The organism is Subtercola sp. RTI3 (assembly GCF_035018625.1).
Taxonomy (GTDB): domain Bacteria; phylum Actinomycetota; class Actinomycetes; order Actinomycetales; family Microbacteriaceae; genus Subtercola; species Subtercola vilae.
Map to the genome: position 1 here is coordinate 1 of NZ_JASJXO010000016.1, position 56,235 is coordinate 56,235.

At 66.5% G+C, this 56,235-nt stretch carries 56 protein-coding genes, 1 tRNA gene and 1 other RNA gene; 26 read left to right on the top strand and 32 right to left on the bottom strand.

The features are described from left to right. The 4 genes from QN358_RS08135 to QN358_RS08150 form a co-directional block, all read right to left on the bottom strand. The coding region (locus tag QN358_RS08135) for a hypothetical protein (RefSeq protein WP_323512062.1) at positions 1 to 852 on the bottom strand (852 nt) is incomplete at its 3' end. A 164-nt stretch (positions 853 to 1,016) separates the two neighbouring features. Continuing rightward, positions 1,017 to 2,054 (bottom strand): hemolysin family protein, encoded by a 1,038-nt coding sequence (locus QN358_RS08140; protein WP_136642299.1) that lies wholly within the window; start codon positions 2,052 to 2,054, stop codon positions 1,017 to 1,019. Beyond that, positions 2,047 to 3,450 (bottom strand): hemolysin family protein, encoded by a 1,404-nt coding sequence (locus QN358_RS08145; protein WP_136642298.1) that lies wholly within the window; start codon positions 3,448 to 3,450, stop codon positions 2,047 to 2,049. Before QN358_RS08145 ends, QN358_RS08140 begins: the two co-directional genes overlap by 8 nt. Before the next feature lie 91 nt (positions 3,451 to 3,541). After that, a complete protein-coding gene (locus QN358_RS08150; RefSeq protein WP_323512063.1) occupies positions 3,542 to 4,981 on the bottom strand; it encodes a GuaB1 family IMP dehydrogenase-related protein in 1,440 nt (479 codons plus the stop codon). Between the two features lie 163 nt (positions 4,982 to 5,144). Between QN358_RS08150 and QN358_RS08155 the strand changes: the two genes are divergently transcribed. Continuing rightward, positions 5,145 to 8,927, top strand: coding sequence for a multifunctional oxoglutarate decarboxylase/oxoglutarate dehydrogenase thiamine pyrophosphate-binding subunit/dihydrolipoyllysine-residue succinyltransferase subunit (locus QN358_RS08155; RefSeq protein WP_323512064.1), 3,783 nt, complete (start codon positions 5,145 to 5,147; stop codon positions 8,925 to 8,927). A 100-nt stretch (positions 8,928 to 9,027) separates the two neighbouring features. Here QN358_RS08155 and QN358_RS08160 read toward each other — a convergent pair whose 3' ends face one another. Together QN358_RS08160 and QN358_RS08165 are read right to left on the bottom strand one after the other, a co-directional pair. Then, positions 9,028 to 9,270: a zf-HC2 domain-containing protein gene (locus tag QN358_RS08160; protein ID WP_136642295.1), complete on the bottom strand. Its 243-nt coding sequence runs from the start codon at positions 9,268 to 9,270 to the stop codon at positions 9,028 to 9,030. Continuing rightward, a complete protein-coding gene (locus QN358_RS08165; protein WP_136642310.1) occupies positions 9,267 to 9,884 on the bottom strand; it encodes a sigma-70 family RNA polymerase sigma factor in 618 nt (205 codons plus the stop codon). The genes QN358_RS08160 and QN358_RS08165 overlap by 4 nt, the downstream gene beginning before the upstream one ends. A 104-nt stretch (positions 9,885 to 9,988) precedes the next feature. Between QN358_RS08165 and QN358_RS08170 the strand changes: the two genes are divergently transcribed. Genes QN358_RS08170 through epsC form a run of 5 tightly spaced genes read left to right on the top strand, consistent with a single transcriptional unit; the run spans position 9,989 to position 14,914 of the window. Then, positions 9,989 to 11,500, top strand: a complete 1,512-nt coding sequence (locus QN358_RS08170) for a 3-phosphoshikimate 1-carboxyvinyltransferase (protein ID WP_323512065.1) — start codon at positions 9,989 to 9,991, stop codon at positions 11,498 to 11,500. Further along, complete coding sequence (rsgA, locus tag QN358_RS08175) at positions 11,497 to 12,555, top strand: ribosome small subunit-dependent GTPase A (protein ID WP_136642293.1); 1,059 nt, start codon at positions 11,497 to 11,499, stop codon at positions 12,553 to 12,555. Before QN358_RS08170 ends, rsgA begins: the two co-directional genes overlap by 4 nt. 9 nt (positions 12,556 to 12,564) lie before the next feature. Next, positions 12,565 to 13,380, top strand: coding sequence for an inositol monophosphatase family protein (locus QN358_RS08180; RefSeq protein ID WP_323512066.1), 816 nt, complete (start codon positions 12,565 to 12,567; stop codon positions 13,378 to 13,380). 56 nt (positions 13,381 to 13,436) lie between these two features. Continuing rightward, positions 13,437 to 14,372, top strand: a complete 936-nt coding sequence (gene cysK, locus QN358_RS08185; protein ID WP_323512067.1) for a cysteine synthase A — start codon at positions 13,437 to 13,439, stop codon at positions 14,370 to 14,372. A gap of 8 nt (positions 14,373 to 14,380) precedes the next feature. Continuing rightward, a complete protein-coding gene (gene epsC, locus QN358_RS08190; RefSeq protein ID WP_136642290.1) occupies positions 14,381 to 14,914 on the top strand; it encodes a serine O-acetyltransferase EpsC in 534 nt (177 codons plus the stop codon). An 80-nt stretch (positions 14,915 to 14,994) separates the two neighbouring features. On the opposite strand, the gene QN358_RS08195 is transcribed toward epsC, so the two are convergent. From QN358_RS08195 to QN358_RS08220, 6 genes are all read right to left on the bottom strand, one after another. Next, a complete protein-coding gene (locus QN358_RS08195) occupies positions 14,995 to 15,156 on the bottom strand; it encodes a hypothetical protein (RefSeq protein ID WP_162849202.1) in 162 nt (53 codons plus the stop codon). 120 nt (positions 15,157 to 15,276) lie between these two features. After that, entirely contained in the window at positions 15,277 to 16,419 is a 1,143-nt protein-coding gene (locus tag QN358_RS08200; RefSeq protein ID WP_323512068.1) for a cysteine desulfurase family protein, read from the bottom strand. Beyond that, the gene (gene nadC / locus QN358_RS08205; protein ID WP_323512093.1) at positions 16,416 to 17,255 is read right to left on the bottom strand and encodes a carboxylating nicotinate-nucleotide diphosphorylase; all 840 of its coding nucleotides are present in this window, start codon (positions 17,253 to 17,255) and stop codon (positions 16,416 to 16,418) included. The genes QN358_RS08200 and nadC overlap by 4 nt, the downstream gene beginning before the upstream one ends. 131 nt (positions 17,256 to 17,386) lie before the next feature. Next, positions 17,387 to 19,057 (bottom strand): L-aspartate oxidase, encoded by a 1,671-nt coding sequence (nadB, locus tag QN358_RS08210; RefSeq protein WP_323512069.1) that lies wholly within the window; start codon positions 19,055 to 19,057, stop codon positions 17,387 to 17,389. Beyond that, on the bottom strand, positions 19,054 to 20,325 hold the full coding sequence (gene nadA / locus QN358_RS08215; protein ID WP_323512070.1) for a quinolinate synthase NadA: 1,272 nt from the start codon (positions 20,323 to 20,325) through the stop codon (positions 19,054 to 19,056). The genes nadB and nadA overlap by 4 nt, the downstream gene beginning before the upstream one ends. Beyond that, positions 20,312 to 21,013, bottom strand: a complete 702-nt coding sequence (locus tag QN358_RS08220; RefSeq protein WP_237280380.1) for an NUDIX hydrolase — start codon at positions 21,011 to 21,013, stop codon at positions 20,312 to 20,314. Before QN358_RS08220 ends, nadA begins: the two co-directional genes overlap by 14 nt. A 322-nt stretch (positions 21,014 to 21,335) precedes the next feature. Here QN358_RS08220 and QN358_RS08225 point away from each other — a divergent pair, with 322 nt between their 5' ends. Then, entirely contained in the window at positions 21,336 to 21,668 is a 333-nt protein-coding gene (locus QN358_RS08225) for an ATP-dependent DNA ligase (RefSeq protein ID WP_323512071.1), read from the top strand. A 13-nt stretch (positions 21,669 to 21,681) separates the two neighbouring features. Here the strand turns inward: QN358_RS08225 and QN358_RS08230 are convergent, their stop codons facing one another. Continuing rightward, positions 21,682 to 22,614 carry a helix-turn-helix domain-containing protein gene (locus QN358_RS08230; protein WP_323512072.1) on the bottom strand — a complete coding sequence of 311 codons (933 nt, stop codon included), beginning with the start codon at positions 22,612 to 22,614 and terminating at the stop codon, positions 21,682 to 21,684. Positions 22,615 to 22,821: 207 nt separating this feature from the next. Here QN358_RS08230 and QN358_RS08235 point away from each other — a divergent pair, with 207 nt between their 5' ends. Continuing rightward, entirely contained in the window at positions 22,822 to 23,484 is a 663-nt protein-coding gene (locus QN358_RS08235; protein WP_323512073.1) for a helix-turn-helix transcriptional regulator, read from the top strand. An 82-nt stretch (positions 23,485 to 23,566) separates the two neighbouring features. Here the strand turns inward: QN358_RS08235 and mftF are convergent, their stop codons facing one another. The 8 genes from mftF to mftA form a co-directional block, all read right to left on the bottom strand. Next, a complete protein-coding gene (mftF, locus tag QN358_RS08240) occupies positions 23,567 to 25,054 on the bottom strand; it encodes a mycofactocin biosynthesis glycosyltransferase MftF (RefSeq protein WP_323512074.1) in 1,488 nt (495 codons plus the stop codon). Positions 25,055 to 25,058: 4 nt separating this feature from the next. After that, entirely contained in the window at positions 25,059 to 25,877 is an 819-nt protein-coding gene (gene mftE, locus QN358_RS08245; protein WP_323512075.1) for a mycofactocin biosynthesis peptidyl-dipeptidase MftE, read from the bottom strand. Then, positions 25,874 to 26,752, bottom strand: coding sequence for a vWA domain-containing protein (locus QN358_RS08250; protein ID WP_201799287.1), 879 nt, complete (start codon positions 26,750 to 26,752; stop codon positions 25,874 to 25,876). The genes mftE and QN358_RS08250 overlap by 4 nt, the downstream gene beginning before the upstream one ends. A 108-nt stretch (positions 26,753 to 26,860) precedes the next feature. Beyond that, positions 26,861 to 27,814 (bottom strand): MoxR family ATPase, encoded by a 954-nt coding sequence (locus QN358_RS08255; protein ID WP_323512076.1) that lies wholly within the window; start codon positions 27,812 to 27,814, stop codon positions 26,861 to 26,863. Beyond that, positions 27,811 to 28,647 (bottom strand): mycofactocin-coupled SDR family oxidoreductase, encoded by an 837-nt coding sequence (locus QN358_RS08260; protein ID WP_323512077.1) that lies wholly within the window; start codon positions 28,645 to 28,647, stop codon positions 27,811 to 27,813. Before QN358_RS08260 ends, QN358_RS08255 begins: the two co-directional genes overlap by 4 nt. 77 nt (positions 28,648 to 28,724) lie before the next feature. Further along, a complete protein-coding gene (gene mftC, locus QN358_RS08265; RefSeq protein WP_323512078.1) occupies positions 28,725 to 30,014 on the bottom strand; it encodes a mycofactocin radical SAM maturase in 1,290 nt (429 codons plus the stop codon). Further along, entirely contained in the window at positions 30,011 to 30,286 is a 276-nt protein-coding gene (mftB, locus tag QN358_RS08270) for a mycofactocin biosynthesis chaperone MftB (protein WP_136642280.1), read from the bottom strand. Before mftB ends, mftC begins: the two co-directional genes overlap by 4 nt. Before the next feature lie 54 nt (positions 30,287 to 30,340). Next, positions 30,341 to 30,505: a mycofactocin precursor MftA gene (gene mftA, locus QN358_RS08275; protein ID WP_201799286.1), complete on the bottom strand. Its 165-nt coding sequence runs from the start codon at positions 30,503 to 30,505 to the stop codon at positions 30,341 to 30,343. Between the two features lie 110 nt (positions 30,506 to 30,615). Between mftA and mftR the strand changes: the two genes are divergently transcribed. From mftR to QN358_RS08290, 3 genes are all read left to right on the top strand, one after another. Beyond that, positions 30,616 to 31,320 (top strand): mycofactocin system transcriptional regulator, encoded by a 705-nt coding sequence (mftR, locus tag QN358_RS08280; RefSeq protein ID WP_136642279.1) that lies wholly within the window; start codon positions 30,616 to 30,618, stop codon positions 31,318 to 31,320. Then, positions 31,301 to 32,920: a GMC family oxidoreductase N-terminal domain-containing protein gene (locus QN358_RS08285; protein ID WP_323512094.1), complete on the top strand. Its 1,620-nt coding sequence runs from the start codon at positions 31,301 to 31,303 to the stop codon at positions 32,918 to 32,920. Before mftR ends, QN358_RS08285 begins: the two co-directional genes overlap by 20 nt. Positions 32,921 to 33,000: 80 nt before the next feature. Beyond that, on the top strand, positions 33,001 to 34,008 hold the full coding sequence (locus QN358_RS08290; RefSeq protein ID WP_323512079.1) for an NADP-dependent oxidoreductase: 1,008 nt from the start codon (positions 33,001 to 33,003) through the stop codon (positions 34,006 to 34,008). A gap of 65 nt (positions 34,009 to 34,073) precedes the next feature. Here QN358_RS08290 and QN358_RS08295 read toward each other — a convergent pair whose 3' ends face one another. After that, positions 34,074 to 36,743 carry a phosphoenolpyruvate carboxylase gene (locus QN358_RS08295; RefSeq protein ID WP_416351972.1) on the bottom strand — a complete coding sequence of 890 codons (2,670 nt, stop codon included), beginning with the start codon at positions 36,741 to 36,743 and terminating at the stop codon, positions 34,074 to 34,076. A 157-nt stretch (positions 36,744 to 36,900) separates the two neighbouring features. Here QN358_RS08295 and QN358_RS08300 point away from each other — a divergent pair, with 157 nt between their 5' ends. Continuing rightward, the gene (locus QN358_RS08300; RefSeq protein WP_323512080.1) at positions 36,901 to 38,103 is read left to right on the top strand and encodes a MarP family serine protease; all 1,203 of its coding nucleotides are present in this window, start codon (positions 36,901 to 36,903) and stop codon (positions 38,101 to 38,103) included. Between the two features lie 111 nt (positions 38,104 to 38,214). After that, complete coding sequence (locus tag QN358_RS08305) at positions 38,215 to 39,681, top strand: hypothetical protein (RefSeq protein WP_323512081.1); 1,467 nt, start codon at positions 38,215 to 38,217, stop codon at positions 39,679 to 39,681. Here QN358_RS08305 and QN358_RS08310 read toward each other — a convergent pair. Then, positions 39,651 to 40,271 carry a MarR family winged helix-turn-helix transcriptional regulator gene (locus tag QN358_RS08310; RefSeq protein WP_323512082.1) on the bottom strand — a complete coding sequence of 207 codons (621 nt, stop codon included), beginning with the start codon at positions 40,269 to 40,271 and terminating at the stop codon, positions 39,651 to 39,653. The genes QN358_RS08305 and QN358_RS08310 overlap by 31 nt on opposite strands. 43 nt (positions 40,272 to 40,314) lie before the next feature. Between QN358_RS08310 and QN358_RS08315 the strand changes: the two genes are divergently transcribed. After that, positions 40,315 to 41,445, top strand: a complete 1,131-nt coding sequence (locus QN358_RS08315) for an FUSC family protein (RefSeq protein WP_323512083.1) — start codon at positions 40,315 to 40,317, stop codon at positions 41,443 to 41,445. On the opposite strand, the gene add is transcribed toward QN358_RS08315, so the two are convergent. Next, positions 41,400 to 42,425, bottom strand: a complete 1,026-nt coding sequence (gene add / locus QN358_RS08320) for an adenosine deaminase (RefSeq protein WP_323512084.1) — start codon at positions 42,423 to 42,425, stop codon at positions 41,400 to 41,402. The genes QN358_RS08315 and add overlap by 46 nt on opposite strands. Before the next feature lie 190 nt (positions 42,426 to 42,615). On the opposite strand from add, the gene QN358_RS08325 reads away from it, so the two are divergent. Then, a complete protein-coding gene (locus QN358_RS08325; RefSeq protein WP_323512085.1) occupies positions 42,616 to 43,014 on the top strand; it encodes a hypothetical protein in 399 nt (132 codons plus the stop codon). A 431-nt stretch (positions 43,015 to 43,445) separates the two neighbouring features. After that, positions 43,446 to 43,775, top strand: coding sequence for a DUF4190 domain-containing protein (locus tag QN358_RS08330; RefSeq protein ID WP_323512086.1), 330 nt, complete (start codon positions 43,446 to 43,448; stop codon positions 43,773 to 43,775). Between the two features lie 36 nt (positions 43,776 to 43,811). On the opposite strand, the gene QN358_RS08335 is transcribed toward QN358_RS08330, so the two are convergent. Further along, positions 43,812 to 44,315, bottom strand: a complete 504-nt coding sequence (locus tag QN358_RS08335; RefSeq protein WP_136642269.1) for a MarR family winged helix-turn-helix transcriptional regulator — start codon at positions 44,313 to 44,315, stop codon at positions 43,812 to 43,814. Between the two features lie 64 nt (positions 44,316 to 44,379). Here QN358_RS08335 and QN358_RS08340 point away from each other — a divergent pair, with 64 nt between their 5' ends. The 3 genes from QN358_RS08340 to QN358_RS08350 are packed head-to-tail and all read left to right on the top strand — an operon-like array spanning position 44,380 to position 45,595. Continuing rightward, positions 44,380 to 44,745 (top strand): VOC family protein, encoded by a 366-nt coding sequence (locus QN358_RS08340; protein ID WP_136642268.1) that lies wholly within the window; start codon positions 44,380 to 44,382, stop codon positions 44,743 to 44,745. Then, complete coding sequence (locus tag QN358_RS08345; protein WP_136642267.1) at positions 44,732 to 45,172, top strand: EVE domain-containing protein; 441 nt, start codon at positions 44,732 to 44,734, stop codon at positions 45,170 to 45,172. Before QN358_RS08340 ends, QN358_RS08345 begins: the two co-directional genes overlap by 14 nt. A gap of 54 nt (positions 45,173 to 45,226) precedes the next feature. Further along, the gene (locus QN358_RS08350; RefSeq protein WP_161580414.1) at positions 45,227 to 45,595 is read left to right on the top strand and encodes a cupin domain-containing protein; all 369 of its coding nucleotides are present in this window, start codon (positions 45,227 to 45,229) and stop codon (positions 45,593 to 45,595) included. Between the two features lie 153 nt (positions 45,596 to 45,748). Here QN358_RS08350 and ssrA read toward each other — a convergent pair. Then, positions 45,749 to 46,144, bottom strand: a transfer-messenger RNA (tmRNA) gene (gene ssrA / locus QN358_RS08355). Positions 46,145 to 46,339: 195 nt separating this feature from the next. Here ssrA and QN358_RS08360 point away from each other — a divergent pair. Beyond that, entirely contained in the window at positions 46,340 to 47,269 is a 930-nt protein-coding gene (locus tag QN358_RS08360) for an SDR family NAD(P)-dependent oxidoreductase (RefSeq protein ID WP_136642265.1), read from the top strand. Here the strand turns inward: QN358_RS08360 and QN358_RS08365 are convergent. The 5 genes from QN358_RS08365 to prfB all read right to left on the bottom strand — a co-directional run bounded on the left by QN358_RS08365 (position 47,255) and on the right by prfB (position 52,193). Then, on the bottom strand, positions 47,255 to 48,124 hold the full coding sequence (locus QN358_RS08365) for an NAD(P)/FAD-dependent oxidoreductase (protein ID WP_136642264.1): 870 nt from the start codon (positions 48,122 to 48,124) through the stop codon (positions 47,255 to 47,257). The genes QN358_RS08360 and QN358_RS08365 overlap by 15 nt on opposite strands. A gap of 103 nt (positions 48,125 to 48,227) precedes the next feature. Further along, complete coding sequence (smpB, locus tag QN358_RS08370) at positions 48,228 to 48,704, bottom strand: SsrA-binding protein SmpB (protein ID WP_323512087.1); 477 nt, start codon at positions 48,702 to 48,704, stop codon at positions 48,228 to 48,230. A 75-nt stretch (positions 48,705 to 48,779) separates the two neighbouring features. Next, positions 48,780 to 49,697 carry a permease-like cell division protein FtsX gene (ftsX, locus tag QN358_RS08375; protein ID WP_136642262.1) on the bottom strand — a complete coding sequence of 306 codons (918 nt, stop codon included), beginning with the start codon at positions 49,695 to 49,697 and terminating at the stop codon, positions 48,780 to 48,782. After that, positions 49,694 to 51,031: a cell division ATP-binding protein FtsE gene (gene ftsE, locus QN358_RS08380; protein WP_136642261.1), complete on the bottom strand. Its 1,338-nt coding sequence runs from the start codon at positions 51,029 to 51,031 to the stop codon at positions 49,694 to 49,696. The genes ftsX and ftsE overlap by 4 nt, the downstream gene beginning before the upstream one ends. A gap of 55 nt (positions 51,032 to 51,086) precedes the next feature. Next, positions 51,087 to 52,193, bottom strand: coding sequence for a peptide chain release factor 2 (gene prfB, locus QN358_RS08385; protein WP_136642260.1), 1,107 nt, complete (start codon positions 52,191 to 52,193; stop codon positions 51,087 to 51,089). A gap of 35 nt (positions 52,194 to 52,228) precedes the next feature. Between prfB and QN358_RS08390 the strand changes: the two genes are divergently transcribed. The 6 genes from QN358_RS08390 to QN358_RS08415 all read left to right on the top strand — a co-directional run bounded on the left by QN358_RS08390 (position 52,229) and on the right by QN358_RS08415 (position 55,325). Further along, on the top strand, positions 52,229 to 53,479 hold the full coding sequence (locus tag QN358_RS08390) for an MFS transporter (RefSeq protein WP_136642259.1): 1,251 nt from the start codon (positions 52,229 to 52,231) through the stop codon (positions 53,477 to 53,479). A gap of 50 nt (positions 53,480 to 53,529) precedes the next feature. Next, positions 53,530 to 53,611 (top strand) — tRNA-Leu (locus QN358_RS08395). A gap of 55 nt (positions 53,612 to 53,666) precedes the next feature. Further along, the gene (locus QN358_RS08400; RefSeq protein ID WP_136642258.1) at positions 53,667 to 54,398 is read left to right on the top strand and encodes a DedA family protein; all 732 of its coding nucleotides are present in this window, start codon (positions 53,667 to 53,669) and stop codon (positions 54,396 to 54,398) included. Positions 54,399 to 54,404: 6 nt separating this feature from the next. Continuing rightward, entirely contained in the window at positions 54,405 to 54,557 is a 153-nt protein-coding gene (locus QN358_RS08405) for a hypothetical protein (RefSeq protein ID WP_161580413.1), read from the top strand. A gap of 61 nt (positions 54,558 to 54,618) precedes the next feature. Next, entirely contained in the window at positions 54,619 to 54,870 is a 252-nt protein-coding gene (locus tag QN358_RS08410; protein ID WP_323512088.1) for a hypothetical protein, read from the top strand. Beyond that, a complete protein-coding gene (locus QN358_RS08415) occupies positions 54,861 to 55,325 on the top strand; it encodes a cation:proton antiporter (protein ID WP_237280377.1) in 465 nt (154 codons plus the stop codon). Before QN358_RS08410 ends, QN358_RS08415 begins: the two co-directional genes overlap by 10 nt. Here QN358_RS08415 and QN358_RS08420 read toward each other — a convergent pair. Further along, complete coding sequence (locus QN358_RS08420) at positions 55,267 to 56,214, bottom strand: cation diffusion facilitator family transporter (RefSeq protein WP_136642256.1); 948 nt, start codon at positions 56,212 to 56,214, stop codon at positions 55,267 to 55,269. The two genes, QN358_RS08415 and QN358_RS08420, sit on opposite strands and share 59 nt — an antisense overlap. Between the last annotated feature and the right edge of the window lie 21 nt (positions 56,215 to 56,235).

Consider the following 56,235-nt stretch of genomic DNA (forward strand, 5'->3'; position numbering starts at 1 on the left):
GGGCTGGGCAGCCGGGCCGGGGGCGGGGCCGGAGGCGGTGCGGTGCTGGTCTCCGTCGTAATCGACCACGACCATCCACTGCCGGTAGAAGAGATCGGCCCGACCGATGAACGTACCGTCGTCGTCGAACCGGTCGACGTTCAGTTCAGGCTCGGGCAGTCCGGCCCGAACGAGCAGTAGCCGCAGGCTGGTCTCGCGCGGTGACTCGGCACCCACGCGCACTAGATCGAGGGCCTCCTGCAGGCGACATTTGCCGCGCCCGCGGTAGTCGTAGAGCCGGTCGCGCAGCAGCTCGATGCTCGCATGTGGTCGGCGGTCGCCCCTCCTCGGATGCACGGGAACCAGTACAGCCGCATCGCCCGCGACCACCAGCTCGTCGAGGGAGACGAGGCTGGCGAGGTGGCACCAGGTCGAGGCGATGTCGGTCACAGGGAATCCGTGACGCAGTTCGACCGAAACGCGGTTGTCGTCGAGCCGGTGACCCGTGACGCCGACCGTGCGCGGCGGCCACCCCGGCGAGAACACCGACACATGGATGCCAGCGGGCGAGGCTCTGGCGGACTCAATCGGCAGGTTCCACAGCAGCGCTGCCGTCGTGTGGCTGAACATCTGCCCCGGCGGGAGCCTCGGCGCGTACGCCGCGCAGAACTGCTGCACCGTGTGCGGCGCCTCAATCGCCCGCACCGCGTGGAACGGCCGGTGCAGGTCTGCGGCGCGAAGCCGGCCGTCGCCCACGCCGGCGGCCCGGGCATCCACTCGGCTGAAAGGCATGCCGAGTTCGGGGGGCAGTGGGGTGCGTCGACTCATGCCCCCATCGTGCGCCCACCGGATGCCCGAAACCGAGTTATCCACAGGTCTCTCCCTGACTACTCCGCCCACTCGGCAAAGTTTGCGGGTGCCGCAGCTCACAACCCGCAAACTTCGCCGACTCGATTAAGTGGGTCGGCAGAAGTGGGGTGAGTCAGAAGCGGGCGCGCCGCGAAGCGGCCCACCGCCGGTCAACGGCGCCGCACCGGTCAGATGCGACGAGTTGCGTCTTGAACCTCGCCCACGAGCTCCTCGATCACGTCTTCGAGAAACAGCACCCCGCTCGTTGCCCCCTCCGAAGTGAACGACCGGGCCACATGAGCGCCTGTGCGGCGCATGGTCGCGAGTGCGTCTTCGAGCTCGGTGCCATCGTAGATCGACGCCAGCTGGCGGATGCGCTTGGCCGGCACCGGCTGATCGAACTCGTCATCGTCGAGGTCGATCACGTCTTTCAGGTGCAGGTACCCCGTCGGGTCGCCCTCCGGGTTGACGATGACGTACCGCGAGAAACCGTACTTCGCCACGGCCCGCTCCACATCGGCCGGGGTTGCCCCTCGGCCCAGCGTGACGAGCCGGTCGACCGGCAGCGCCACCGACACAACCGTCTTCTCAGTGAACTCGAACGCCGCGTGCAGGGCACCCGAATTGTCGTCGAGCACCCCCTCGCGGGTCGACTGCGCCACGATGTTCGACACCTCGTCGAGCGTGTACGTGCTCGCGGCCTCGTTCTTCGGCTCGACCCCGAACAGCCGCACGACCCCGTTCGCCGTGGCGTTCAGCGCCACGATGACGAACCTGAAGATGCGAGCCACGAACACCAGCGGCGGCGCCAGCAGCAGCACGGCACGGTCGGGCACAGAGAACGAGAGGTTCTTCGGCACCATCTCACCGATCACCACGTGCAGAAACGACACCAGCACAAGCGTGATGACGAATGCCACGCCGGTGATGACGTCTTCGCTCCAGCCGGTGAGGTGCAGCGGCCCTTCGAGCAGGTGATGGATGGCCGGTTCTGACACATTCAGAATGAGCAGTGATGCCACGGTGATGCCCAGCTGGCTGGTCGCGAGCATCAGCGTCGCGTGTTCCATGGCCCACAGCGCGGTCTTTGCGCGTTGCATGCCGGATTCGGCGAGGGGCTCGATCTGCGAACGCCGCGCCGAGATGACAGCGAATTCGGCCGCAACGAAGAACCCGTTCACGAGCAGCAGTACGAACAACCAGAGAATGCCGGCCCAGTCAGACATTGCGAGCCTCCTCGGTGGTCGTGGCATCGGAAACCGGGTGGGCAGAAGAAACCACGGCAGAAGAAACCCCGGCAGCCGGAACCAGCGGCTCGATGGGTGTGGGGGTGAATCTCAGGCGATCGATGCGGCGGCCATCCATTCGTTCCACCCGCAGTTCACCGTCGGGCAACTGCACGGTGTCGTCGATCTTCGGCAGGCGCCCGAGCTCGCTCATCACGAACCCGGCCACGGTCTCGTACGGCCCCTCTTCTGGCACCGTGATGGCAGCCCGTTCGAGCAGCTCGTCGGGGCGCAGCTGGCCGGGAAACGAGATGGTGTTGCGGCTCTTGATGACGCCCGCCCGGGTGCGGTCGTGTTCGTCGTTCAACTCACCCACCAGCTCTTCGACCAGGTCTTCGAGGGTGACGACACCCGCGGTGCCGCCGTACTCGTCGAGCACGACGGCCATCTGGTAGCCGCGACCCCGCAACTCGCCGAGCAGCAGGTCGAGCTTCATGGTCTCTGGCACCCGCAGCGGTTCGCTGAGCAGCGCCACCACCGGCACCTCGGCGCGCTTCGAGCGGGGCACGGAGACAGCCTGCTTCACGTGCGCCACGCCCACGACGTCGTCGAGGCTGTCGTCGATGATGGGAAACCGGCTGTACCCGGTGGAGTTGGCGAGATCGATGACGTCTTTTGCCGACGCCGTGCGCTTCAGCGCGGCGATACGCGGCCGGGGCGTCATGACGTCTGAAGCATCGTGCCCCGAGAACAGCAGGGTGCGGTTCAGCAGCGTGGCGGTGTCGACGTCGAGGCTGCCCTCGAGAGCCGACCGTCGAACGAGCGACGACAGCTCGTCGGCCGTTCGCGCACCAGACAGCTCTTCTTTCGGCTCGATGCCGAATGCCCGGATGATGGCGTTGGCCGAGTTGTTCAGCACCAGCACCGCAGGCCGAAAGACGGCCGTGAACGCCCGCTGAAAGGGAATGACCAGTTTCGCCGTCTGAATGGGCAGCGCCAGCGCGAAATTCTTCGGTACCAGCTCGCCCACGATCATCGACAGCAGCGTGGCGATGACGATCGACACGATCGACGCCACCACCACCGTCAGCTCGTCAGCAAGCCCGACAGTGTCGAGCGGCCCGCGCAGCAGACTGCTGATGGCCGGCTCCATGAGGTACCCCGTGAGCAGGGTGGTCAGGGTGATGCCCAGTTGCGCACTCGAGAGGTGCGTCGAGGTGATGCGAAGGGCCGCGATGGTGGGCGCGAGGCCCTTCTCGCCGCGACTCTGGCGACCTTCGAGATCGCTGCGATCGAGGTTGACCAGCGAGAACTCGCTGGCCACGAAGAACCCGGTGCCGACGGTCAGAACGAGCCCGCCCAGAAGCAGAAGCCAGTCAGAGAGCACGGCGATCACCGCACAGCAGGCTGGGTTTCAGAACGGGCGGCCAGAGTGAGGGAGGGTCATCCATGAGTGCTTACAATCATACGGGCGAGAGTCTGAGCATTCACCAAGAAACGGGCAGCGCCTTTCCTTCTTCGTACCCTGCTGCCGATTGGATGCCCACCCTGGCCCGATCGTGAAACTCCTCCACACTCGCAGCCCCCGCGTAGGTGAATGAGCTGCGAAGCCCGGCCGTGATCATGTCGAGCAGGTCTTCGACCGAGGGGCGAAGCGGGTCGAGGTAGATCATGCTCGACGAGATACCCTCGGCGAACAGCTGCTTTCGTGCGAGCTCATACGCCCCCAGCCGCCCGAACCGATCGGTGACGGCCTTCGCGGATGCCATGCCGTAGTTCTCCTTGTAGAGTCGCCCGGCCGCATCGTGGCGCAGCACCCCGGGCGCCTCGATGGTTCCGGCGAACCACGACCCGATCATGACGGATGCCGCACCGGCCGCCAACGCCAGCGCGACGTCGCGCGGGTAAAGTACTCCCCCGTCGGCCCACACATGCACCCCGTAGAGAGTCGCCGCAGAAGCCGTCTCGAGTACCGCAGAGAACTGCGGCCGCCCCACCGCCGTCATCATGCGCGTGGTGCACATGGCTCCGGGGCCGACCCCGACCTTGATGATGTCAGCACCGGCCTGTGCCAGGTCGCGCACGCCGTCGGCGGTCACCACGTTGCCCGCGACGATCGGCAGGCCGAGCCCCGCCGCCCGTACCGTTCGGATGGCCGCGACCATGGCGTCTTGGTGACCGTGGGCGGTGTCGAGCACGAGCACGTCGACCCCGGCCGACGCCAGCGCACGGGCTTTGGCCGCGACATCACCGTTGATGCCGAGGGCTGCGGCTACGCGCAGGCGCCCGTGGGCATCCAGAGCCGGCTCATAGATCGTCGAACGAAGGGCCCCTGTGCGGCTGAGCGTGCCGATGACCCTGCCGTGCCGCGTGACGGGTGCGAAGTCGAGGTCAGCGGCGACCATCGCGTCGAACGCCTCACGGGGTGTGGCGAAGTCGTCGGCGGCGAGCGACGTGAGCGGCCCGTGCAGCAAGTCGCCGAGTTTCGCATCGGGCAACGCCGACGCGAGCCGCAGTGCGGGAATACACCCCAGAAACACGCCGGCCGCGTCGTGAACGACGATGCCCTGGCCCGCGACCGCCGGCAGCACGGTGAGGGCTTTTTCGACCGTCGCATCGGGCCGGAAGTCGAACGGGGTGTCGTACTCGACCGACTGCGCCTTCACCCACCGGATGGCCGCGTCGAGGTCTTGCAGATGCATGTCTTGCGGCAGCACCCCGAGCCCGCCCCGCCGCGCCAGCGTCGCCGCCAGGCGCGGCCCGGTGACCGAGTTCATGTTGGCGGCCACAATCGGAATCGTCGCCCCCGTTCCGTCTCCCGGCGCGAGCGACACGTCGAGCCTGCTTCGGATGTCTGAACGCGACGGCACAAGAAAGACGTCGGAATAGGTCAGATCGGTGTGCTCGGGTGTCGACAAGAATTTCATGACACCAACGGTAGACCTCCCACACGGTAAGCCGACGTGCAGTTCATGGGTTTAAGCTGGTTGAGCACGTGTCGGCGCGTGAAGATTCTTCAGCGCAGCTGTCTGGCACGTGAACACGGTGTCCCTATACAGAGTGCGATTTGACGAGAGTGGGCGATCGGCTGTGTCAAGCCAGTTGACCGGAACAGGAACTGACGACGGTTCGTCGGGCGAATTTGGTGCGAACGAGTGGCTCGTCGATGAGCTGTACGAGCAGTACATCGTCGACAAGAACTCGGTAGACGAATCGTGGTGGTCGATTCTCGAGCACTACAAGCCGTCGAGCGGCGAGCTGGCCGAGGGCGGCGCGCCCGCTGAGGCCCCCGCTGCCCCTGCGGCAGCAGCCCCGGCAGCCCCTGCAGCAGCACCGGCAGCCCCCGCGGCACCAGCTGCGACTCCCGCAGCTGCCGCACCCACCCCGGCCACCGCCCCCGTCGCGCGCACCACCTCCATGCAGGCCAGCCCCCAGCCCATTCCGGCCGAGGCCACGCTCCGCCCGCAGATCAGCGACGACGAAGCAGAGCAAGACAAGGTCTCGCCCCTTCGCGGCCCGGCAAAGTCGCTGGCCACGAACATGGATGCCTCGCTCTCGGTGCCGACGGCAACGAGCGTTCGCAGCATCCCGGCCAAGCTGCTCATCGACAACCGCATCGTCATCAACTCGAACCTCAAGCGCGCCCGGGGCGGCAAGGTGTCGTTCACGCACCTCATCGGCTGGGCCCTGGTGAAGGCGCTCAAAGAGTTCCCCAGCCAGAACGTCTACTACGACGTCGTCGATGGCAAGCCAATGGTGGTCTCCCCCGCGCACGTGGGGCTCGGCATCGCCATAGACATGCCGAAGGCCGACGGCACCCGTGCCCTGGTAGTGCCCGCCATCAAGCGCGCCGACACCATGGACTTCGCCGAGTTCCTCTCGGCCTACGACGAACTCGTTGCCAAGGCCCGCTCGAACAAGCTGACCGCCGGCGACTTCCAGGGCGCCACCATCTCGCTCACGAACCCGGGCGGCATCGGCACGGTGCACTCCATCCCGCGGCTCATGAAGGGCTCTGGCGCCATCATCGGCGCCGGCGCCCTCGAGTACCCGGCCGAGTTCCAGGGCTCGTCGAGCCGCACGCTCACCGAGCTGGGAATCGGCAAGATCATCACCCTCACCAGCACCTACGACCACCGGGTCATCCAGGGTGCCGGCTCGGGCGAGTTCTTGAAGAAGGTGCACGAGCTGCTGCTCGGCCAACGCGGCTTCTACGAAGACATCTTCGCCGAACTCCGTATTCCCTACGTGCCCATCCACTGGGCGCCCGACATCAGCGTCGACCTCTCCGACGCGGTCGACAAGACCTCGCGCGTGCAGGAGCTCATCAACTCGTTCCGCGTGCGCGGCCACCTGATGGCCGACATCGACCCGCTCGAGTACAAGCAGCGCACCCACCCCGACCTCGACATCGCCACTCACGGGCTCACCCTGTGGGATCTTGACCGCGAGTTCGTCACAGGCGGTCTCGGCGGCAAGCCGCAACTGCTGCTCCGCGACATTCTCGGCATTCTGCGTGACGCCTACTGCCGCAAGACCGGCATCGAGTACATGCACATTCAAGACCCGGTTCAGCGCAAGTGGATGCAAGACAAGATCGAGCGCCCCTACGCCAAGCCGAATCACGATGAGCAGATGCGCATCCTGTCGAAGCTGAACGAGTCCGAGGCCTTCGAGACGTTCTTGCAGACGAAGTATGTCGGTCAGAAGCGATTCAGCCTCGAGGGCGGCGAGTCGACGATTGCGCTACTGGATGCTGTACTCCAGTCGGCCGCCGATGAAGGCCTCGACGAGGTCGCCATCGGCATGGCCCACCGTGGTCGCCTCAACGTTCTGACGAACATCGCCGGCAAGACGTACGGGCAGATCTTCCGTGAGTTCGAGGGCACCCAAGACCCACGTACCGTTCAGGGCTCTGGCGACGTGAAGTACCACCTCGGCACCGAGGGCACCTTCGTGAGCGGCGACGGCAAGGAGATTCCCGTCTACATTGCGGCGAACCCCTCGCACCTCGAAGCCGTCAACGGCGTGCTCGAAGGTGTCGTGCGCGCCAAGCAAGACCGAAAGCCCCGCGGAACGTATTCCACGCTGCCGATTCTCATCCACGGTGACGCGGCCATGGCCGGCCAGGGCATCGTGTATGAGACCATGCAGATGGAGAAGCTCCGCGGCTACAAAATCGGCGGAACGATTCACGTCAACATCAACAACCAGGTGGGCTTCACCACACGGCCGAGCGATTCACGCTCCTCCGTTTACTCCACCGACGTGGCCAAGTCGATCCAGGCGCCGATCTTCCACGTGAACGGCGACGACCCCGAGTCAGTGGTGCGTGTGGCGCAGCTGGCCTTCGAGTACCGCCAGGAGTTCAAGAGCGACGTGGTCATCGACCTCATCTGCTACCGCCGCCGCGGCCACAACGAGGGCGATGACCCCTCGATGACGCAGCCGTTGATGTACAACCTGATCGAAGCGAAGCGGTCTGTGCGAAAGCTCTACACCGAGTCGCTGATCGGTCGGGGCGACATCAGCCAAGAGGAGTACGAGGCCGCGCACCGCGACTTCCAAGACCGCCTCGAGCGCGCCTTCGCAGAGACCCACGCGGCGCAGACCTCGTCGATCCCCATCATCACGAGCGACATGAACGCCGTGAGCGACCTCGAGCGCCCCGAGGCGCAGCAGGCCGACGACGGTGCGGGCGAGCCAGAGTCCACCGGCGTGCCGGCCTCAACCGTCGCCCTCATCGGCGACGCGTTCAACAACCCGCCCGCCGGGTTCACCGTTCACCCGAAGCTTCAGCAACTGCTGCAGAAGCGCCTCGAGATGAGCCGCAACGGAACCATCGACTGGGCTTTCGGCGAGTTGCTCGCACTAGGCTCACTGCTGCTCGAAGGTACTCCTGTTCGGTTCTCGGGCCAAGACACCCGCCGGGGCACGTTCGTTCAGCGCCACGCGGTGCTCCACGACCGTGACAACGGCCAGGAGTGGCTGCCGCTCGTCAACCTCAGCGACAACCAGGCCAAATTCTGGATCTACGACTCGCTGCTCAGCGAATACGCGGCGATGGGATTCGAATACGGCTACTCGGTCGAACGGCCCGATGCGCTCGTGCTCTGGGAGGCCCAGTTCGGCGACTTCGCCAATGGCGCTCAGATCATCATCGACGAATTCATCTCGTCGGCCGAGCAGAAGTGGGGCCAGCGTTCGTCGCTCGTACTGCTGCTGCCGCACGGCTACGAGGGCCAGGGCCCCGACCACTCGTCAGCCCGCATCGAGCGCTACCTGCAGATGTGCGCGGAGAACAACATGACCGTGGCGCGCCCGTCGACGCCAGCGTCGTACTTCCACCTGCTGCGCCGCCAGGCTTACGCCCGGCCCCGCCGACCGCTCATCGTCTTCACGCCGAAGGCGATGCTCCGCCTTCGCGGTGCGACCAGCTCGGTCGACGACCTCACGCAGGGCAAGTTCGAGCCCGTGCTCGACGACCAGCGCACATCGGGCGGTGACACCGCACAGGTCAAGCGGGTTCTGCTGATGGCGGGAAAGATCTACTACGACCTGCTGAACGAGCTGCAGAAGACGCCCAACGACGAGATCGCTCTGGTGCGCGTGGAACAGTACTACCCGCTTCCCGCCGCCGAGCTGGCATCGGTCATCGGCAGTTACCCGAACGCCGAGTTGGTCTGGGTTCAAGACGAGCCGCAGAACCAGGGCGCGTGGCCGTTCATCCACGCCGAGCTGGCCCCGCGCCTGCCAGAGGGCCGCACTATCACGGTGCAGTCCCGTGCTGCCGCAGCCTCCCCCGCGGCCGGCTCCGCCAAACGGCACGCCAAAGAGCAGGCCGACCTGCTCAGCCGGGCACTCACCCTCTGAAACGGTGTGGGCCGAGCTTCGGCAGAGCCCACACCACCGCACTGACACAGCACTGAAACCAACATCGACACCGGGCATCCGGCGCCGCAGGATGAGCGGACTAGTGCGTGCTCTGGATCTGCCGGATGCTCAGCAGAACCTGATCGCGCAGATTCTCTGGCGCCACCTCTCGGCACGCGCGCTGAACGGCCTCGGTCAGAACGACGCCGACGTGCAGCTCAGAGGAGCAGTCGGTGCAGCCGGCCATGTGTTCGCGAATGTCGGCAGCGTCGTTGCTGGCGAGTTCGTTGTGAAGATACTCTTCGAGTTCAGCCTTGGCTTTGTCGCAGCCGCAGTCGGTCATTTCTTACTCCCCTTCGCCTCGGTCGCGTGGATTCCGCGACCCTCGGCGTATTCGGTCAGCAGGCCCCTGAGAAGGCGTCGGCCGCGGTGCAGGCGGCTCATGACGGTACCAACGGGGGTTTTCATGATGTCGGCTATCTCTTGGTAAGAGAAGCCCTCAACGTCGGCCAGGTACACGGCCAGACGAAAGTCTTCGGGAATCGACTGCAGGGCGTCTTTCACTGCGCTGTCAGGCAGGTGGTCGATGGCCTCTGCCTCGGCCGAACGGCTCGAAGTGCCGGTGGCGGTGGCCGACTCGGCATTGCCGAGCTGCCAGTCTTCGAGGTCGCTGGTGGTGCCCTGGTAGGGGTCGCGCTGCTTCTTGCGGTACACGTTGATGAACGTGTTGGTCAGAATGCGGTACAGCCAGGCCTTGAGGTTCGTGCCCTGCTCGAACTGCGCGAATGCCGCGAACGCCTTCACGAAGGTCTCTTGAACGAGATCTTGGGCGTCAGCCGGGTTGCGGGTCATGCGCAGCGCCGCGCCGTACAGTTGGTCGAGAAACGGCACTGCCTGCTCCTCGAAGAGCGCACGAGGGTCGGGCACCGCTGCCGGTTCAGAATTCGTCGATGTCATCACCGGCCAGTCTACGATGCGGGCCACCCGGGGGCGGTCGAGCGTTGCCTGCACGTGCCACCTTCTTTCGAATCCTCATCAAACGTCGATACCCTAGACAACTGATGCTTATCTCTAGATATTCCGCACCCGACTTCAACCCGTACGGCGACACGTCGCCCACCGAGCCGAACCCCGACTGGGCTGCTCCGCGTGCGCACGGGCCTCTGGCCGCCACTGTCTCTCTGCCCGGGTCGAAGAGCTTGACGAACCGTGAGCTGGTGCTGTCGGCACTGGCGGATGCCCCTTCACGCCTCCGCTCGCCTCTGCACAGCCGAGACACGACCCTCATGGTCGAGGCGCTGCGCTCATTCGGTGTGAGTATCGAACCCGCACCGGCTTCTGGCCGCTTCGGTGTCGACTGGCTCATCACGCCGCCCGACGAGCTGCTCGGCAGTACCACGGTCGACTGCGGGCTGGCCGGCACGGTCATGCGCTTTCTGCCGCCTGTTGCCGCTCTGGCCCTCGGCCCCATCGTGTTCGACGGCGACGAGGGTGCGCGCAAACGGCCGATGGCCACGACTATCTCTTCTCTCGTCTCGCTCGGGGTCGACATCACTGCCGACGGTCGCACCAACCTGCCCTTCACCGTCTACGGCACCGGCTCGGTCGAGGGCGGCGAGATCACCATCGACGCCTCCTCCTCTTCGCAGTTCGTCTCGGGGCTGCTGCTCGCGGCCGCCCGGTTCGAGAAGGGCCTGCGACTCGTGCACGAGGGCTCGCGGCTGCCGAGCATGCCGCACATCGAGATGACCATCGTGGCGTTGGCCGCACGCGGAGTCACCGTCACGTCTGGCACCGTCACGTCTGGCACCGTGCCATCTGGCACCGTCGCATCTGGCACCGTCGAGACCGGCACCGACGAGTCTGCCGCGCCCGCGTGGAGCGTCGAACCCGGCCCCATCGCAGGAGCCGAGGTGAGCATCGAACCCGACCTGTCGAACGCGGCACCGTTCCTGGCCGCCGCGCTGGTGGCGGGTGGCTCGGTGACGTTCACCGGCTGGCCCGAGAGCACCACGCAGGTGGGCGCCCGGTTGATCGACTTTCTTCCGCTGTACGGTGCGACAGTGACGCGCGAGGGCGACCGGGTGACGGTGACCGGGGGCGCGAGCATCCGGGGCATCGACCTCGACCTGAGCGAGGGCGGCGAACTGGCACCCGCACTGGTCGCGCTGGCGGCCCTGGCCGACTCGCCGAGCACCATCACGGGCATCGGGCACATCCGCCACCACGAGACCGACCGACTGGCGGCGCTGGCGACCGAGATCAACAGGTTGGGCGGCAAGGTGACCGAGCTCGACGACGGGCTGTACATCGAACCGCAGCCGCTGCACGGCGGTGTATGGCAGACGTACCTCGACCACCGCATGGCGCACGCGGGCGCCATCATCGGGCTGGCGGTCGACGATGTGATCGTGGAGAACATCGCCACAACCGCCAAGACGTTGCCCGAGTTCGCGGCGCTGTGGCTGCAGCTCGTGTCGGGTTCGTCGGCTGAGGCCTCGAGCGCGCTCGGTGGCGGCAGCGGCCGTGCTGGCCACAGCGTCGCGATCGATGCGGGCGGGCCGACTGCATGAGCTGGTGGTCTGACGGTGTCGACGACGAGCCCGACGAATTCGATGAATTCGACGAATCGAGCATCCGGATGCGGCCGAATCCGAAAGGCAACCGGCCGCGCACCAAGACCCGCCCCGAGCACAACGACGCCATCAAAGGCAGAGTGCTCTCCGTCGACCGCGGGCGATTCGGCGTGCTCGTGCGCGAGAACGCCGCCGACGAAGCGGTCATCACCGCCTCGCGCGCCCGCGAACTCGGCCGTCTCGGTATCGTCACCGGCGACACCGTCGAGCTGGTCGGCGACACGACCGGCGCCGACGGCAGCCTCGCCCGCGTGGTGCGGGTCGACGAGCGAAAGACCCTGCTGCGCCGCAGCGCCGATGACAGCGATGCGGTCGAACGCGTCATCGTGGCGAACGCAGACCAGATGCTCATCGTGGTGGCGGCCGCGAACCCCGAGCCGCGGGCGAACCTCATCGACCGCTACCTCGTGGCGGCGTTCGACGCCGGGCTCGCTCCGATTCTCTGCATCACCAAGACAGATGTGGCCGACCCCAGCGACTTTCTCACCCAGTTCGACTGCTTCGACCTCGAAATCATCTCGGGTGCCAAAGACGATTTCCCGCTGGATGCCCTGAAAGCCCTGCTCGTTGGCCACACCACTGTCACCGTCGGTCACTCGGGTGTTGGCAAGTCGACCCTGGTGAATGCCCTCGTTCCCGGCACTGACCGCGCCGTCGGGCGCGTGAACGACGTCACCGGTCGCGGGCGTCACACCTCCTCGTCGACGGTGTGCATCCGGGTGCGCGATGCCGATGGCGACCCGGGATGGATCATCGACACCCCCGGAGTGCGTTCGTTCGGGCTCGGGCACGTGAAGCCGGAGAATATCCTCCGTTCGTTCGCCAACTACGCCATTCCCGCGGCCACGCTGCCACGATCGGCCAAGGGCATCGAACTCAGCCAGGCCCACGACTGGGAGATCGTCGACCGCGTCTCGGGCGGTGAGCTCGGCGAGAGCGGCAAGGCCCGGCTCGAGTCGCTGCAGAAGATCATCACCACCCTCGAGAAGTAGGGTGGAACCGTGACCGACTACAGCCTCGCCGATGACCTCGCTCTCGCCCTCGACCTCGCCGACCGGGCCGACGCCATCTCGTTCGACCGGTTTCGCTCCCTCGACCTGGTGGTCCAGACGAAACCCGACCGTACCCCGGTGACCGACGCCGACAAAGCCGTCGAGCGGGCCATCCGCGACGGGCTCGACGCGGCCCGCCCGAACGATTCGGTGCTGGGTGAAGAGTTCGGCTCGAACGGTGAATCGGCCCGGCAGTGGATCATCGACCCGATCGACGGCACGGCCAACTTTCTCCGCGGCGTTCCGGTGTGGGGCACGCTGATCGCGCTGGTCATCGACGGGGTGCCAACAGTGGGTGTGGTGAGCTCTCCGGCCCTGCAGAAGCGTTGGTGGGCATCCCTCGGCGCAGGCGCCTGGATGACCGAGGCCGGCCCGAACGCCTCGACACCGCGCCGCCTGCAGACGTCGAAAGTGGCGTCATTGGCCGACGCCTCAATCAGCTACAACAGCCTCAAGGGCTGGAGCGAGGCGGGTCATCTGCCCGACCTGCTGCGACTCAGCGAGTCCGTGTGGCGCACCCGCGCGTACGGTGAGATGTGGGCGTACATGATGGTGGCCGAGGGCCTCGTCGATGTCGCGTGCGAGTACGACCTGCAGGCGTACGACGTGGCGGCGCTCATCCCGATCGTGCAGGAGGCCGGTGGCCGGTTCACGAGTGCGGCGGGCGGGGATGCCCTCTGGGCCGGTTCGGCGCTGGCCACGAACGGGCTGCTCCACACCGAGACTGAACATACGCTGAAAGGCACTCTGCCGAAGCTAGGCTGAGACCGGCACCGCGTGGTGCGGGCCGCGGTTCACGTCTTCAGATGGAGCATCCTGCAATGTCACACATTTACGACAACATCACCGACCTCGTCGGCCACACGCCGCTGGTTCGCATCAACCGGCTCACCGAGGGTATCGACACCACCATTCTCGGCAAGCTCGAGTTCTACAACCCCGCGAACAGCGTCAAAGACCGCATCGGCGTCGCCATCATCGACGCGGCGGTCGCTGCCGGGGCGCTGAAGCCCGGCGGCACCGTCGTCGAAGGCACCAGCGGCAACACCGGTATCGCCCTCGCCATGGTGGGCGCGGCACGCGGCTACAAGGTGATTCTGACCATGCCGGAGAGCATGAGCATGGAGCGCCGCGTTCTGCTCCGCGCGTACGGCGCCGAACTGGTGCTGACCCCCGGCCCCGACGGCATGCGGGGCGCTGTGGAGACGGCAGAGAAGATCGTCGCCGAGACAGAGGGCGCCGTTCTGGCCCGCCAGTTCGAGAACGCTGCGAACCCGGCCATCCACCGCGCGAGCACGGGCCCCGAGATCTGGGAGGACACCGACGGCGCCGTCGACATCTTCATCGCGGGTATCGGCACGGGCGGCACGATCACGGGTGTCGGCAACTACCTGAAAGAGCAGAAACCGGGCATTCAGATCATCGGTGTCGAGCCGAAGGACTCCCCCATTCTGAACGGCGGCAAGCCGGGGCCGCACAAGATCCAGGGCATCGGCGCGAACTTCGTACCCGACATTCTCGACACCACCGTCTACGACGAGATCATCGACGTCACACTCGACGACTCCATTCGCGTCGCGCGCCAAATGGCTACTGACGAAGGCATTCTCGCCGGCATCTCATCGGGTGCCATCATGTGGGCCGCGCTCGAGGTCGCCAAGCGCCCCGAGAACGCGGGCAAGACCATCGTGGCCATCGTCTGCGACTTCGGCGAGCGGTACGTCTCGTCGGTGCTGTACGACGACATCCGCGGCTGAGATCGGGCGTGTCGTTCTTCTCCCGTGTCAGGGAAGACCTGGCCGTCGCACGCCTCCGCGACCCGGCAGCACGCTCGAAAGTCGAGGTTCTGCTGGGCTACTCGGGGCTGCACGCCCTGTGGATGCACCACCTCACTCACGCGATGTGGCAGCGTGAGGGGCTGAGACTGCCCGCCCGACTGCTCTCGCAGCTGACCCGCTTCGCCACCGGCGTCGAGATTCACCCGGGCGCGGTCATCGGCCGCCGTGTGTTCATCGACCACGGCATGGGTGTGGTCATCGGTGAGACGGCGAGGGTCGGCAACGATGTGCTGATCTACCACGGGGTCACCCTGGGCGGCATCGGCCCCATTGCGGGGCCGCGGCATCCGAGCATCGGCGACAACGTGCTGCTCGGCGCTGGCGCGAAACTGCTCGGGCCCATCACCATCGGCGAGGGCAGCGCCGTGGGTGCGAATGCGGTCGTGCTCATCGACGCCCCGCCGCACTCACTGGTCGTCGGGGTTCCGGCCACGGTCAGGCCGCGCACGCCCTCGGCCTAGTCTCGGCCTGGCCTGCCCCCGCAGAAACAAAGAAGCCCGGCACCGCAGAAAGCGGGCCGGGCTTCTTCAGCTATCGATGATCAGACTTTGCGCCCCGTGATGAAACGCAGCAGGAACACGATGAGGGCGATGACCAGCAGCACGACGCCCACCCAGATCAAGAAGCTCAACGAAGACGAAACCCCGCCTGTGATGAGCAGAATAATCGCGATGATCGCGATGATCGCTACGAGAATGTTCATGGTGTTTTATCCCTCCCGAGATGGTTTTGCGGCTGTGGCCGCGCGCCAATTTTACCGGCGACGGCCCTCAGAGGCAGGGGACTTGCGCGCCCGGGAGGTTCTGTTGTAGGGCCGAAGACGTCAGCGAGCCAGCGAACGAACGGCACCCACTGCCGCCTCGACGGCTGTCGCAGCAGCAGCGAGATCGGCCTCGGTGCTCTCGCCGCCGAAGGTGAATCGCACGGCCGTCAGGGCCCTCTCCGGCGGGAAGCCGGCCGCCAGCAGAACGTGCGAGGGCTCGTCGCTTCCCGCCGCGCACGCCGATCCGCTCGAGCACACAACGCCCGCCCGCTCGAGTTCGAGCAGCACAGCTTCGCCGCTGACGCCGTCGAAACAGAACGATGCGCTACCGGGCAGTCTGTGTACCGGATGCCCGGTGAGCTCGGCCTCGGGCACACGCCGCAGCACCTCACCGACGAACCCGTCGCGCAGCGCTGTCACCCGCGCGGCCTGTGTCTCGCGCTCCGCCTCTGCGAGGTCGAGGGCGAGCGCCAGCCCTACCGCCGCCGCGACATTCTCGGTTCCTGAACGGGCACCGCGCTCTTGCCCCCCACCGTGCATCAGAGGTTCGAGCGGTACGCGGCCGCGTACGAAGAGGGCCCCCACCCCTTTGGGCGCGCCGAGCTTGTGGCCGGAGAAACTCAGCGCATCGACACCGAGGGCGCGGGCATCCAGTGTCAGCCACCCGGCGGCCTGCACGGCGTCGGTGTGCAGCGGAACCTTCACCGCGCGCGCGATTGCGGCGAGCTCTGCCACGGGCTGGATGCTGCCGACCTCATTGTTCGCGTACATCACCGAGACCAGGGTGTCGTCACTGCTGAGGCGCGCAGCGAGCTCGTCTGGATCGACTCGACCGGTGTGATCGACACCGAGAAAGCTGATGCGAAAGCCGTGGTGTCGGCGCAGGTAGTCGCACGACTCGAGAACAGCTTCGTGCTCGATGGGCGTGGTGATGATGTGGCGACCCCGCGGTGCCCCGAGGGCGATGCCCTTGACGGCGAGGTTGTCGGCCTCGGTGCCCCCCGAAGTGAACGTGACCTCGCTGGCGCGGGCGCCGAGGTGACGGGCCACACGGGCCCGGGCATCCGCGAGCGCCCGTGCCGCCCGTTCACCCAGCGAATGCGTGCTCGACGGGTTGCCGAAGTCGCCCGTGAGGTAGGGCCACATCGCCTCGAGCACCTCGCGGCGAACGGGCGTGGTGGCGGCCGCGTCGAGGTAGATCACGGTGTGGTCGTACCGGCCGTCGTAAGCGTCACATCGAGCCCGAGGTCGAGCGAACGTACGCTGTGGGTGAGGGCGCCGACCGAGATGATGTCGACGCCGGTCTCGGCGATGGCGCGCACGGTGTCGAGGTTCACCGATCCGCTGGCCTCCACGAGCGCGCGGCCGGCCACCTGCGCGACACCGGTGCGCAGGTCGGCGAGGCTGAAGTTGTCGAGCATGATGGTGTCGACCCGCGCGGCGAGCACGGGCTCGATCTGGTCGAGGCGGTCGACCTCGGCTTCGAGGTGGGTGGTGTGCGAGAGGGCGGCGCGAACGTCGAGCAGGGCATCCGTCAGCGAACGCCGACCGTCGGCCGTGATCACGGCGAGGTGGTTGTCTTTGGCCATCACCGCGTCAGAGAGCGAGAAGCGGTGATTGTGGCCGCCGCCGGAGCGCACGGCGTGGCGTTCGAACGCGCGAAGGCCCGGGGTGGTCTTGCGCGTATCGACGATGCGGGCATGGGTTCCGGCGGTGAGGGCGACGAACTGTGCAGTGAGGGTGGCGACGCCCGAGAGGCGTTGCACGAAGTTGAGGGCGACGCGCTCTGACTGCAGAACCGAGCGGGCGGGGCCGGCCACTGAGGCAAGAACGTGGCCCGCCTCGAACGATTCACCGTCGTCGACGCGCAGTTCGACGGTGACCGACGGGTCGATCAGGCCGAACGCCGCGGCGAACACGGCTCCCCCACTGAACACACCCGGCTCCCGGGCCACCAAGTCAGCGGTGGCGGTGGCGTCGGCCGGAATCAGCGTCTGTGAGGTGATGTCCCCCCACGGGGCGTCTTCGTAGAGGGCCATGCTCACGACCTGGTCGATGAGCTGAGGGGTGAGGGTGTTGGCCACGAGTGCAGGATTCGCGGCGAGCGCGGGGGTGGCAGCGAAGGCGTTGGGGCTGGCGGCGCTGCTGGCGAGTGGGTTCACTGGGGGGTTCACGTGGGAAGCGCGGCCTTTCGGGCGGAGATCTGGTGGTGGTGAAAGAGAGTCGATGTCTCAGGGAAGTCGGAACGGTAGTGCGCCCCCCGTGACTCTTCGCGCTGCCGTGCGGCGGCGGCGATGAGCCTGGCCAACAGCAGCAGGTTGCGGTCTTCGAGGGCGGTGATCGTTTCGGCCGGTGTGGCGTCGCAGGCCGTCTGCCAGCGCGCGAACTGCGCCTGGGCCGCGCTGAGGGGTGCGGCATCGCGGTAGACGCCCACGGCGTTCCACATCAGCTGTTGCAGCGCCGCGCGGCTGAACTTCGCGTCATCTGAGGCGTCACCGGAGGCGTCATCTGAACGATCAGTTGGCAGACCCGAATCCGGCGCATCACCGAGCGCACGCACGTGCCACGCCGAGTCGCCCTCGGCGTCGGCCGCGACATCCGGCCACCCCTCGGTCACAAACCTCGCGGCACCAGCACCAGCATGCCCTTGCAGCACGGCGACGGCCCGCCACGCGAACACCACCGACTCGAGCAGCGAGTTCGACGCGAGCCGGTTGGCGCCGTGCACCCCCGTGCAGGCCACCTCACCCACCGCGAACAGCCCGGGAACGGTGCTGCGCCCCCAGTCGTCGGTGAGCACCCCGCCCATCCAGTAGTGCGCCGCCGGCGTCACCGCGATGGGCTCCCGCCCCCAGTCGAGCCCGTTGGCCCGGCACGCCTGGCTGATGCTCGGAAACCTGCGTTCGAGAAACTCTGCCCCGAGCTCTGTGGCGTCGAGCAGCACTGGCGCGCCGCCCTGCTTCGCCATCTGCTCGGCGATGGCCCGGGCGACGACGTCTCGGGGTGCCAGTTCGGCATCCGGATGCACGCCCACCATGAACCTCGCCCCGTCGGCCCCGCGCAGCACCGCTCCCTCACCGCGCACCGCCTCTGACACCAGAAAGTTGCCCGGAACGGCCAGCGACGTGGGGTGGAACTGGTAGAACTCCACATCGGCGAGCTCTGCACCGGCCCGGTAAGCCGCTGCAACCCCGTCGCCCGTGGTGACCGCGGGGTTCGTCGTGTGGGCGTAGAGCTGCCCGGCTCCCCCGCTGGCCAGCACCACGGCGTCGGCGAGCACAGTGATCGTACCCGCCACACCGCAGGCGGCAGCCGAAACGACCTCCACCCCCACCACGCGGCCCGACTCGTCGACCACCAGGTCTTTCACGAACGTGTTCTCGAGCACCCGCGCCGCCGTGGTTCGCACCGCCCGCACGAGCGCGCGCTCGATGGCCGAACCGGTGGCGTCTCCCCCGGCGTGCAGAATGCGCGCTGACGCGTGCGCCGCCTCGAGCCCCCGCGCGAGTTCTCCTCCGGGCACCCGATCGAACTCCACCCCGAGCCGGATGAGGTCGCGAATGCGCTCGGGCCCCTCAGCGCAGAGCGCCTCGACGGCCGACAACCGGTTGAGGCCCGCCCCCGCCACCAGCGTGTCGGCAATGTGCGACGCCACGCTGTCATCGTCGAACATCGCTGCGGCGATACCGCCCTGGGCATACCGGGTGTTGCTCTCGCCGAGTTCGGCCTTGGTGATGAGCGTGACGTCGTGCGTGCTGCTCGCCGCAATGGCGACGATCAGCCCCGCAATACCGCTTCCCACCACCACCAGGCGCGAGCGTGCCGGCACCTGCTCGGTCACGGGCGTGCCGCCAGCATTCTCTCGAGCGCCACGCGTGCCGGCACCGATACCTCGTCGCCGACCGCGATCTGGTTGAGAACCTCGCCGCGTACGAAGGCCTCGAGCACCCAGGCGAGATAGCCCGGGTGAATGCGGTACATGGTCGAACACGGGCAGATCACCGGGTCGAGGCAGAAGATCGTGTGCTCGGGGTGCTCGGCCTGCAACCGTTGCACCATGTTGATCTCGGTGCCGATGGCGAACACCTGCCCGGGCTCCGCCGCCTCGATGGCCTTCTTGATGTAGTCGGTCGACCCCGCTTCGTCGGCCGCATCGACGACGGGCATCGGGCACTCGGGGTGCACGATGACACGAACGCCCGGGTACTGGGCGCGAGCCTGTTCGATCTGGGCGACTGTGAAACGTTTGTGCACCGAGCAGAACCCGTGCCACAGGATGACCTGGGCATCCTGAATCGTCTCGATGTCATTGCCTCCGAGAGGCTTCTGCGGGTTCCACATGGGCATGCGCTCGAGCGGCACCCCCATGGCCTTCGCCGTGTTACGACCGAGGTGCTGGTCAGGAAAGAAGAGCACGCGCTGCCCCCGCTCGAATGCCCACTCGAGCACGGTGGCCGCGTTCGACGACGTGCAGACGATACCGCCGTGCTCGCCGCAGAACCCCTTGAGCGCCGCCGACGAGTTCATGTAGGTCACCGGGATGACTGGTACCCGCCCGCTCGCATCGGGCTCGGTGCCGTACAGCTCTTCGAGCGCCTCCCAGCACTCGGTCACCGAGTCGATGTCGGCCATGTCGGCCATCGAGCAGCCCGCGGCGAGGTTCGGCAGAATGACCGACTGGTTCGGGCCCGAGAGCATGTCGGCGGTCTCGGCCATGAAGTGCACGCCGCAGAACACGATGGCTTCTGCCGCCGGCCGGTCGCGCGCCGCCTGGGCCAGCTGAAAGGAGTCGCCCACGAAGTCGGCGTACTGCACGACCTCGTCGCGCTGGTAGAAGTGGCCGAGAATGACGAGTCGATCGCCGAGGGTCGCCTTGGCCGCACGGATGCGACCATCGAGTTCTGCTGCGCTGGCCGTTCGGTACTCGGCCGGAATCTCACCCTGGCGGGGGGTGGAGACCGGAGCCACGTCGGCCATCGACGAACCGGGGCCGTACGCAGCCACCGACACTCGATCGAAGTTCCACGGCGCGTCTTTCAGCGCCGGGCTGCAACTGGTGACCTTCGAACCCGGGCGGATGAGCTGAATGGTGGTGTCAACGGAGGGCATGTGGTGCTCCTTGCTCGGGCAGCGGGCCGTTCTCGGCCAGGTCGATCGACTCGTTGGTGCGGTAGAGGCGCGGTGGTCGGTGTCGGCCGCCCGCGAGGTATTCGTCGGTGGCGACGATCGATTGGCCTGCCTCGATCTGTCGCCTGAAATTGGCAGGGTCGAGGGGGCGGCGGAGTACGGCTTCGTACACCTCGCGCAACTGGGCGAGGGTGAAGCGTTCACCCAGAAAAGCGTGAGCGATACGGCTGTACTCCATCTTGTTGCGCAGCCGCCAGAGGGCGTATTCGACGATGGTGTTGTGATCGAACGCGAGCTCCGGCAGTTCGTCGGCCGAGAACCACCGCACATTCTCACCCTCGGTGGCCTGCTCGGCCTCGTCGGGACGCACCAGCGCCCAGTAGACGACCGAGACCACGCGCTGGCTCGGCGAACGGTCGACGGTACCGAACGCATAGAGCTGCTCGAGGTACCGAGGGGTCAGACCCGTGGTCTGCTGAAGTGTTCTGGCGGCCGAGTCGGCGAGGCTCTCGTTGGCGCCGAGGGGGCCGCCTGGAAGCGCCCACTGCCCTTCGAATGGCTCGCGGATGCGGCGCACGAGCGGCAGCCAGAGAGTCGACCCTGCTCGCAGCGAGAAGATCACCGTCGAGACGGCGAGCTGCGCCACCGGGGTGGCGATCGTTGTGTTCACAGGGCTGATTTCGAGTAAAGGTGTAAATGACTTGAACTAAGAATACACCACACATTAGAGCAACGACAAACACCCGTCAAGGCCCTATGGCCAGCTTGTCACTGCCGGTAATCGGGTGGATAGTTTGGTCTTGACGCAGCCGTCTCTCCCCCACGAAGACGCTGCTGTCGGAATTCCCGAACGATTCACACGCGAGTTCTGACGCTGTGGGTTGCTCGAATTCCTGTGGTCTGGCTTCCGACAATCGGGTAGTCCGAAGTCAGACCACCCTTATGTCCCACAGCCACGTATTCTGAGATGCATCTGAGAGGCAGGGAGTTCAATGGGAAAGCTTGTCTATGGCGATTCGGGTACCGAAATCGAATTCGACGATCGCGTTCTGACCCATCTGCAGATCGTCATCGGGGCGAAGCTGCGGCGTCGCGAGAGTTTCTTCTTCTCGTGGAAAGACGACCCCGCCGTGGGCGACGGGCGCAGCAGCATCTGGCTCGACTCATTTGTGCCGCTGTATTTTCGCTACTCCGCCAGCAAGGTACCGGTGATCAACCGCGAATGGATCACGGTCATGACCTCGTCGGCCAACAGCGGTGCAGGCCTGACCTTCATCGAAGAGCCCGGCGAAAAGTCGACCCCTCTGCCCAAATCGCAGGCCTGAGCCGAACCCGCAACTACTTCGGTTGCGGCAGGATGCCCGGCACCACCTCGCGCGGCGTGACGCCGTAGTTCGCTCGCAGCGCGAAGCGCAGCTCTTTCACACTCGAGAACCCGGATTGCAGTGCGATGGTACCCACCGAGTGAGGAGTCGCTGAGGTCAGCGCGCGGAGGGCTATCTCGAGTCGTCGCAGCCGAATGGCTTCGGCCGGCCCCACCCGGGTTGCACTGAAACTGCGCTGCAGATGCCGCAGCGACACGTTGAGTTGGTTGGCCAGCTGCTGGGGTGTGAACAGCGGATCAGAGGCCTGGCGTGCAATGAGCGCGTCGGCGCGCGCCTTCAGCCCCGAGGTGAGCAGTGCCGAATCCATGCGGTAGCCGGCGTCTTCGAGAAACAGCCCGGCCATCAGCTGCGTCAGCACTGTGGAGGTGGGGGATTCAGCTGTCTCGGTGGAGGCCGTGACCGGAGCATTCACCTCGTGCATCAACGCGAGCACGAACGACAGGGAGGGGCCCCGCAGCCGCGCGCCGATCCTGAAACCGCCCAGCTGACCCCGAACCTGCACTCCTTGATTGGCAAGACGCTCGCGGTGCAGGGTGACCATGGCCACCCGGGAGAGCACGGGGTTCTCGCCGGTGACCGCGTTCCAGCCGCGCATGAAGCCGACCTCGCCGGAGTCGAAGTGCAGCCGCTCACCCCTGTCGAACAGGTCGTACCGCCCATTTCGCACGAATACCACGCTGATGTAGTCGTGCTGCTCCGGCTCGTCGCTCGAGGGGGTGACTCTCGCGGGCGTCTGCGCCACGTCAGAGACGGCGACGTCGGCAAAATTCCAGCGGCGCCCCTCTGAACGATACGTCTGCGCATCTTCGGGCACGATGTTGTTCGGCCCAGAACGCAACCCGTCGACGCCCTGCCACGACCACGCCGAAGTTTCAGTAAAACCCATGTGCTGCTCCCTTGTTCTCACCCCACGTTCGAACAATGGGCCTGCGAACCCAGTGGGTACAGGTTACCCCGTGCGTCACGTTTGCGACAGAATGCGACGAAGCTCTCTCACTGCCCTCCAGTAGGCCCGCCACGCGCTGACACTTTAGCCAACCGCATGCGAGCCGAGCACCCGCAGAAGTTCACCTGCGGGGTGGGGAGTCTGGCTGTGAATTCGAATCGTTCTCTGTGCGTTCTCGACGATCGTTCGATACTGGTCGAGGGCATCACGGCTGTTGCGCGGTATACGTACCCGGGCCTCGTGCTGCGGATCGGCCCGGTGAATCCGGTCAGCCCGAAGTCCGATGTCGCGGTTCTGGGCGGCACGGTGCTGAGTTCGTGCCCGCTCTCGGCCGAGTTTGCAGCCCTGGTGGGCCACGCCAGCACCATCATCGCGTTGGTCGACAAGACCTCGATCACTCACATCGACGACCTGCGCCTCGCCGGCGTCGACGTGTTCGTCTCGGTCACCGAAGGCCTCACCGAGTTGCTTCGCGCGATCGACCAGGCCTTCACCGGGCAGGCGTACGTGTCACCGGATGCGCGGGGGTTGTTCGAACGGCCCACACCGTCCACTCCCCGCGTGAGCCCGCGCGAACGCGAGGTCGTAGCGCTCTACCTGTCGGAGAACGACTGGAGCGTCGACGACGTGGCTGCAATGCTGCACATCAGCTCGCAGACCGTTCGGTCGCACCTCGCCCGGCTTCGCAGCCACTTCAGCGCAGCAGGCCACCGCGTTCACAATCGGCTCGAGCTGCGCCAGACACTGCTCGGCCTCGGCCTTCTGCAGATCGACGAGCTCGAGGCCGCCCCGCAGCTTCTCGCCGGCTGAGTCGAAGGGCTACGAAGCGCCTGTTACCCGCGCCGGTCGCCCCGCGCCGGCCACTCCGCGCCGGTCACCCCGCGCCGGCCGCTCACTGTTCCCGACGCCGGCGGAGGTCGGGCACGAGCGCGCCCAGCGACCGGCCGCGGAGCGCGCTGAACCACACTCCGGCCCCGTACGCCAGATCGTCGAGCCTGCGCGCAATGCCGAACCGAACCGGGTCGAGCAACCGGCTCTGGGCTCCTGACAGGGGCGGCGCGGCCAGCACAGTGCGCCGGTACTCGATCACCACATCGATGACGGCCGCCACTGCTGCCGCGCGGCGCACCCGCGGTGAGAACACCCCCGCCAGCACCGTCACCGGCCACCAGTGCCGCAGCAGCAGCGCCATTGCCTGAGTCAGCGCCGCGAGCGAACCCGTCACGGTCAGAGTGCCGGCGAGCCGGTAGGGGTGATCGCTCTTCGTCACCTTCTCTGCGATCCGCACCGCCGTGAACCCCATCAGTACGAGTACGGCCGGCAGCGACCAGCGGCGCTGGGCAATGACCGCGACGACGAGCAGAGCGCTCCAGGGCGCCAGAATCACCGGCGCGATGTCGCGGGGGTGACGCCGGCCGAGCTCGAGTGATCCGGTTCCGTAGACAGCCTTGCGGAGCATCCAGTCGCCCAGCTTCACCCGATGCTCGTGCCGCACTTCGGCCGCCGGCTCGTACCGGATGCGCCAACCCCGCTCGGCCAGACGCCAGACGAGGTCGACATCTTCACCCACCCGCAGCCCGTCGCTGAACCCGCCGCCGAGTGCGTCGACCCGGGCCACCAGGCATGCACTCGGAACCCACGACACAGGAGCTCGAGGCCGCACAATGCCCGCGTGCACGCCCAAGTCAAGCGAGGAGCGAGCCTCTTCATATCGTGCGATCCACCCAGTGCCGGGTTCTGCCGCCTCGAGCGCCAGCACGCGCGGCGAGGCCAACGCAACGCGGGGGTCGGCGAAGTGCCGCAGCAGGGTCTTGATCGCACCTGGCTCGAGCACGATATCCGAGTCGACAAATGCCACGAACGGGGTCGTGACGGCGGCGAGCCCCGCATTGCGCGCGCCGCCGGGCCCCACATTGACCTCAAGTCGCACCAGTGTTGCTCCGTGCGCTTCGGCAACAGCCCGCACGGGCTCCGGATGCTCGGAGCAGTCGTCGACCACAATCACCCTGCTGCCCGCCGGAATGCTGCCCAGCAGCCGCCCGAGCGCATCGGCTCGCTCGTGTGCTGGCACCACATATGTCAGCTGCTCCTCATCGGCCGGCGCCAGGCTGCCCACCACAGGGTCGGCCATCCCCGTTTCGAGCAGTCGATCGGCGAGGGCGCGCGTCGTGTCGTCAACGACGGTGAGCGCATCACCGGCCAAGAGTCGCCGGGCCACCGACGTGAGGTAGAGCACCCGCGTGGGCGCCCCGCCCACCAGCGTGCGCCCACCATCGCGCACCCGCACCAACCGGTTCAGCCGCACTACGAACCCGTTGGGCAACCGACTCGCCGGGGGCCGGATGCCCTCGCCACCGTTCTGGTCATGCGAGTCGGTCACGGCGTCACTCAAGGCGACCCCGGTCTGTGGGTGTTGCGCGGTCGATCAGATCGTGAGCGGTCGCTACGATCGCTGCGAACAGCCGCGCGCCCTCAGCCGCGTCGGCACCAGCGGGGTCACCCAGAATGCCGTTGGGCGACACGGCCGCCACTCCCCCGACGGCGAGCGCGGCCATGATGCTGGCGAGCGGCAGAGTCATACCGGCCTCCGCACGGTCGAGGTGAACGAGTTCGGGTGCGAGGTGCAGCAGGAGTGACGTCTCAACACGGCCCGCGTGGGTGTCGGTGCCGGGCGCCGGCAGAGCTGTCGCACAGGGCAGCCAGGCCACGTCGTGCCCTTCGGATCGCAGTTGCACCACCGCGCCCACGAGGGCGGCGACGTTGCCGCCGTGGCCATTCACGAACACCACGCGGCCGGCCCACGTCGACAGCGAGCGCACCAGTTCGACGAGTACGAACCGCAGGGCATCCGTGCCGATCGAGACGGTTCCGGCGAACGACTGGTGCTCGCCGCTCGAACCGAAGTGCAGAGTCGGCGCCACGACCACCGCGGTGGCTCCCGCCGCCGACAGCGAATGCGCCACAGCGTGCGCGACCCTCGTGGCGATGATGCTGTCGGTACTGAGGGGCAGGTGCGGGCCGTGCTGCTCTGTCGACCCCAGGGGCACGAGAACGAGCGAGCCGCGATTGACCGCCGGCGAGACCGCGCCGGCCAGATCAGCCGGGGCGAGATTCGCCGATGCGCTGCCGCTGTTCACCTTCTCCGAAGGCACCGGCGCTGGGCCGACTGGCGGCACGATACCCACCCCTGGTTCGGTGCTCACGTGCTGAATATACTGCTCAGCGCCGGCGCGACGTCGCGGTGGGTCTTCACGAGGCGGGCGCGGCCCCGCCCGAGGGCGGCGAGTTCGCGGCCGAGCTCGGCGTCGTGCTCACCGCTGGTGTCGATGAGCACATCGAGACGGGGCAGCCGCCCCGCGAACAAGCGGGGGTCTGGCCCGGCGTTGTGTACGCAGTCGGAGAGCAGCACCACGCGGGCATCCCGTGCCGGAATCCGCGCGAGCTGGCGCGCCGCGAGCTCAAGCGGAAACGCTACGTTCGTGAGCCCACGCGCGGGCAGCCGCAGTATCGAGTCGAGCAACTCGAGCGGCTTGATCTCGTGGCCGAGGTTCAACACAATGGCCGCGTCAGACCAGAAGGCGATCACCGCGAGCGCGTCGTGCTGCAGCTCAGCGGCGAGCGCGCCGACAGTTGCCGCGGCCGTCTGCACCCGCTCGCCTTTCATCGACCCCGACACATCGACCGCCAGCACGACCGAACGCCTCGTTCTGATGCGGTCGCGCACGATGATGTCTTCGTCTTCGGGCACCGGCCGCTCGGCCAGCATTTCGATGGTGCGGTCGAGGTCGATCTCGTCTGACCCGCCACGATAGGGCATGCTCGCGAGGGTTCCTGAGCCGCGATGCGCGGCCGAATCGCTGCGCGGCCGGGGTACCGCGAGTCGCGTGGCGATCTGCTGGGCACGGGCGCGCACGAGCTGGTCGACGGGCGTCTCGCCGATCTCGGCGGCGACGAGCGTGCCCTCTTCGTCGGTGAAGCCCGGGGCCGCCCTGCCGCGCGTCGTGCTCGACGAAGCAGTCTTCGCGGCCCCCTGGGCGCGCAGCACCATTGCATTGCTGCCGGCACCCGCGTCGAACACCGTGGGGTCTTCGGTGAGCTGCTTGGGCTTGCGGCGCAGTGGCCGCAGCGCTGTGGTCGTTCGCCGGTCAGCTTTTCGGCTGAGCGGTGATTCGGCCTCGATCTCCCTTCAGCCGGGCGCGGCGGCCGCCGGCTCGAGAATGAAGTGGTCTTCCCAGATCTCCCGCAGCACCTGTTCGGGTGTCGCCTCGATGGCTTCGTCGAGGTGGATTCGCCCTGAGAGCGACACGACCATGGCGTCGTAGACGAGTTCGCGGTAGGCCTGCTCGGCGTCGACATCGCCGCCCCGCGCATTCCCGCCAGCGCCAGCAGCATCGATGCCACGCAGTTCGCCGAGCTGCAGCGCCACGAGAACACAGTCGATGGCTCCGCGAACACTCGAACCCTGCCGAACATCCGGATGCCCGCGTGTTGCCCTCGTCACAGCCACCGCGTCGGCGATGAGCCTCGAACCGAGCCCGGTGCCCTCGTTGCGCGCAGTCGCCGTTCGCAGCGACACGATTCCGCGTTCGGCTGCGGCGTCTTGGTAGTCGACGGCCAGCCTGTTCAGCCGGTCGTGCACACTCGTCGAGAGGCGCGTGGTACCCACGTTGTCGTAGGGGTTCATCGAGGCAATCACTCGGAAGGTGGGGGCTGCCACGATGGTACCCACGCGTGGAATGGAGATCGAGCGGTCGGCCATGGCGGTGAGGAGGGTGTTCAGGGTGTCTTCGGGGGCGCGGTTGAACTCTTCGATGTAGAGAAACCCACCGTCGCGCATCGCCTCGACGAGAGGGCCGGGCACGAAGTTGTCGGCGCTGTAGTCTTCCCGCAGCACGCGGGCCGGGTTGTGGTGCCCCACGAGCTTCGCGGGGGTCAGATCGGCGTTGCCCTCGACGAACAGCAGCGGAATGCCCCACTCTGAGGTGATCGCCTTCAGCATGGTGGTCTTACTCGTACCGGGCGGCCCCTCGAGCACGATGTCACGCCCGGCCGCCACGGCCGCGAGCGTGAGTTCGAGCTCACGTTCGCGGCCGACGAGGTGCGAGGCGACCCTCGCCCGCGTGTCTCTGACGAGACTCACTTCAGCAGTTCTCCAGCGTCGACGGGCAGAGTGATTCCGGTGACGTAGCGCGACTCGTCTGAGGCGAGCCAGAGCACCGCATTCGAGATGTCGACCGGCTCGACCCACGGAATGGGCAGGGTGTTCATGGTCTGAAACCGTGGCGCCAGCACTTCGGCCGTGCGCTCTTCGGGCGCCAAGTCGGGTGCGAACAACTCATAGGTCGCCGCGTTCTGGATCATGTCGGTGTTCACCGAGGTCGGGTGCACCGAGTTGACCCTGATGAAGTCGGGCGCCAACTCGAGCGCAAGGGTGCGCATGAGCCCCACCACCCCGTGCTTGGCCGCAACGTAGTGGCCGATGTTCGGTATGGCCTCGAGCCCGGCCGTCGAACTGGTCAGGATGATCGAGCCTCCCCTGCCCCCGGCCTTGATGTGCGGGATCGCCGCCTTCACCGTCTTCCACACTCCCGTGAGGTTGACCGCGATCATGTCGTCGAACAGCTCGTCAGAGAGTTCTTCCATGGTGCCGAAGCTGAAGATTCCCGCGTTGGCACTGACGATGTCGAGGCGGCCGAGCTCAGCCACTCCCTTGTCGACGGCTGCTTTGACCGCGCCGAAGTCACGAACATCGGCCTGCGTGGCCACGATTCGCCGGTCGAGGCCTTCGATCTGGCGAATGGTCTCGGCAAGGTCATCCGGAGTCGACATGGCGTACGGAACACTGCCGATCTGGCCACAGATGTCGACCGCGATGATGTCGGCACCCTCTTGGGCGAGCCGCAATGCGTGGCTTCGACCCTGACCCCGGGCGGCCCCGGAGACAAACGCTACTTTTCCTTCTACACGCCCCATTGCGTGCACCTTCTCTCGCATTTCTTTACGACGGGCAGACGTCTGCTGCCCGAAGCTTGTGCCACGCGGCGCTCGGATCAGGGCCGAAAACCCGCCAGCGGATTGTCTTCGCACGCGCTGACGGGTGGGGATTCGGGCCGGCGCAGCGACAGGGTGAGGCTCACCGGGCGCGAACCCGCGCTTCGGGGCTCTCGCGGAATGCGGTGCGAGTGATCGCCGTCGGGCTTCGGAATGGAATCGACCTCTTTGCGTTTCGTGAGCGCGTCTTCGCCGAAGCCGCGCACGCATTCGGGGTCGGGCCCGTCGAGCGGCAGGCCGGTGAAGAACTTCGCTGCCATGCAGCCCCCGCGGCAGGTGTCGAAGAACCCGCACGAGGTGCAGGCGCCGCCGGTCTGCGGGGTGCGGAGCTTCTGAAAGAGGTCGGCGTGCCGCCAGACCTGCTGAAAGCCGCCCTCCGAGCGCACATTGCCGGCGAGAAAGTCGTCGTGAATCGCGAAAGGGCAGGCATACACGTCGCCGACGGGGTCGATGAGGCACACAACGCGGCCCGCGCCGCAGAGGTTCAGGCCGGGAAGAGCGTCACCGTACGCCGAGAGGTGAAAGAACGAATCGCCCGTGAGCACGTTGTCGCCGTGCGCGACCAGCCAGTCGTAGAGGCCCCGCTGCTGGCTCGCCAGGGGGTGCAGTTCTTCCCACACATCGGCGCCGCGACCGGATGGCCGCAGCCGGGTCAGTCGCAACTGCGCTTTGTATTTGTCGGCGATGGCCTTGAACTCGTCGAGCTGCGGCAGGTTCTGGCGGGTGCAGACCACCGAGATCTTGAAGTTCTCGAACCCCGCGTCGAACAGGTTCTGCATGGCCCGCATGGCCGTGTCGTACGACCCCGGGCCGCGCACGTGGTCGTTGACTTCGGCAGTGGCTCCGTCGAGCGAGATCTGCACGTCGACGTAGTCGCTGTCGACCAGCCGCTGGGCGACCTCGGGAGTGATCTTCACGCCGTTCGTCGAGAACTTGACGCCGACACGGTGTTCGGAGGCGTAGTCGACGAGCTCCCAGAAGTCGGGGCGAACCGTGGGCTCGCCGCCGCCGATGTTCACGTAGAACACCTGCATACGTTCGAGCTCGTCAATGACGGCCTTGCACTCGTCGGTGGTCAGCTCGCGCGGGTCGCGGCGGCCCGAACTCGACAGGCAGTGCACACACGAGAGGTTGCAGGCGTAGGTCAGCTCCCAGGTCAGGCAGATGGGTGAGTCGAGGCCGTATTCGAACAGGTCGACGAGACGGCCAGGCTTCGGCGGTGCGGCCGCGGTGCCGGCGGGAGCGCCGAAGGCAGAACGGGCATTCGGTCGGGATTCAAGAATGGTCACGATGCCCTCTCGACGAGCATTGACGAAGCAAGGAGGGTGCCGAGGGCCTGCTGGTAGCGGGGCAGGTCGGCTGCACTGATACCGGCGCCGGTGCACGCGTCGCGGGCGCTGGGAGCAGCAGAGAGCGACTGCACGACGCTCAGCAGGGTGCGGTCTTTCAGGAACGAGAGCTTTCGGGTGCCGAAGTGGTAGAGCAGGGCACCGAACGGCTCGGGTCTCACCGACACCTGGGGATGCAGATCCCATGCGGTGTCGAGATCGAGCGTGACCATCTCAGCGGCTTACGATGGGAGAAATCACGAGTGATGCCATCGCGAGTGAAAGAATCAATAGACGCCACACATGCCATCGATGGAGACTTCTTCGACGAGGGAATCGTGTTCGAAAACAGGCTCTGCGACCGAGTGCTGCTCGCCGTTCACGTCGCTTTCGGTCACGGCGGCTTCTGAAACGGCGGCTTCTGAAACAATGACACGTTCACTGGTGCTCAAGGGATTCTCCTTTTGCTCGACATCACCCCCGTTGGCGAATGTCTGTGATGAGAAGATGCTAATGGCACCGAGTGCCGAATGGAAGAGCGACGAGCAGGAAGGGGCAGAGAATGTCGACAGTACGTCTCGGCCGGCAACCGTCGACCTCACAGGCCGAACTGAGCCATATCGCGCTCACACTGTTCGTCGAGCACGGCTTTGACAACACGACGGTCGACGACATCGCCTCGGCGGCAGGCATCGGCCGCCGCACGTTCTTTCGGTACTTCTCGTCGAAGAACGACCTGCCCTGGGGCGACTTCGAGACCCAGCTCGCCTCGATGCGCGCGTTTCTCGCGTCGCTGCCGACCGAACTGCCGTTGATCGACGCCCTCTGCATGGCGGTCATCGAGTTCAACCGGTTGCCTCCGGCGGAGATCACCTACCACCGGCGCCGCATGGAGCTGCTGCTCACGGTTCCGACGCTCGTGGCACACTCGACGCTGCGCTACGCGGCGTGGCGCCAGGTGGTCGCCGACTACGCAGCCGAACGCATGCGAGTGCCGAGCGACAGCCTCGAGCCGCAGGCCATCGCATGGGCCGTGCTCGGGGTGTCGCTGTCGGCATACGAGCAGTGGCTGAAAGAGCTCGACGCCGATCTGCCGACGCTGCTGTCGTCGGCGTTCGAGATGGTGCGGCTGTCGTTCGCTGGCGCCAGCGCGGGTGCGGGTGCTGGCACTGCGCGCGCGGCGAGTGGGGCGTCCGACGCGGGCGGCGCGGCGAATGCGGTTGGTGTACCGGATGCGGGTGGCCGAGATGGCAGGCACGCCGACTGAGGGCGCGCGCGGCCGACCGACGCGCGTGATCGTGGTGGGAGCGGGCGCCAGCGGCGCAGCTCTGGCCGCGAGGCTGAGCGAAGACTCCTGGCGTGAGGTTCTGCTGCTCGAAGCCGGTCCGGTACCGTTTGCCCACGATTTTCCGGCCGATCTTGTCGACGCCGACACCGTGCGAGGGGCCGTGCCCGGCCACCTCGAAAACTGGTCGTTCGACGCTCACCTCACTGCAGACCGGCCGTACACCATCGCCCGCGGCCGCATTCTCGGCGGCTCCACCAGCATCAACGGCAGCTACTTCGTGCGGGCCCGCCGGGCCGACTTCGACGCCTGGTCGGCCGGCGGTAACGATGAGTGGGCGTTCGAGCGCGTTCTGCCGCTCTACCGCCGCCTCGAAGAAGACCAGCAGTTCGGCGACACCGCGGTGCACGGCGGCTCGGGGCCGATGCTCGTGAGTCGCCCACCACAGCACTCACCGGTTGTCGTCGCATTCACCGCCGCTACGCTGGCGGCGGGCTTTTCCGCCGAGCCCGACAAGAACGACCAGGGCGCCGCGGGCTGCGGCCCGCTACCGATGAACGTGTCGGGTACCACGCGCTGGAACACGGGGCTGGCCTACATCGAACCCGTGCGATCGAGGCCGAATCTCACCGTGCAGGGTGACACGTTCGTGCGCCGGGTGGTGTTCGAGGCGCAGCAGGCAGGCCGGGCATCCGAACCCCGTGCGGTGGGTGTCGAGGTCGAGCACAAGAATGCGGTCAGCACGCTCTACGCCGACGAGATCGTGCTGTCGGCGGGAAGCGTGAAGACGCCGCACCTGCTGATGCTCTCGGGCATCGGGCCGGTAGCAGAGCTGGCGGCCGCGGGCGTGGCGGTGGTGCGTGAGGCGCCGGGGGTCGGTCAGGGCTTCAGCGATCACCCGCAGATCGGGGTCGACTGGTGGCCAGCGCAGGGTGTCGTCGACTATTCGGACCACCAATCGCTGGCGGTGTGCCTCAACTTCTGCGCGGCGGTCGACTCAGAACCCACCGACGCCGTGGGAACCTCGGGTACCGGCGGCGGCGCCGATCTCGAGATTCTCCCGTTTCTGAAGCCCACGCACTACCTGCTCACGGGCGAGCCCGCCGACGAGCCGCTCACCCTTCTGGTGTCACTGCAGAGCGGCGAGGCGCGCGGGCGGCTGGGCCTTCTCTCACGCGACCCGCACGTGAACCCGAGCATCGACTACGACTACCTGTCGACTCCGGGAGACAGGGCGGCGCTTCGCGAAGGGGTGCGCACCGCAGTGGGGCTGCTGCGATCGGCCGCTTTCGAGGGGGTGTTCGACCGGCTGAGCGTACTCGACGACGAACGACTCGGCGACGACGACCGCCTCGACGAATGGATGCTCGCGAACCTCGGCACCGCCCTGCACCTGTCGGGCAGCGCCGCGTTCGGCCTGGCCTCCGACCCCACTGCCGTTCTCGACCAGTACGGTCTCGTGCGCGGCGTGGCGGGCCTCCGGGTAGCCGACACGTCGATGCTGCCCACCGTGCCCACGCGCGGGCCGGCGGCGACCGCCGTTCTGATCGGCGAACTGATCGCCGACATCATGCGCCGCTGACGGCTCGACCCAACACACGCACCAACCACCACCCATCAACCATCACGCACCAACCACCCACCACCAACCGGGAGCGAACCATGACCGACGAAACCCCCACCGCCAGCTCGACACCTTCGATCTCCGACAGCGCCATCGCCGCCTCGGCCGCACCCGCCGTGCCGAGCACCGCCCGCGCCGTTCAGCTCGACAACTACGGCGGCGTCGACGTGCTGCACATCAGCCCTGTCGTCGTCGCGCGCCCCGCGGCCGGCGAGGTACTCGTACAGGTGCGCGCCGCCGGCATCAACCCCGGCGAGGCCGCCATTCGCCAGGGCTACCTCGACCAAATGTTCCCTGCCACCTTCCCCTCGGGCGAGGGCACCGACTTCGCCGGCGTCGTGGTGGCAGTGGGCACCGGCGTCGACGCCTTCGCGGTCGGCGACGGGGTGATGGGCTGGAGCGAGAAGCGTTCGAGCCAGGCCGAATACGTGACGGTGCCCGAGCACCAACTGATTCCGAAGCCGGCCGAGCTGTCGTGGGAGGTCGCCGGTTCGCTGTTCGTCGCCGGCGTCACCGCCTTCGCGGCCGTGCGCGCCGTATCGCTGGCCGAGGGCGACACCGTCGTGGTCTCAGCAGCGGCCGGCGGCGTGGGCTCGCTCGCAGTGCAGCTCGCGAAGCTGAAGGGCGCCGCCGTGATCGGCATCGCCTCCGAGGCCAACCACGGGTGGCTCGAGGCCAGGGGCGTCACGCCCGTGGCGTACGGCGACGGCCTGGCCGACCGCATCCGCGCCCTCGCACCGGGCGGCATCGACGCGTTCATCGACACGTACGGCCCCGAGTACCTCGACCTCGCCGTTGAACTCGGCATCGCAGTCGACCGTATCGACACCATCATCGCGTTCGAGGCCGCCGGCCGAATCGGAGCCAAGGCCGAAGGCAGTTCAGCCGCCAGCACAACGGATGCCCTCGGCGAAGTAGCCCGCCTCGTGGCCGCGGGCGACGTGCTGGTCGAGATCGCCGCCACCTACCCGCTCAACGAGGTTCGTGCCGCGTTCGTCGAGCTCGAGAAGCACCACACGCGCGGCAAGATCGTGCTCATTCCCTAGACCACGCAGCGCGTGTCAGGCTCCGGGCCCCCAGCCGAAGTCGGGGGCCCGAACGCCCGCCCCGATCATCCGGTGTTCTGAAGGCCGGCGGCAACCCCGTTGACCGCGAGCAGCAGCAGTTGGTGCGGTGCGTCGGCCGGGTCGGTGCTTCCGGATGCCCGCACACTCTTCAACGCACGAAGCTGCAGCAGCGACAGCGCGTCGACGTACGGGCTCCGCAGGCGCACGGCTCGCCGCAGCACGGGCCTGCCCTCTAGCAGCTCGGAGTGGCCCGTCGTGCGCTGCACCCACTCGCGCGTGATACGCATCTCGTCGAGCACCAGCTCGGCCAGATCGGCACGGTCGCCGAGCGCGAGGTAGCGCTGCGCGAGACGGTCGTCGGTCTTGGCGAGCGACATCTCGACGTTGTTGATCATGGCGGTGAACAGCGGCCAGCGGGCGTACGCGTCGCGAAGCACCGCTTCGTCGCCCACAGCGGCCAGGGCCGAGCCGAGGCCGAACCAGCCGGTGAGGTTGATGCGGGCCTGGGTCCAGGCGAACACCCACGGAATGGCGCGCAGGTCTTCGAGCGACTCGATCGAGAGACCGCGGCGAGCAGGGCGGGAGCCGAGTGCGAGAAGCCCGACCTCTTCGAGCGGGGTCACCTCGGCGAACCACGGCGCGAAACCGTCGCTCTTGATCAGTTCGTAGAAACGCTCGCGCGAGCGCACGTCCATCGTCGACGCCACCGCAGCGAAGTCGTCGGTCGCCTGGCGGTTCTCCTCCTCGTTCGCCGGGCTCGAGGCGAGCAGTGTGGCCGCGGCCATCTGCTCGATGTGCCGAGCGGCAATGGTCTTGTCGCCGTACTGCGCGAAGATCACCTCGCCCTGCTCGGTGAGCTTGAACCGGCCCTCGACCGATCCCGGAGGCTGCGCGAGAACGGCCTCGTTGGCCGGGCCACCGCCGCGACCGAGTGCTCCCCCGCGACCGTGGAAGAGCGTCAGCTCGATGTCGTTGTCGCGCGCCCACTGGGCGATCTTCGACTGCGCAGAGTAGAGGGCGAGGGTGGCGGAGACCGGCCCGACGTCTTTCGACGAGTCGGAGTAGCCGAGCATGACCTCGAGCTTTCGCCCGGTGGCTGCGAGCCGCGCCTTCACGGCAGGAAGCTCGATCATCTCGGCCAGAATCGTGGTACTCGCCTGCAGATCGTCGAAGGTCTCGAACAGCGGCACGGCGTCAAGAATGGGCGCGGCCCCGGCCGACCCCATCGCCGCCTCAGCCAGCGCGTAGACGTTCGCGAGGTCGGCCGACGACTGCGTGAACGACACGATGTAGCGGCGCGAGGCGTTCAGCCCGTACCGCTCCTGCAGAAACGAGATCGTGCGGTAGACGTCGAGCACCTCGGTGGTCATGTCGCTCAGCTCGCCACCGGCGCGAATCTCGGCGAGCGCCTGGCGGTGCACCTTCGAGTGCTGGCGCACTTCGAGCTCGGCGAGGTGGAACCCGAACGTCTCGACCTGCCAGATGAGGTTCTGCAGTTCGCCGTTCGCGCTGCGCATGGCGCCGGCAGAGCGCAGCGACCCCTGAATGATGCGGAGGTCGTCGAGCAGCTCTTCTGGCTTGGCGTATGCCAGGTCGGCGTTGCGCAGGCGCGTCGCCGTGATGCGCTCGGCGATGACGAGCAGCACGCGGCGGTGCGGTTCGTTCGGCGCTCGGGTGCCGATCTGGGCGGTCACCTCGCCCGCGAAGTTGCGCTGGCGTTCCCAGAGGGCGAGCAGACGGGCATCCGGTGGAGTGTCGGCCGAGTCGAGCGTGAGCGTGCGCCCGATGCGGGTGGCGGCGTGCTCGAGCCCGAGCAGAATGTGCTCTGAGGCGATGGCGGCCGCCGTCTTCGTGACGGCGGCGGTGACGAATGGGTTGCCGTCGCGGTCGGCGCCGATCCAGCTGCCGAGGCGCATGAACGCGGGCGCCTCGACCGGCTTTGCACCGGCATCGTTGCCGAGCAGCCAGTCGTCGAGCAGCCGGTACACGCGGGGCACGATCTGAAACAGCGTCTGGTCGAAGATGTTCATGGCCGTGCGCACCTCGTCGAGCGGGGTGGGCCGGGTCGTGCGAAGCGGCGACGTGCGCCAGAGCACATCGATCTCTTCGAGCAGCCGGCGGTCGTTCTCGGCGGCGGCGTTGGTGCCGGGCTGGGTAACGTCGCGCTCGCCGAGCAGCTCGCTGATGCGGCGAATACCGGATGCGACGGCGCGGCGACGCGCTTCGGTCGGGTGGGCGGTCAGAACCGGGTGAAAGCGCAGCCGGCGAAGGCGCTCAGCGGTCTCGTCGGTGCCGACTTCGGCCACGAGGCGTTCGATGGCGGCCGGAAGGGAGTCGGCCGGGGCCGCCTCCCCCACCGCATCCCGTGCCCGCAGAACACGAACCCGGTGGTGCTCTTCGGCGAGGTTGCTGAGGTGAAAATAGCAGGTGAACGCGCGGGCCACCTGCTCGGCACGGGCGGGCGTGAACGAGTCGACGAGCTCCTCGGCGTCTTCGATCGACGCATTGTTCTCCCGCTCATAGGCGTCAATGGTGAGAGCGCGCAGTTTCTCGACATCGTCGAGCAGGCCCTCTCCCCCCGATTCGGTGAGTACGCGGCCGAGGAGGCTGCCGAGAAGCCGAACGTCGGCGCGGAGGTCTTCGTCAACCTCATCTCGAATGTCTCGTCGGCTGGATTCGGAACCCTGGCGGCTCTGGTCTGCAATAGTCGTCACGCCAATACGCTAGCGCGAACATATTGACAGCATGTTTCGGGCGGCGGTGCGGCGTCATGATTCAGCAGGGTGTTTCGGCGTCGAATTTCGACGCGCTGATTCGACTGCGGGTCTCGGCGCAGCCTTCGCTCAGCTTCATCGACCAGATTGGAGGTCTATGCAACCCGTCGTCGATATCGTGCTTCTCGTCGCAGCCCTTCTCGCCGTCTGGGCAGGCTGGGGCCGCGGCGCTGTGGTGATGGCGGCATCACTGCTCGGCGTCGTTGTCGGCGCCTGGTTCGCCACAGCGGCCGCACCGGCCGTGGTGACGTGGCTCGTGCAGTTCGGCTGGACCAGTTCGCTGCAACGCTCCATCGCCGCCGGCGTGGTGTTCGTGCTCTGCATTGTCATCGCCTCCTCCGTGCTCGGCACGATTGCGCTGCTCATCAGGCGGTCGATCGGTCGGGTCAAGGTGGTGCGCGGCATCGACTCGCTGGGCGGCGCTGCCATGGGGCTCGTCTCGTGGGGGGTCGTAGTCTGGCTCGCCGCCGGGTTTCTGCTCACCACGGGGCAGCTGCAGGCCACCCAGCTCGTGAACGCCTCACGGGTCGTCTCGGTGCTGAACACCATGGCGCCCGTGCCCGCCACCACAGCACTCGGCACGCTCGACGCGGCGCTGGGCAGTGCCGGGTTTCCCACCGTCTTCGCCGACGGCGCCGAGATCATCGCGGGCGCCCAGGCACCCGAGTCGTCGGTGCCCGCAGCAGTCAAGTCGGCCTCCTCCGGCGTTGTGAAGATTCTCACTTCGGCGCCCAACTGCGGCTCTGACTCTGAGGGCAGCGGCTGGGTTGTCAGCCAAGACCGGGTCATCACCAATGCCCACGTCGTGGCCGGCGGCACCGACATCTACGTTCAGACCAGCGCCTCCACCAGCCTGCAGCAGGCGAAACTCGTGGTGTACGACCCCGAACGCGACCTCGCTGTGCTGGCCGTAACAGGCCTGGGCGTCACGCCGCTGACTCTCGGCACCGAGCTCGCCGCCTCCGACTCGGCCGTGGTGGCCGGGTACCCCGAGAACGGCCCATATACAACGGCCACCGCCCGGGTTCGGCAGACCGTGCAGGCCACCGGGCTCGACATCTACGGGCAGCAGAGCGTCACCCGTGAGATCTACTCGCTGCGGGGCACCGTGCTGCCGGGCAACTCGGGCGGGCCGCTGTTCGACACCGCGGGCAACGTGAGCGGCGTGGTGTTCGCTCGCTCCACGTCAGACACAGAGACGGGGTATGCGCTCACGCTGAACGAGATCGCGCCGGTCGTTGCGGCGGCGGGTGCATCCACCCCCGTGAGCTCGGGCGCGTGCCAGGCCGAGACCCCGTAGGGCGCGACACCGGCCGATGGGCCAGCAGCGGCACCCGCTAACATCGTGAGCACGGGGTACAGCTGCAAACGGCACAGGGGTACAGCGGCACAGCGGCACAGGGGGAATGTCATGAGACGTACGCGGCTGACACCGTTTCTGCTCTTCGCGGTCGTCTTCGTCGTGCAGTCGGTGAGCCCCACTCCTCAGACCGGTGACTCGCGGCTGTCGGCCATCGCTGCCTGGCAGTTGTTCACGCACGGCAACCTGCACCTCGAGGGGTATCCCCTCGTCACCGGGCTCGCCTACCAGGGCGACCTGCTTCCGGTCGGCGGGCACCTCGTACCGTTCTTCCCCTGGCCGCCCATGCTGCTCGCCCTGCCCGGCGACCTCATCGCCGCGGCGCTCGGCCACCCGCCGACGGGCCTATCGATCGCGAGCCCGTCGCTGGTGGGGTTCATCGAGGTTCCGACGGCCAGTCTGCTCGTCGCGCTGACAACACTGGTTCTCTGGCGGGTGGTGCTGAACCTGCCGTACGCGTGGGCCACGCGGCGTACGGCGCTGATCGCGGCGCTGACGTTCGCGTTCGGTACGATCGCGTGGTCGGTGGGCTCCCGGGCGCTCTGGCAGCAGACGGTGTCGATGCTGCTGCTGGCGCTCAGCCTGCTGGTGCTGCAGCGCCTGCAGCGAGCCGGTTCGCGGGCACCCGCGTGGGCAGCGCTTCTGGGCGTTGTCCTCATGGCCGCCGTCGCCGCCCGACCCACCAACCTGATCTTCGCCGCTCTCGTGGGGCTCTGGATGCTCGTCACCCAGCGACCCCGCACGCCCTTCGTTCTCCTCGGCGCCCTCGTCGCCGCCACCCCCTTCGTGCTCTTCTCGCTGAACCAGTACGGCACGCTGGTGCCGCCGTACTACTACGTTCCGACCCGGCTCACCGACCCGCCGGTGTACGGGTTCTTCGAGAGCTTTGCGCTCATCCTCGTATCACCATCGAGGGGGCTGCTGTTCTTCGTGCCCGTGGTGCTGTTGGCTGGGCTCGGGGTGTGGCTGCGCATCCGGAGCCGGCAGTTCACGGGTCTCGACGCAGTACTGGTGGTCGCGATCGGTGCGCAGGTGGTGCTGATCGCGTTCTACGGGTCGACGGGCGGGTTCACGTATGGGCCGCGACTGCTGATGGACGTGGTGCCGTTCATCGTGTACCTCGCGTTGCCTGCCATCGGGCTGCTGGGGCGGCGTGCCGCGCCGGGTGGGGGCCGTGACGCGCCGGGTGCTGCAGGCCGTGACGCGCTGGTCGAGCCGGCTGCGGGCCCGGAGCCGTCGAGTCGGAAGCCACTGACATCACGCCCACCCGAACGGCGGCTCGTGGCGCGACGCGTTCTGGCGGGCGTGGTCGTGCTCGTGCTCGCCTGGGGACTGTTCGTGAACGCCACCGGCGGCCTGATGCGCGCGGCCGACTGCTGGAACGTCACCCCCGCCCTCGTCGACGCCCAGCCCGAACGGGTGTGGGACTGGTCGGATCCCCAGTTTCTTCGCCCCTACCGTGACCTCGCGTCGGGGGTAGCCCTTCGTCAGGTCGTCGCCGGCAGCTGCACGGCCTGATCCGTCGAGTTCTCCCTCTCGCCTCGCAGCCGCTCGCACTCGAGCAGCAGAATGCGAAGCGACGCCTCGAGCTCGGCGTTCTGGGCGGGCGAGAGCACCGAGCCGAGCCGACGATCGAACTCGAGCTGCGGGGGCATGGCGTCATCGATCAGGCTGAGCCCGGCATCCGTCAGCCAGACGGTGCTCACCCGCCCGTCACGACTGTCGCGGCGGCGCTCAGCCAGACCCGCACGCTCAAGCTGAACGAGCCGCTTCGTGATCGACGCGTTCGACGCCAGCAGTGTTCGGGCGAGATCGGAGGGCGTAGGGGCTCCGGATGCCCGGCGAACCGCCGAGAGAACGTCGAACTCGCCCCGGCTGATGCCGATACCCGCGAGAAGGTCGTCGCTCAGCAACGCCAGGTGCCGGGCGATGCGCAGCACCCGGCCGAAGGTGCCGATCGGGTCGGTGTCGAGGTCGGGGCGTACGTCGCTCCACTCCGAGCGAATCGCGTCGACGGCGTCGGCATGCCTGGGGCGCCCGGGGTGCCCAAGATCGGGCGAATCTGCTCCGGGCAACTCGGCTTCGGCTTCGCGGTCAGTTGGCTGCATCAATGGTTCCACACAATGTATTTTACTAGTAAAATAGTTTTCGATGAAGTCACTATTCGAATTCGGCGCTCACGCGGGCGCACACCGGGTCGCTGTGCGAGCAGGCATGTCGGTACTGGTTCCGCTCGTCGTGCTGTACTCGATCAGTCACATCGAGTGGTCGATCTTTGCCGCATTCGGCGCGTTCACATCGGTGTACGGCCGCAACACCGCCTACGCCCTGCGTCTGCGCATGCAGGGCATCGCCGCCGCCATCATGGTGTCGAGCGTGCTGCTCGGTGCCGTTGTCGCCGTGCTACCCAACCCCGAGTACACCGTCGTTGCCGTCGCAGCCGTGTGGGCCTTGGTTGTGGCGTTCGTCTCCGACGCCGCCCGGCTTTCGCCTCCCGGGCCGCTGTTCGCCGTCTTCGGGCTCTGCTCGGTGGCCTCGGTGCCGGCCGGGCCGAACGAGTTCGCCCTGGCCTTCACCGTGAGCGCAGGCGCGGCGCTCTTCGCGCTGCTCGTGGGTCAGGTCGGGCGCGTGCGGGCCGGGCAGGTCAGAAATTCAACTTGGGGAGCTATCAGTGCGGTGAACAGTAGCCGCGAGTCGGCGGGCTCCGCGGTGCGCTCCGCCATTGTCGCCACACTTCGGCGCCCCGGCGAATTGCGGCACCTTTCGCGGTTCGCCGTTGCCGCCGCCGTAGCAGGCTCGCTTTCGACGGGGCTGGGTATCGGGCATCCATACTGGTCGATGGTCGCTGCGATCGTGCCCCTCGTGGCGATCGACCTCGGCAACTCGTTCGTGCGCGGGGCACACCGCCTTCTCGGAACCGTCGCCGGCCTCGCGCTCGCCTCCGTGCTGCTGCTCTTCGCGCCGTCGGGTCTCTGGGCCATCGGGCTCGTCGCGGCACTGCAGGTCGTCGCCGAACTCTTCGTGGTGCGCAACTACGGGTTCGCGCTGGTGTTCGTCACCCCACTCGCGCTCATCATGGTGAGCCTGGCACACCCAGTCTCGGCGTCGGCCCTCATCACAGACCGCGCGGTCGAGACCCTGCTCGGCACTGTCGTCGCCATCGTCGTGGCCCTCGGGTACTGGCTGGCATTCGGTCGCTCCCGCCGCACCTCCCCGGCCACGACCCCTCCCGGCGCCTACACCGAGCGGGCCGCCACAAAAGCGTCGACCTCGGCCAGGTAGCGCAGCTTCTCGTCGGCCGACAGCCACGACGCCTCGAAGGAGTTCTTCGCCAACCGAACCACGTCGTCGAGCGACAGACCCGCCTTCTCGACCAACGCCACATAGTTGTCGGCAACATAGGCGCCGAAGTAGGCCGGGTCGTCAGAGTTCAGCATGACCTTCGCGCCCTGCGCCAGCAGAGACACGATTTCGTCGGCCTTCATGTCGGCCGAGACGAAGCTGTTCGACACCGGGCACGTCGTGAACCCCACACCCCGCTCGATAGCCAGTGCCACGAGCTCCGGGTTCTCGACGATGTTCGTTCCGTGGTCGATGCGGTCGACGCCGATGTCTTCGAGCACTTGCCGGATGTTCTCGATACTGCCCACCTGGTCGATGTCGCAGTGCATGGTGAGCTTCAGCCCCGCCTCGCGGGCGAGATCGAACACCTCGGCGAACTTCGCCGGGGGGTTGTCGCGTTCGTCGGAGTCGAGTCCGACGCCGACAAGGTGCTCCGCGAACGGCAGAGCGCTTGTCAGGGTCAGAAGGGCGCTCTCGGCCGAGAAGTCACGGAGGAAGCAGAGGATGAGCGCTGCGGAGACACCGAGCCCCGCAGCATCCCGAGCCGCCCGGGAGTAGCCCAGAATCACGTCGTCGATCGCGACCCCGCGCGACGTGTGCGCCTGCGGGTCGAAGAACGCTTCGACGTGCCGCACGCCGTTCGCGGCCGCCCGCGTGAAGTACGCCATGGCGAGGTCGTAGAAGTCCTGCTCGGCGACGAGCACGTTCATGGCCGGATAGTAGACGCCGAGAAAGCTTGCCAGCGAGTCGAACTGGTAGGTCGCCGTGATCTCGTCGACGGTGCTCTGGCCGATGTCGACACCGTTGCGCACCGCCAGCTCGAGCTTCAGTTCGGGCTCGAGGGTGCCTTCGAGGTGAAGGTGCAGCTCGCACTTCGGCAGAGCGTACAGAAAGTCGCGGGTCAATTCGGGCGTGGGCATTCGTGTTCTCTCCGTTGCTCTCGTTCGCGTTCGTGCGCTGTGGTTCGCTGTGGTTCGCTGTGGTTCGCGTTCGCCGCGACACTAACACGGCCAGATCACGCGCACGTTTCGCGACAGGTTCGTGCATCTTCGGGTACGGCAGGCGACGTTCGTCACGTGACGCGAGAGGCGATTGCGATAATCTCCCCCCATGACTCTGCAACCGTTCCAGGCGGGCCCCACTCCCCAGTTTCTCGTGGGCGTCGGCAACGTCAACGCCACCGACTACTGGGTCGTCACACCCGCCGGCAGCTGGCCGCTCGCCGACGTCAACGTCACGTCACACGACCAGACCGCGACAACCACCCACACCCCCGCGTGGGCCATCGTCATGGTGATCGTCTTCATCTGGTTCTTCTTACTCAGCCTGCTCTTCCTGCTGGCGAAAGAGACCAGGGTCAGCGGGTACATCGCCGTGCACATCCAGGCGGGCGAGCAGTCATTCACCGAGCAGATTCCGGTCTACAGCGCTGTGCAGCGAGCCGACACCCTGAACCGGGTGGCGTACCTGCAGATGCTCATCGGCCAGGCCCGGTACAACCGCTCGTAGAACCCCGGCGCGTCGTCACCGAATTGAGCCGGGCGGCATGGTTGCCCCGTCGCTCAGGGCCGAGAACCAACGACGATTCGAGCGCAGAAACGGTGCTCATCGTGGCCGCATCGCTCTCGACGAGTGCCTTCAGAACCTTCTCGAACCCTGCCTCCTGATGGGCAATGGCGCCGGTCTGCGCGCCTGTATCCCGCAATCGGCGGCCCTCGTTCAAACCGCCGCCCCATTTGGCGCGGCTTCAGCCAGGGCCGACGATTCCGTTTTTTGCTACGCGCCCCAGGCGCTTGGCGAAACCCACGATGAATATGTACCACCCTGCGGCGAAACCCAGACCGACCCGATAGCGCCGGTTCACGATGGCCGCAGACCCGTTCACCTGCGAATAGAGTGAGTATCTCGGCGCGCGATGTCGCGGCGAAGAGAGCCGACCGATGACAGACCTGCCCCAGCTCCCACCGGATGACCGGCCGCCGCTCCCGACTCCACGACGAAACATGCCCGCGGCCACGCCCGCCTTCGGCGGGTCGTCGTCGGAGATTCCGCTGAGCAAACAGGCGGTGGCCAGCGTCGCGATAGCCTGCATCTCCCTGTTCGTCTTCGGAATCCTGGGCGTTCTCGCCGTGCTGCTGGCGCGGCGGGCGCTCCGCGACGTGAAGCAGGGCACCGTGCGTGGCCGCGGTATTGCCATCGCGGGCATGATCATCGGTTATATCGCCGCGATTCTGTACTTCATCAACATCGTGGTTCACTACCTTCACTGAAAACGCGCCCGCCGCGAGGCGAAACCCGCGCGCCCACTACTCTGTCAGCGCGTCGATACTGCTTCTGAGGTGGTGCCGCAGTTCGCTCTGCTGCTCGGCGTCGAGTTTGCTTCTCATGCGCAGTTCGACCGTCTTCACGGCAGCACTGGCGGTCGCGAGCTGTCGGTGGCCGAGCTCGGTCAGCTCGGCGGGCAGGATGCGCCCAACAGGCGGCTGGGCGGGCCTGCTCACGAGACCGTCGCGTTCCATTGCCCGCAGCAGGGTGTTCATCGACTGGCGGGTCACGAAGGTGCCGCGCGCGAGGTCGGAGTTCGAGAGTCCGGGGCGCTGCGCGAGCAGCTCGAGGCAGGCGTAGTGGGTGATTGTCATTCCGAGCGGCCGCAGTACAGCATCCATCGCCGTGTGCAACACGCTTGCCGCCTGCTTGAGCAGATACCCGAGTGACGCATCAAGGTCGAGCCCGGCTCTTTCGGAGTTCGTTTCACCGCGGTCAGCGTCGCTCGACGACGTGCCGCCCGGAGTGATGGCGCTTTGACTCATGTCAGTATTCTGACATAGAATCATCGGTGTCAGTTAGCTGACACAACCCAGAGGAGAACATCTGATGCCCGTGACCGGCCCCGACTTCATTTCACTGCAGGTGCGCGACATGCACCGCTCCGCGGAGTTCTACGAGACGTTTCTCGGGCTCACTCGTCAAGCCGGGCCGCCCCACGCGGTGGTGTTCGACACCAAACCGGTCGCCTTCGCCGTTCGCGGCGTACTGCCCGGGGTCGATCTCGACGCGCTGTCGCAGCCGGGCCAGGGTATCGCGCTCTGGATGCACGCCACCGAAGTCCAGGCCATCCACGACGCTCTGGTCGCCGCCGACACCCCGATCGTCGCGGCACCGATCGACGGACCGTTCGGTCTCACCTTCACCTTCGCCGACCCCGACGGCTACCACGTGACCCTCCATGACCGGGCCTGAGCGCCAGTTCTGGATCAACACCGTCAGCCTCGACCACGTTGAGGGCGCTGCCGCCGGCGGCTTCACACAGGCCGACCACGGAGCCAACACCCGGCTTCGCCGCCCGCGGGTGGGTGACGGCATGATCTTCTACTCCCCTCGCACCGCGTTGCACGGCGGCTCGCCCGTTCAGCAGTTCACGGCGATCGCCATCATCATCGGCGAAGAGCCGTACCAAGCGATCGTGAGCGACGACTTTCACCCCTGGCGGCTCGCCGCGCGCTTCGAACCGTGCCGTCGAGTAGACGCGAAACCTCTGGTGTCTCAGCTGTCGTTCATCCCTGACCCGTCGCACTGGGGCTTCCCTTTTCGGCGCGGTCTGTTCACGATTCCCGAAGCCGACTACCGCACCATCACAACCGCGATGGAGGTCGCCCCACCCGCGTAGCCGAACGGCACGATGCATCAAGCGAGATGGGCTCCCCTCCGGCAGAATCAGAGCATGCCAGAACCAATCGTTCGACTCACCCTGCTCCAGCAACCTCTCGACAACCGTGCCCTCGGCGCCGTGCACATTCGCCGCATCACCCTGCAGCCGAACGTTGCCGGGGGTGCGCACCACCACAACACGCCTGTCTTCGGGTCAGTCGAATCGGGCTCGGTCGTCTTCCAGGTCGACGGAGGCGCAGAAACCATCCTCCGCGCCGGTGACGTGTTCTACGAGCCCGCCGACGTGCTGATCGATAGGTTCGACGCCACCGCGGAGGGCGTCACCTTTCTGGGTTACTTTCTCGCGGCCCCCAACCAGAGCCCCGAACTCATCCCGGGCAGCCCGGAAACTCACCACCACGACAGAATCACGCAGTCTTGAAACTGAGTGTTTATCGCAATAGACATGAACTCGCGATAACGTGAGGTGAGCCGGCGGGGGCCCCTTTTGGTGACGCCAACAGCCGGAACGGCCCACACAGCCAGAACGACTCGAACAGCCGGAACGACTCGAACAGCGTGCGACAGTGGCCGGTGGTGGAGATGGGGGGAATTGAACCCCCGTCCACTGCTGTGGTCATGTGCCTTCTACGGGTGTAGCCAGTGAAAGCGTTCTACTCGGCTCCGGAATGTGCCACTGGCACCTAATCCGACAAGCCCAGCCTCAGTGCATGTCCTCCGACACCCTGAGACTCAGAGTCGGAGCAATCTCTCTAAATTACGCCAGGGTCTGGGTAGAGAGCATTCCCAGTCTGACGGTTGCTATATGTAGCTAAGAAGAGACTTAGGCCGCGAGGGCGAAAGTCGACTTAGCAGCAACAGTGCTGTTTTTATCGGCACTTATAATTTGCACGGATCGTTAACGAGATAACCGTGCGTTCTCGGCCCGCTTCTCACACTCACTCAGGCAATGTCGAAACCGATCATCCCCCTGGTGAGCCACTATCGCACGCTGTTGAGTTGTGAACACGAAGGCCGGGCGAGCCGACTTCGTTCGAGCATCCGGCAACCGGATGCAGCCCTCTAGTATAGCCCGAACTTCGCCTGCACTGCACAGTGTGCCCGGTTCGCGCAAGCACCCGCCGCTCGGCCCCTTCGTTCTGCATGCTCGGATAATGTCGATCACATGAGCACAACGCACTGGACCCCGGCACGGCTGCCCTCGTTGGTCGGCAAACGTTTCATCGTCACGGGGGGCACCGCAGGCCTCGGTTACTGGGCGAGCGAATTTCTGGCCCGGCGCGGGGCGTCGGTGGTCATCGCGGCGCGCAACGAGCAGAAAGCCACCTCTGCCATCGCGTCGATTCTGTCGCGCGCACCGCGAGGTGACGTGAGCTGGGTCAAGCTGAACCTCGCCAACCTGGAATCGGTGGCAGCAGCAGCCCGGCAGCTCGGCGACTCCCCCATCGATGGTCTCATCGCGAACGCCGGCGTTCTGGGGTCGTCAGATCTCGGCTACACCGATGACGGCTTCGAGCAGATGTTCGGCACCAACGTTCTCGGCCACTTCGCCCTCATCGCCCAGCTGATGCCCGCGCTGGCCGCCACCGAGGGCTCCCGCGTGGTGTCGCTCGGCAGCATCAGCCACGAATTCTTCGAGCTCGATCTGAACGACCTGATGAGCGAAGACGACTACCGCAGCTTTCGCGCGTATGGCCGCTCGAAGCTCGCCGTCATGCTGCTCGGCTTCGAGCTCGACCGCCGCCTTCGCGCGGCCGGCCTGCCGACGCGCAGCCTCGTGGCGCACCCCGGGTTCGCTCTCGACGGCCTCGGCGCGTCACGACCCGGCATCGCCAACGCCCGGCGCTACGACCCGCTGCGTCGCACCGCGCTCAGCCCTTTCGCGCAGGGCAAAGACGCCGGCGCCCTGCCCATCGTGCGGGCCGCCGCAGACCCCCTCGCCGAGGGCGGCGAGTACTGGGGCCCCGACGGCTGGCGCCAGCTGAAGGGTGAACCCACCGTTGTCGAGGCTCGCAACCGTGCCCGCGACATCCGCACGGCGGGCGTGCTCTGGTCACGAGCAGAAACGATGACGGGCCAGTCACTCGCGCTCTGAGCTTGACAGGCGCTCGACTCGGGCTGTGGCGACCGAAGCGGCGATGTCAGCGGCCGCGGTGAGCCCCGACGCCATGGCGGTGATGACGGCGGCCGGGATTCTCAGATCAGCTCGCTCTGCGACATCGCCCGCCGCCCACACACCGGCTCGGCTGGTGCGCCCGAGGGCGTCAACTGCGATACCGCCGGGGCCGCAGTGAACGCTGAGATCGTCGGCGATTGCGGAGCGCGGAGCGGCGTTCGGCGGAATGAACACGCACGCCGCCTCGACGACCCCGCCGCCGCGCAACACGATGCTCACCCCCGAAGGCGAGCGGGTGACCGCCGCCACCTCTCCCGGCGCGAAGACTGGCACGACAGACGACAGCCCGCGTAACAGGCCGCTGACGTGCTCGGCGTGACTTCCATCGGAGATAACCGCGATCGGGCCGGGCGCGAACTCGTGCCCGTGGCAGTACGGGCACGGGAGCACAACGTCACCCCACAGCTCGCGGAGGCCCGGGATGGGCAGCAGGTGGTCTTCGACGCCGCTGGTGATCAGGAGACGTTCGACCCGCCACTGCGAGCCTGCTGCGGCAAGCACCAGACCCGGCCCGTTCCACCGAGCAGACTCCACTCGCTCGCGAACCACCCGCACCCAGGGATAAGTGGCGAGGTCGGCGTGCGCAGCCGACCGCAGGGCCTCGGGCGTTGCTTTCTGCCACCCGAGCACATTGCCCATTCGCACCGATGAAGCATTGCGGTAGCGTGCATCGTCGAACACGACCGTGTCGACATGCATCCGCCCGAGGGTGAGTGCCGCCTGCAACCCCGCAGGGCCACCGCCGACGATTGCCGCCTGATACTCGTGGGTCATGAACCCATTCTGCCGCCCGATGAAGCGAAGCCGACGGGCGTGAGCCGGTCGGCCCGGCCAGCACGGCCAGCACGGCCAGCCCGAGCAGAGCTGGCCAGCGGCGTCAGTCGCCGAGGTTGCGGTGCGTTCCCATGGCCCGGTCGGCCTCGCGCTTGTCGGTGCGCTCGCGCAGGGTCTGGCGTTTGTCGTACTCGCGCTTGCCCTTGGCCACGGCGAGTTCGACCTTTGCCTTGCCGTCGCTGAAGTACAGTCGCAACGGCACGAGGGTGTAGCCGCCCTCTTTGACCTTGTTGTGAATCTTCAGAATCTCGTTCTTGTGCAGCAGCATCTTGCGCTTGCGCCTGACGGGGTGGTTGTTCCAACTGCCCTGGTTGAACTCGGGGATGTGCACGGCGTCGAGCCACGCTTCTCCTCCGTCGATGTAGCCGTAGCCGTCGACAAGCGAGGCCCGGCCGGCGCGCAACGACTTGACCTCGGTGCCGGTCAGCACGAGGCCAGCCTCGAAGGTGTCTTCAATGGTGTAGTCGTGGCGGGCCTTGCGGTTGGTCGCTACGACCTTTTCTCCGCGTTCGCGTGGCACGATTACTCCTCAGATCGATGGATGCCGCACTCAGTTGACGGCAGCCTTCAAGCTTACCGGGCCGAAGCCCGGCAACTACACCTTCAGGTACCGGGTGATGGCGAACTTCGCCGAGAGCGCAGCCAGTAGCGCTGCCAGCACGATGAGCACGGGCACCACGATCGACAGCGCATCACCCTCGGTGACGAAGTTCGTGAACTGCAACAGCTGTTGCAGGTAGCCCTGAACGAAGAAGTGCACAATGGCCCAGATGGTGACCCCGGCCAGAACCGATCCCACGAGCGCGGCGATCACGCCCTCGAGTATGAAGGGTGTCTGAATGAACCTGTTCGACGCCCCCACGAGCCTCATGATGCCGATCTCACGCCGCCTCGAGAACGCCGAGAGGCGGATGGTGGTGGCGATCAGCAGCACGGCGGCCACGAGCATCAGCGCAGCAATTCCGACGGCGGTGTAGCTCGCCGCGTTCAGAATGGAGAAGATCTGTTCGAGGTAGCTGCGCTGGTCGACCACGCTGTCGACGCCCGCGAGGCCCGAGAGGCTCTCGACGAGAACGTCGGACTGCTGGGGGTCGACCATGTTGACCCAGTAGGTCTCGTTGAGCAGGTCGGGAGTGACGTACTTCGCCACGTCTTTGCCGGCGAACTGCTGCTGGAACTGGTCGTAGGCCTGCTGGTGGTCTTCGAAGTAGTACTGCTGGATGAACGGGGCCAGCGTGGGCGACTTGAGTTGGGCATCCACTGCCGCCACCTGGTCGGGTGTGGCCTCGCCGTTGGCGCAGTTCGCATCGCTCGAGGTCGCCGTGCACATGTACACCGCGACCTGGGCTTTGTCGTACCAGTAGTTCTTCATCTGGCCGATCTGCATCTGCAGGAGAATCGCTGCGCCCACGAAGGTGAGCGAGATGAAGGTCACGAGAACGACCGACACCACCATCGACATGTTGCGGCGGAGGCCGGTGCCGACCTCGCCGAGAATCAGTGCAAATCTCACGAGGTGGGGCCTACATTCTGGTCAGCCGCGGGGTCATGGTTAGCACCGGGAGCACGCAGGCCGAGCTTTTCGGCCAGGCTCAGCTGGCCAGTGGTGAGATCGTCGGGGTCACCGTCGGGGTGCGCGGTGTTCGCCCCGTTCACGGTGTTCACGGGATTCGGTGCCGCAGCGGCATCGGCCGGAGCTACCGTGCTCAGTCGTTCGACAGGGCCGGTATCGGCCTGCCGTACATCAGCCGCTGCGGGCGGAAAGAAGTGCGGCGGTTCGCCGACCTGCGGCTGTGAGTGCGAGCCGGCCTGCGTCGATACCTGACCAGTCTGAGTCGATATCTGACCGGTCTGTGTCGATACCTGAACCGGAACCGAAGTGGTGGGCACGCGCGGAACGACCGGTACCACGGGCACCGACGACGTGTTGCGGTTCAGCTGCGGAATGACGGGCGTGCCACCCGTCGAGACCGCGGCACTCTCACGACCCGCAGAGGAGTTGACCGCGTTGGCAGACGAAGTCGAAGCAGGTGCAGCAGCAGGCTCGCCAGCCACCGGCAGCACGGGCCGCTCGATGGCCCCCGTGGCCTGCATGCGGAGCGAGAGCGGGTCGGGGCGGGTGATCTCGGCCGTCATGCCGCTGTCTTGCAAGCCGATGGCGGCCGTCATGCCGTAGCCGCCCTGGCGGTCGTCTCGAATGATCTGGCCGCCGACGAGTTCGATGACGCGACGCTGCATCTGGTCGACGATGGCGTTGTCGTGCGTTGCCATGATGATGGTGGTGCCGCCCGCGTTGATGCGATCGAGCACGTTCATGATGCCGGCGCTCGTGAGCGGGTCGAGGTTGCCCGTGGGTTCGTCGGCGAGCAGGATGGCCGGCTTGTTGACCACCGCACGGGCGATGGCCACGCGCTGCTGCTCTCCACCCGAGAGTTCGTGCGGCAGGCGATTGGCCTTCTCGGCCAGCCCGACCATCTGCAGAACATCCGGAACCGCTTCTTGGATGAACCCGCGCGACTTGCCGATGACCTGCAGCGTGAACGCCACGTTGTCGAAGACGTTCTTGTTGGGCAGCAGCCGGAAGTCTTGAAAGACGACCCCGAGGTTGCGCCTGAAGTAGGGCACCTTGCGCGACGAGATAGACCCGAGGTCTTGCCCGAGCACGTGGATGTTGCCGCTCGTCGGCCGGTCTTCTTTCAGCACCAGCCTCAGAAAACTCGATTTGCCCGAACCCGAGGCGCCGACGAGAAACACGAATTCGCCCCGCAGTATCTCGAGGTCGATGGTGTTGAGCGCCGGCTTGGCCGTGCCCTTGTACTTTTTACTGACGTGGTCGAATCGAATCATGGCCTTTGCAGCCTAAACAGGGGCCATGTGATTCACCGCAGCGACGCGCCGACGTTCAGTCTTGCTTGCGTTTGCGCCACCGGATGCCGGCGGAGATGAAACCGTCGATGTCGCCGTCGAACACGTGCGAGGGGTTGCCCACTTCGTAGTCGGTGCGGAGGTCTTTGACCATCTGGTACGGCGCGAGCACGTAGCTGCGCATCTGGTCGCCCCAGCTCGCCGTGATGACCCCGGCCAGCTCTTTCTTCGTGGCGTTCTCCTGCTCGCGCTGCAGGAGCAGCAGCCGCGACTGCAGCACCCGCATGGCCGCCGCCCGGTTCTGAATCTGGCTCTTCTCGTTCTGGCAGCTCACCACGATGCCGGTGGGCAGGTGGGTGATGCGCACGGCGGAGTCGGTCGTGTTGACCGACTGGCCGCCGGGACCCGACGAGCGAAAGACGTCGACGCGGATGTCGTTCTCGGGAACCTCGACCACGTCGGTCTGCTCGATGAGGGGAACGACCTCGACCGCTGCGAAACTGGTCTGGCGCTTGCCTGCCGAGTTGAAGGGGCTCATTCGCACCAGGCGGTGGGTGCCGGCTTCAACCGACAGCGTGCCGAAGGCGTAGGGCGAGTCGATCTCGAATGTGGCGCTCTTGATACCCGCCTCTTCGGCGTAGCTCGTGTCGAGCACGGTGGTCGGATGCCCGTGCTGCTCGGCCCAGCGCAGGTACATGCGCATGAGCATCTCTGCGAAGTCTGCAGCGTCGACGCCGCCCGCGCCGGCCCGGATGGTGACCACCGCTGCCCGAGGGTCGTATTCGCCGTTCAGCAGGGTCTGCACTTCGAGCTCGCCGAGCACCTTCGTGAGACTGACGAGCTCGGCCTGCGCTTCGGTCGCCGACTCTTCGTCGGACTCGTCGTTGGCCAGCTCGACCATGATCTCGAGATCGTCGAGCCGTGAGTCGATGCTTTCGATCTTCGCGAGTTCGGCCTGGCGGTGCGAGAGCGCGCTGGTGACCTTCTGCGCCTTCTCGGTGTCGTTCCAAAGATCGGGAACACCGGCCTGCTCGCTGAGGTCGGCTATCTGCACCTTCAGGCCGTCGACGTCGACCACCGAACGGATGTCGCCGAAGGTGGAGCGGAGAGCAGTGATCTGCTCGGAGAGATCGAGTTCTAACACGATCCCCCAGCCTACCCGCGTAAACTGCTTAGCTGATGAGTACTACAGAGCAGGCGTTCCAGTTCAGGTCTATTGCTCTTCCCGCTCTTTTGCCTTCGCTGTTGTTCGCAATCGGCGAGGGAGCGATCATCCCCGTCATCCCCGCAATTGCGAGCAACCTCGGTGCGAGCCTCGCGGTGGCCGGGTTCATCGCGGGCATGACCATGATCGGCGAGCTGGTCGGCGATATTCCGAGCGGGTGGGTGGTCAGCCGTATCGGCGAGCGACGGTCGATGATCTACGCCGCCATCCTGTCGATTCTGGCGATCGTGCTCTGCCTTCTGGCGCCGAACAATCTGTTGTTCGGTACGGGCATCTTCTTACTGGGTCTCGCTGCGGCCGTGTTCGCCCTGGCGAGACACGCCTTCATGACCACCTTCGTGCCCGCAGCGTTTCGGGCCAGAGCGCTGTCGACACTCGGCGGCACCTTTCGGGCCGGCTGGTTCGTGGGGCCCTTTCTCGGGGCCGGGGTCATCGCGCTGACCGGCGTGTCACAGTCTGTGTTCTGGATTCAGGGCGTGTGCGGTGTGGCGATCATCATTCTGCTCTTCATCATTCCCGACCCCACCGAGAAGCTCGCGAAGCCCGATGCTGGGGAGACCTTCGTGCGCGAGGAGTCTGTCGGGCTGTTCGCTACCCTCGTGCAGTTTCGCTCGCTGCTCGTGCGCGTGGGCACCGGTGTGACACTGGTTGGCGCGCTGCGGGCAAGCCGCACCGTCGTGCTGCCACTCTGGGCCGTCAGCCTGGGGCTCAGCGAGAGTTCGACGGCGCTGATCATCGGCATCGGAGGCGCCCTCGACTTTGCCCTGTTTTATTCGAGCGGCCAGATCATGGACAGGTTCGGTCGGCTGTGGAGCGTCGTGCCCTCAATGGTGGGTATGGGCATCTGCTTCGTGATCCTGTCGTTCACCCACAACCTCGACGGAGCCGTGGGCTGGTTCATCGCCCTCACCGTGTTCTTGGGCTTGTCGAACGGGGTCGGCAGCGGCATCATCATGACGCTCGGAGCCGACCTCGCACCGAAGACCGACCCGGCTCCGTTTCTCGGGGCCTTCCGGTTCACGGGCGACCTGGGCACGGCCGCGGCACCGGTTCTGGTGGCGGGGGTTGTCGCCGTGGCGTCGCTGCCGCTGGCTGCGGCGATCATGGGCGTTCTGGGGTTCGCGGGGGCGGGCATCCTGATTCGTTATATTCCGCGCTACCTGCCGCACGTGGGCCGGGTGCCCCGCTTGGTGAAAAACTCCTGAGTAACGCACTCGAGCCCTGATACCCAGCCATTACACTGAGGGTGTTCTTCGCGGGAGTGGTGAAATTGGTATACACGCAGGTTTTAGGTACCTGTGCTTTCGAGCGTGAGGGTTCAAGTCCCTTCTCCCGCACGCGCGTCTGCCCGACCGGCTGGCAGCGCAGGCACCAACGACTGGAGCTTCACCAATGCACACAGCTTTCAGCCTCACGGCGTTGATTCAGGCCTCGCCTGTTCACGCGGCCCTGATTCCCTTTCTCGATCCGCAGGGCATCATCACTGCCTTCGGCCCGTTCGCCATTCTCGGTATCTGCTTCATCATCTTCGCCGAGACCGGCCTGCTGGTGGGCTTCATCCTGCCGGGCGACACCCTGCTCTTCTTCACCGGGCTGCTCACGTACACGGGTACGACGAGCGGCCAGGGAATTCAGATTCCCATCTACATCGTGGCTCCGGCCATCGCCATCGCCGCCTTCCTCGGCGGTGAGATGGGCTACCTCATCGGCCGAAAAGCCGGCCCGCGCATCTTCGAACGCAAGGAGTCGGGCTTCTTCAGCATCAAGAATGTCGAGCGCACCAACGCGTTCTTCGAGCGCTTCGGCGGCGCGGCGGTGATCGTGGCTCGCTTCGTGCCGATCGTTCGCACCTTCGCTCCCATCGCGGCCGGTGTCGGCAAGATGGACTACCGCCGCTACAGCCTGTACAACGCCATCGGCGCACTCGCGTGGGGCGGCGGCGTGACGATGCTCGGGTACCTGCTCGGCCAGATTCCGGCGGTGGCCGACTTCACCGCGAAGTACATCGATGTTGTGCTGATCGCTGTGGTGCTTCTCACCCTGATTCCCACGGTGTTCCACACGATTCGTTCGACCCGCAAGGCCCGCCGCACCGCCGCGCTCAGCGAAAGCAAAGCCGACTGACCCCACGTGAATGAAGCTTTCGCGTCACTCGTCGTCGTTGTTCTGCTGAGGGCCGCTGCACCACTGATCGTCGACCTGCTGCCAGGTCCCATCCGCGTTCCCCAGGTGGCGCTGCTTCTGGCCGGTGGCGTGGCGATCGGGCCCTCGGTGCTGAACTGAGCGCGCGGGGCGGTTGGCTGGCATCGCGTGGGTCGCGAGCCTGGCAGTGGCGGGAGTGCTGATGTTCTCGCTGAATGCTCTGGGCATCATCGAGTCGCCGTACGTGCTGACCATCGCGCTCAGCACCACTGCGCTCGGCACCCTCATCCCCATTCTCAAAGAGAACGGCATGTTCGGCACCCGGTTCGGCCGCTTTGCCTTTGCGGCTGGCGCGGGGGGCGAAATGGCGCCCATCGTCGCGATGGCACTCTTTCTTCGAACGGTTTTGGTTTCGACAGCGTTCTCGGTGCCTTCGCCGCAGGAATGCTGCTGAAACGCTGGTCACCGGTACCGAGCGAAGTTCTTGAAGTGAAGCTCGAGGCGGTCGGCTACGGGTTCTTCATCCCCATCTTCTTCGCCTATTCCGGTATGACGCTCGACGTCGACTCCATCGCTTCGAACCCAGCGCCCCTGATCATCTTCTTCGCGCTGCTGCTCATCCGCGGAGCACCCGCCCTGTTCTGGTACCGGCGCGACTTCGAGCTGCGCGAACGCATCGAGCTCGCCTTCTTCAGCGCCACAGCGCTACCGCTGCTGGTCGCACTCACCGAAATCGGGGTCTCGAACGGTCAGATGACCATCGCCACGCAGGCGAGCATCATCGGCGCGGGGGCGCTTTCGGTCTTGGTCTTTCCCATCGCCGCGGTGCTTGTGTCGAACAACATGTCGCTCAGCGGTGCTGGTCGTGCTCGTGCCCCGCGTGTTCAGCCGGTTCCAGCTGAAAAGTAGAGTGCTCGACGTCGAAGTGGGCTGTCAGGCACTCTGACAGGCGGTCGAGCAGTTCGCCGGTCGCTCCATCGGCGTAGACCTCCGGCGAGACAACGATGTGCGCCGAGAATACCGGCTCGCCCGAAGTGATGGCCCACACATGAACGTCGTGCACCTCGAGCACACCGGGAGTGCCCAGCAGGTGCGCCCGAATCTGCTCAACATCGGTGTCTTTCGGCGCCGACTGGATGAGCACCCCCACCACATCGCGAAGAAGCGACACCGCGCGCGGCACGATCATCACGGCAATGGCGAGCGACGCCAGTGCGTCGGCCGCCGCGAAACCGATCGTCAGAATCAGGATTCCCGCAATGATCACCGCGATCGACCCCAGCGTGTCACCCAGCACCTCGAGGTAGGCACCGCGCATGTTGAACGACTTCGTGTCTCCCCCGCGCAGCACCAGTAGAGCGGCGATGTTGGCTACCAGCCCGATCGACGCCACGATGAGCATCGGTGCACCCTGCACCTGGTCGGATGCGGGTGCCAGGAGGCGAGACACACCTTCGATGGCCACAAAGACAGCGACCCCGACGAGAATCAGCCCGTTCACCAGCGCCGCCAGCACCTCGGCCCGTTGAAAGCCGAACGTGTGCCGGTCGGAGGCGGGCCGCAGCGCCAGAATTGACGCGAGCAGTGCAATGACCAAGCCGAACAGGTCTGAGAGCATGTGGCCGGCATCGGCCAGCAGCGCCAGCGAGCCGCTGAGCGCCGCACCGCCGATCTCGACAAGGAGAACGACACTGACGATCGCGATGGCGATGGTCAGGCGGGTTCGGTTCGTCGACTTACTGGCGTGACTGTGCCCGGCCTCGTGGCCTCGTTCTGCCGAAGCGGCATCCTGGTTCATTGCTCTCAGACTAGGCACCGG

Excerpts from the sequence above, each read along its gene's own strand:
- QN358_RS08340 (WP_136642268.1), top strand. The coding sequence starts at position 44,380 with ATGCCCGTGACCGGCCCCGACTTCATTTCACTGCAGGTGCGCGACATG.
- QN358_RS08165 (WP_136642310.1), bottom strand. The coding sequence starts at position 9,884 with ATGACATCGACGAATTCTGAACCGGCAGCGGTGCCCGACCCTCGTGCG.
- QN358_RS08335 (WP_136642269.1), bottom strand. The coding sequence starts at position 44,315 with ATGAGTCAAAGCGCCATCACTCCGGGCGGCACGTCGTCGAGCGACGCT.
- QN358_RS08345 (WP_136642267.1), top strand. The coding sequence starts at position 44,732 with ATGACCGGGCCTGAGCGCCAGTTCTGGATCAACACCGTCAGCCTCGAC.
- QN358_RS08305 (WP_323512081.1), top strand. The coding sequence starts at position 38,215 with ATGAGACGTACGCGGCTGACACCGTTTCTGCTCTTCGCGGTCGTCTTC.
- mftR (WP_136642279.1), top strand. The coding sequence starts at position 30,616 with ATGTCGACAGTACGTCTCGGCCGGCAACCGTCGACCTCACAGGCCGAA.
- QN358_RS08260 (WP_323512077.1), bottom strand. The coding sequence starts at position 28,647 with ATGGGGCGTGTAGAAGGAAAAGTAGCGTTTGTCTCCGGGGCCGCCCGG.
- QN358_RS08390 (WP_136642259.1), top strand. The coding sequence starts at position 52,229 with ATGAGTACTACAGAGCAGGCGTTCCAGTTCAGGTCTATTGCTCTTCCC.
- QN358_RS08420 (WP_136642256.1), bottom strand. The coding sequence starts at position 56,214 with ATGAACCAGGATGCCGCTTCGGCAGAACGAGGCCACGAGGCCGGGCAC.
- QN358_RS08400 (WP_136642258.1), top strand. The coding sequence starts at position 53,667 with ATGCACACAGCTTTCAGCCTCACGGCGTTGATTCAGGCCTCGCCTGTT.
- QN358_RS08225 (WP_323512071.1), top strand. The coding sequence starts at position 21,336 with ATGGGAAAGCTTGTCTATGGCGATTCGGGTACCGAAATCGAATTCGAC.
- QN358_RS08310 (WP_323512082.1), bottom strand. The coding sequence starts at position 40,271 with ATGCAGCCAACTGACCGCGAAGCCGAAGCCGAGTTGCCCGGAGCAGAT.
- QN358_RS08195 (WP_162849202.1), bottom strand. The coding sequence starts at position 15,156 with ATGAACATTCTCGTAGCGATCATCGCGATCATCGCGATTATTCTGCTC.
- QN358_RS08360 (WP_136642265.1), top strand. The coding sequence starts at position 46,340 with ATGAGCACAACGCACTGGACCCCGGCACGGCTGCCCTCGTTGGTCGGC.
- ftsE (WP_136642261.1), bottom strand. The coding sequence starts at position 51,031 with ATGATTCGATTCGACCACGTCAGTAAAAAGTACAAGGGCACGGCCAAG.
- QN358_RS08150 (WP_323512063.1), bottom strand. The coding sequence starts at position 4,981 with ATGAAATTCTTGTCGACACCCGAGCACACCGATCTGACCTATTCCGAC.
- mftB (WP_136642280.1), bottom strand. The coding sequence starts at position 30,286 with ATGGTCACGCTCGATCTCGACACCGCATGGGATCTGCATCCCCAGGTG.
- nadA (WP_323512070.1), bottom strand. The coding sequence starts at position 20,325 with ATGCCCTCCGTTGACACCACCATTCAGCTCATCCGCCCGGGTTCGAAG.
- QN358_RS08350 (WP_161580414.1), top strand. The coding sequence starts at position 45,227 with ATGCCAGAACCAATCGTTCGACTCACCCTGCTCCAGCAACCTCTCGAC.
- QN358_RS08410 (WP_323512088.1), top strand. The coding sequence starts at position 54,619 with ATGTTCTCGCTGAATGCTCTGGGCATCATCGAGTCGCCGTACGTGCTG.
- QN358_RS08160 (WP_136642295.1), bottom strand. The coding sequence starts at position 9,270 with ATGACCGACTGCGGCTGCGACAAAGCCAAGGCTGAACTCGAAGAGTAT.
- QN358_RS08170 (WP_323512065.1), top strand. The coding sequence starts at position 9,989 with ATGCTTATCTCTAGATATTCCGCACCCGACTTCAACCCGTACGGCGAC.
- QN358_RS08325 (WP_323512085.1), top strand. The coding sequence starts at position 42,616 with ATGACTCTGCAACCGTTCCAGGCGGGCCCCACTCCCCAGTTTCTCGTG.
- QN358_RS08415 (WP_237280377.1), top strand. The coding sequence starts at position 54,861 with ATGCTGCTGAAACGCTGGTCACCGGTACCGAGCGAAGTTCTTGAAGTG.
- QN358_RS08365 (WP_136642264.1), bottom strand. The coding sequence starts at position 48,124 with ATGACCCACGAGTATCAGGCGGCAATCGTCGGCGGTGGCCCTGCGGGG.
- QN358_RS08290 (WP_323512079.1), top strand. The coding sequence starts at position 33,001 with ATGACCGACGAAACCCCCACCGCCAGCTCGACACCTTCGATCTCCGAC.
- QN358_RS08285 (WP_323512094.1), top strand. The coding sequence starts at position 31,301 with ATGGCAGGCACGCCGACTGAGGGCGCGCGCGGCCGACCGACGCGCGTG.
- rsgA (WP_136642293.1), top strand. The coding sequence starts at position 11,497 with ATGAGCTGGTGGTCTGACGGTGTCGACGACGAGCCCGACGAATTCGAT.
- QN358_RS08315 (WP_323512083.1), top strand. The coding sequence starts at position 40,315 with ATGAAGTCACTATTCGAATTCGGCGCTCACGCGGGCGCACACCGGGTC.
- QN358_RS08230 (WP_323512072.1), bottom strand. The coding sequence starts at position 22,614 with ATGGGTTTTACTGAAACTTCGGCGTGGTCGTGGCAGGGCGTCGACGGG.
- add (WP_323512084.1), bottom strand. The coding sequence starts at position 42,425 with ATGCCCACGCCCGAATTGACCCGCGACTTTCTGTACGCTCTGCCGAAG.
- QN358_RS08300 (WP_323512080.1), top strand. The coding sequence starts at position 36,901 with ATGCAACCCGTCGTCGATATCGTGCTTCTCGTCGCAGCCCTTCTCGCC.
- QN358_RS08330 (WP_323512086.1), top strand. The coding sequence starts at position 43,446 with ATGACAGACCTGCCCCAGCTCCCACCGGATGACCGGCCGCCGCTCCCG.
- cysK (WP_323512067.1), top strand. The coding sequence starts at position 13,437 with ATGTCACACATTTACGACAACATCACCGACCTCGTCGGCCACACGCCG.
- QN358_RS08140 (WP_136642299.1), bottom strand. The coding sequence starts at position 2,054 with ATGTCTGACTGGGCCGGCATTCTCTGGTTGTTCGTACTGCTGCTCGTG.
- nadC (WP_323512093.1), bottom strand. The coding sequence starts at position 17,255 with ATGGCCCTCTACGAAGACGCCCCGTGGGGGGACATCACCTCACAGACG.